The 56,901-nt window shown below is 70.0% G+C and carries 51 protein-coding genes, 3 tRNA genes and 1 pseudogene (2 of these 55 running past the window's edge); 20 read left to right on the forward strand and 35 right to left on the reverse strand.

The window, feature by feature from the left end:
• Window positions 1-236, forward strand: partial view of a hypothetical protein gene (locus OG948_RS17940; RefSeq protein ID WP_406297518.1) — the 3' portion only. 67 nt of this gene lie to the left of the window's left edge; 236 of the gene's 303 nt are visible here — the last part of the coding sequence; its start codon lies beyond the left edge, outside the window; the stop codon is at window positions 234-236.
• Window positions 237-340: 104 nt separating this feature from the next.
• Here OG948_RS17940 and OG948_RS17945 read toward each other — a convergent pair.
• Together OG948_RS17945 and OG948_RS17950 are read right to left on the reverse strand one after the other, a co-directional pair.
• A tRNA-Arg gene (locus OG948_RS17945) sits at window positions 341-413 on the reverse strand.
• A gap of 555 nt (window positions 414-968) precedes the next feature.
• Window positions 969-1,057, reverse strand: a tRNA-Ser gene (locus OG948_RS17950).
• A gap of 144 nt (window positions 1,058-1,201) precedes the next feature.
• Here OG948_RS17950 and OG948_RS17955 point away from each other — a divergent pair.
• A complete protein-coding gene (locus OG948_RS17955; RefSeq protein WP_406297519.1) occupies window positions 1,202-4,444 on the forward strand; it encodes a PAS domain-containing protein in 3,243 nt (1,080 codons plus the stop codon).
• A gap of 289 nt (window positions 4,445-4,733) precedes the next feature.
• Here OG948_RS17955 and OG948_RS17960 read toward each other — a convergent pair whose 3' ends face one another.
• Window positions 4,734-5,051 carry a hypothetical protein gene (locus tag OG948_RS17960; protein WP_391587367.1) on the reverse strand — a complete coding sequence of 106 codons (318 nt, stop codon included), beginning with the start codon at window positions 5,049-5,051 and terminating at the stop codon, window positions 4,734-4,736.
• Between the two features lie 336 nt (window positions 5,052-5,387).
• On the opposite strand from OG948_RS17960, the gene OG948_RS17965 reads away from it, so the two are divergent.
• Window positions 5,388-7,043: a long-chain fatty acid--CoA ligase gene (locus OG948_RS17965; RefSeq protein ID WP_406297520.1), complete on the forward strand. Its 1,656-nt coding sequence runs from the start codon at window positions 5,388-5,390 to the stop codon at window positions 7,041-7,043.
• Window positions 7,044-7,206: 163 nt separating this feature from the next.
• Here the strand turns inward: OG948_RS17965 and OG948_RS17970 are convergent, their stop codons facing one another.
• The 6 genes from OG948_RS17970 to OG948_RS17995 all read right to left on the reverse strand — a co-directional run bounded on the left by OG948_RS17970 (window position 7,207) and on the right by OG948_RS17995 (window position 13,180).
• Window positions 7,207-8,013, reverse strand: coding sequence for a DUF1906 domain-containing protein (locus tag OG948_RS17970; protein ID WP_406297521.1), 807 nt, complete (start codon window positions 8,011-8,013; stop codon window positions 7,207-7,209).
• A gap of 251 nt (window positions 8,014-8,264) precedes the next feature.
• Window positions 8,265-9,446: a lipid-transfer protein gene (locus OG948_RS17975; RefSeq protein WP_395867526.1), complete on the reverse strand. Its 1,182-nt coding sequence runs from the start codon at window positions 9,444-9,446 to the stop codon at window positions 8,265-8,267.
• Window positions 9,443-9,892 carry a MaoC family dehydratase gene (locus tag OG948_RS17980; RefSeq protein ID WP_406297522.1) on the reverse strand — a complete coding sequence of 150 codons (450 nt, stop codon included), beginning with the start codon at window positions 9,890-9,892 and terminating at the stop codon, window positions 9,443-9,445. The genes OG948_RS17975 and OG948_RS17980 overlap by 4 nt, the downstream gene beginning before the upstream one ends.
• Window positions 9,889-11,016 carry an acyl-CoA dehydrogenase family protein gene (locus OG948_RS17985; RefSeq protein WP_406297523.1) on the reverse strand — a complete coding sequence of 376 codons (1,128 nt, stop codon included), beginning with the start codon at window positions 11,014-11,016 and terminating at the stop codon, window positions 9,889-9,891. Before OG948_RS17985 ends, OG948_RS17980 begins: the two co-directional genes overlap by 4 nt.
• Window positions 11,016-11,990, reverse strand: coding sequence for a bifunctional MaoC family dehydratase N-terminal/OB-fold nucleic acid binding domain-containing protein (locus OG948_RS17990; RefSeq protein ID WP_406297524.1), 975 nt, complete (start codon window positions 11,988-11,990; stop codon window positions 11,016-11,018). Before OG948_RS17990 ends, OG948_RS17985 begins: the two co-directional genes overlap by 1 nt.
• Window positions 11,991-11,998: 8 nt before the next feature.
• Window positions 11,999-13,180: an acyl-CoA dehydrogenase family protein gene (locus OG948_RS17995; protein WP_406297525.1), complete on the reverse strand. Its 1,182-nt coding sequence runs from the start codon at window positions 13,178-13,180 to the stop codon at window positions 11,999-12,001.
• Between the two features lie 368 nt (window positions 13,181-13,548).
• Between OG948_RS17995 and OG948_RS18000 the strand changes: the two genes are divergently transcribed.
• Window positions 13,549-14,154 carry a DUF4291 domain-containing protein gene (locus OG948_RS18000; protein ID WP_406297526.1) on the forward strand — a complete coding sequence of 202 codons (606 nt, stop codon included), beginning with the start codon at window positions 13,549-13,551 and terminating at the stop codon, window positions 14,152-14,154.
• 43 nt (window positions 14,155-14,197) lie between these two features.
• Here the strand turns inward: OG948_RS18000 and OG948_RS18005 are convergent, their stop codons facing one another.
• Window positions 14,198-14,980 (reverse strand): SDR family NAD(P)-dependent oxidoreductase, encoded by a 783-nt coding sequence (locus OG948_RS18005; protein ID WP_406297527.1) that lies wholly within the window; start codon window positions 14,978-14,980, stop codon window positions 14,198-14,200.
• A gap of 187 nt (window positions 14,981-15,167) precedes the next feature.
• On the opposite strand from OG948_RS18005, the gene OG948_RS18010 reads away from it, so the two are divergent.
• Window positions 15,168-15,713 (forward strand): nuclear transport factor 2 family protein, encoded by a 546-nt coding sequence (locus tag OG948_RS18010; RefSeq protein ID WP_406297528.1) that lies wholly within the window; start codon window positions 15,168-15,170, stop codon window positions 15,711-15,713.
• Between the two features lie 601 nt (window positions 15,714-16,314).
• On the forward strand, window positions 16,315-17,313 hold the full coding sequence (locus OG948_RS18015; protein ID WP_406297529.1) for a GlxA family transcriptional regulator: 999 nt from the start codon (window positions 16,315-16,317) through the stop codon (window positions 17,311-17,313).
• Between the two features lie 138 nt (window positions 17,314-17,451).
• Here the strand turns inward: OG948_RS18015 and OG948_RS18020 are convergent, their stop codons facing one another.
• Together OG948_RS18020 and OG948_RS18025 are read right to left on the reverse strand one after the other, a co-directional pair.
• Window positions 17,452-18,342, reverse strand: coding sequence for an MmgE/PrpD family protein (locus OG948_RS18020; protein WP_406297530.1), 891 nt, complete (start codon window positions 18,340-18,342; stop codon window positions 17,452-17,454).
• Window positions 18,343-18,485: 143 nt separating this feature from the next.
• Window positions 18,486-19,886, reverse strand: a complete 1,401-nt coding sequence (locus OG948_RS18025) for a VWA domain-containing protein (RefSeq protein WP_406297531.1) — start codon at window positions 19,884-19,886, stop codon at window positions 18,486-18,488.
• A gap of 137 nt (window positions 19,887-20,023) precedes the next feature.
• Here OG948_RS18025 and OG948_RS18030 point away from each other — a divergent pair, with 137 nt between their 5' ends.
• Window positions 20,024-20,200 carry a hypothetical protein gene (locus tag OG948_RS18030; protein WP_406297532.1) on the forward strand — a complete coding sequence of 59 codons (177 nt, stop codon included), beginning with the start codon at window positions 20,024-20,026 and terminating at the stop codon, window positions 20,198-20,200.
• Between the two features lie 305 nt (window positions 20,201-20,505).
• On the opposite strand, the gene OG948_RS18035 is transcribed toward OG948_RS18030, so the two are convergent.
• The 9 genes from OG948_RS18035 to OG948_RS18075 form a co-directional block, all read right to left on the reverse strand.
• A complete protein-coding gene (locus OG948_RS18035) occupies window positions 20,506-21,207 on the reverse strand; it encodes a transglycosylase family protein (RefSeq protein ID WP_406297533.1) in 702 nt (233 codons plus the stop codon).
• Window positions 21,208-22,290: 1,083 nt separating this feature from the next.
• Window positions 22,291-22,947, reverse strand: a complete 657-nt coding sequence (locus OG948_RS18040) for a response regulator (RefSeq protein WP_406297534.1) — start codon at window positions 22,945-22,947, stop codon at window positions 22,291-22,293.
• A gap of 5 nt (window positions 22,948-22,952) precedes the next feature.
• The gene (locus tag OG948_RS18045) at window positions 22,953-24,137 is read right to left on the reverse strand and encodes a sensor histidine kinase (RefSeq protein ID WP_406297535.1); all 1,185 of its coding nucleotides are present in this window, start codon (window positions 24,135-24,137) and stop codon (window positions 22,953-22,955) included.
• 5 nt (window positions 24,138-24,142) lie between these two features.
• Window positions 24,143-26,362 (reverse strand): MMPL family transporter, encoded by a 2,220-nt coding sequence (locus OG948_RS18050; RefSeq protein WP_406297536.1) that lies wholly within the window; start codon window positions 26,360-26,362, stop codon window positions 24,143-24,145.
• A gap of 203 nt (window positions 26,363-26,565) precedes the next feature.
• A tRNA-Ser gene (locus OG948_RS18055) sits at window positions 26,566-26,654 on the reverse strand.
• Between the two features lie 22 nt (window positions 26,655-26,676).
• Window positions 26,677-27,798 carry a tyrosine-type recombinase/integrase gene (locus OG948_RS18060; protein WP_406297537.1) on the reverse strand — a complete coding sequence of 374 codons (1,122 nt, stop codon included), beginning with the start codon at window positions 27,796-27,798 and terminating at the stop codon, window positions 26,677-26,679.
• Entirely contained in the window at window positions 27,798-28,001 is a 204-nt protein-coding gene (locus OG948_RS18065) for a helix-turn-helix domain-containing protein (RefSeq protein WP_406297538.1), read from the reverse strand. The genes OG948_RS18060 and OG948_RS18065 overlap by 1 nt, the downstream gene beginning before the upstream one ends.
• A 256-nt stretch (window positions 28,002-28,257) precedes the next feature.
• Window positions 28,258-29,685 (reverse strand): FtsK/SpoIIIE domain-containing protein, encoded by a 1,428-nt coding sequence (locus OG948_RS18070; protein WP_406297539.1) that lies wholly within the window; start codon window positions 29,683-29,685, stop codon window positions 28,258-28,260.
• Entirely contained in the window at window positions 29,685-30,026 is a 342-nt protein-coding gene (locus OG948_RS18075) for a hypothetical protein (protein WP_406297540.1), read from the reverse strand. Before OG948_RS18075 ends, OG948_RS18070 begins: the two co-directional genes overlap by 1 nt.
• Window positions 30,027-30,325: 299 nt before the next feature.
• Between OG948_RS18075 and OG948_RS18080 the strand changes: the two genes are divergently transcribed.
• Window positions 30,326-30,712: a hypothetical protein gene (locus tag OG948_RS18080; protein WP_406297541.1), complete on the forward strand. Its 387-nt coding sequence runs from the start codon at window positions 30,326-30,328 to the stop codon at window positions 30,710-30,712.
• A 189-nt stretch (window positions 30,713-30,901) separates the two neighbouring features.
• Here the strand turns inward: OG948_RS18080 and OG948_RS18085 are convergent, their stop codons facing one another.
• Window positions 30,902-31,078 (reverse strand): DUF397 domain-containing protein, encoded by a 177-nt coding sequence (locus tag OG948_RS18085; RefSeq protein ID WP_406297542.1) that lies wholly within the window; start codon window positions 31,076-31,078, stop codon window positions 30,902-30,904.
• 2 nt (window positions 31,079-31,080) lie between these two features.
• A complete protein-coding gene (locus tag OG948_RS18090; protein ID WP_406297543.1) occupies window positions 31,081-31,926 on the reverse strand; it encodes a helix-turn-helix domain-containing protein in 846 nt (281 codons plus the stop codon).
• 232 nt (window positions 31,927-32,158) lie between these two features.
• On the opposite strand from OG948_RS18090, the gene OG948_RS18095 reads away from it, so the two are divergent.
• The 3 genes from OG948_RS18095 to OG948_RS18105 all read left to right on the forward strand — a co-directional run bounded on the left by OG948_RS18095 (window position 32,159) and on the right by OG948_RS18105 (window position 33,134).
• Window positions 32,159-32,419: a hypothetical protein gene (locus tag OG948_RS18095; RefSeq protein ID WP_406297544.1), complete on the forward strand. Its 261-nt coding sequence runs from the start codon at window positions 32,159-32,161 to the stop codon at window positions 32,417-32,419.
• A 209-nt stretch (window positions 32,420-32,628) separates the two neighbouring features.
• A complete protein-coding gene (locus tag OG948_RS18100; protein ID WP_406297545.1) occupies window positions 32,629-32,946 on the forward strand; it encodes a hypothetical protein in 318 nt (105 codons plus the stop codon).
• A gap of 38 nt (window positions 32,947-32,984) precedes the next feature.
• A complete protein-coding gene (locus OG948_RS18105) occupies window positions 32,985-33,134 on the forward strand; it encodes a hypothetical protein (protein ID WP_406297546.1) in 150 nt (49 codons plus the stop codon).
• Between the two features lie 612 nt (window positions 33,135-33,746).
• On the opposite strand, the gene OG948_RS18110 is transcribed toward OG948_RS18105, so the two are convergent.
• Complete coding sequence (locus OG948_RS18110) at window positions 33,747-35,141, reverse strand: replication initiator (RefSeq protein WP_406297547.1); 1,395 nt, start codon at window positions 35,139-35,141, stop codon at window positions 33,747-33,749.
• 419 nt (window positions 35,142-35,560) lie between these two features.
• Window positions 35,561-37,105 (reverse strand): trypsin-like peptidase domain-containing protein, encoded by a 1,545-nt coding sequence (locus OG948_RS18115; protein WP_406297548.1) that lies wholly within the window; start codon window positions 37,103-37,105, stop codon window positions 35,561-35,563.
• 461 nt (window positions 37,106-37,566) lie between these two features.
• Here OG948_RS18115 and OG948_RS18120 point away from each other — a divergent pair, with 461 nt between their 5' ends.
• The 3 genes from OG948_RS18120 to OG948_RS18130 all read left to right on the forward strand — a co-directional run bounded on the left by OG948_RS18120 (window position 37,567) and on the right by OG948_RS18130 (window position 40,291).
• Window positions 37,567-38,394 (forward strand): glycerophosphodiester phosphodiesterase, encoded by an 828-nt coding sequence (locus OG948_RS18120; RefSeq protein WP_406297549.1) that lies wholly within the window; start codon window positions 37,567-37,569, stop codon window positions 38,392-38,394.
• A 202-nt stretch (window positions 38,395-38,596) separates the two neighbouring features.
• Window positions 38,597-39,070 carry an ATP-binding protein gene (locus OG948_RS18125; protein WP_406300283.1) on the forward strand — a complete coding sequence of 158 codons (474 nt, stop codon included), beginning with the start codon at window positions 38,597-38,599 and terminating at the stop codon, window positions 39,068-39,070.
• A 249-nt stretch (window positions 39,071-39,319) separates the two neighbouring features.
• Complete coding sequence (locus tag OG948_RS18130) at window positions 39,320-40,291, forward strand: DUF5926 family protein (RefSeq protein WP_395867564.1); 972 nt, start codon at window positions 39,320-39,322, stop codon at window positions 40,289-40,291.
• Between the two features lie 42 nt (window positions 40,292-40,333).
• Here the strand turns inward: OG948_RS18130 and OG948_RS18135 are convergent, their stop codons facing one another.
• Entirely contained in the window at window positions 40,334-41,155 is an 822-nt protein-coding gene (locus tag OG948_RS18135; RefSeq protein ID WP_406300284.1) for a tyrosine-type recombinase/integrase, read from the reverse strand.
• A gap of 120 nt (window positions 41,156-41,275) precedes the next feature.
• Here OG948_RS18135 and OG948_RS18140 point away from each other — a divergent pair.
• From OG948_RS18140 to OG948_RS18155, 4 genes and pseudogenes are all read left to right on the forward strand, one after another.
• Window positions 41,276-41,404 (forward strand): annotated as a pseudogene (locus tag OG948_RS18140) (radical SAM protein); the annotation flags it as partial.
• A 5-nt stretch (window positions 41,405-41,409) separates the two neighbouring features.
• Complete coding sequence (locus OG948_RS18145; protein ID WP_406297550.1) at window positions 41,410-41,565, forward strand: hypothetical protein; 156 nt, start codon at window positions 41,410-41,412, stop codon at window positions 41,563-41,565.
• 82 nt (window positions 41,566-41,647) lie between these two features.
• Window positions 41,648-42,454, forward strand: a complete 807-nt coding sequence (locus OG948_RS18150) for a phosphotransferase (protein WP_406297551.1) — start codon at window positions 41,648-41,650, stop codon at window positions 42,452-42,454.
• 53 nt (window positions 42,455-42,507) lie between these two features.
• A complete protein-coding gene (locus tag OG948_RS18155) occupies window positions 42,508-43,305 on the forward strand; it encodes a hypothetical protein (protein ID WP_406297552.1) in 798 nt (265 codons plus the stop codon).
• A 122-nt stretch (window positions 43,306-43,427) separates the two neighbouring features.
• Here OG948_RS18155 and murA read toward each other — a convergent pair whose 3' ends face one another.
• The 4 genes from murA to OG948_RS18175 form a co-directional block, all read right to left on the reverse strand.
• Window positions 43,428-44,789, reverse strand: a complete 1,362-nt coding sequence (murA, locus tag OG948_RS18160; RefSeq protein ID WP_406297553.1) for a UDP-N-acetylglucosamine 1-carboxyvinyltransferase — start codon at window positions 44,787-44,789, stop codon at window positions 43,428-43,430.
• 91 nt (window positions 44,790-44,880) lie between these two features.
• Window positions 44,881-45,600: a class II aldolase/adducin family protein gene (locus OG948_RS18165; protein ID WP_406297554.1), complete on the reverse strand. Its 720-nt coding sequence runs from the start codon at window positions 45,598-45,600 to the stop codon at window positions 44,881-44,883.
• 14 nt (window positions 45,601-45,614) lie between these two features.
• Window positions 45,615-46,346, reverse strand: a complete 732-nt coding sequence (locus OG948_RS18170; RefSeq protein WP_406297555.1) for a transferase — start codon at window positions 46,344-46,346, stop codon at window positions 45,615-45,617.
• The gene (locus OG948_RS18175; RefSeq protein ID WP_406297556.1) at window positions 46,346-47,461 is read right to left on the reverse strand and encodes a glycosyltransferase family 4 protein; all 1,116 of its coding nucleotides are present in this window, start codon (window positions 47,459-47,461) and stop codon (window positions 46,346-46,348) included. Before OG948_RS18175 ends, OG948_RS18170 begins: the two co-directional genes overlap by 1 nt.
• A 527-nt stretch (window positions 47,462-47,988) precedes the next feature.
• On the opposite strand from OG948_RS18175, the gene OG948_RS18180 reads away from it, so the two are divergent.
• Window positions 47,989-49,032 (forward strand): hypothetical protein, encoded by a 1,044-nt coding sequence (locus tag OG948_RS18180; protein ID WP_406297557.1) that lies wholly within the window; start codon window positions 47,989-47,991, stop codon window positions 49,030-49,032.
• Here the strand turns inward: OG948_RS18180 and OG948_RS18185 are convergent.
• From OG948_RS18185 to OG948_RS18195, 3 genes are all read right to left on the reverse strand, one after another.
• Window positions 49,019-49,477 carry an NUDIX domain-containing protein gene (locus OG948_RS18185; protein ID WP_406297558.1) on the reverse strand — a complete coding sequence of 153 codons (459 nt, stop codon included), beginning with the start codon at window positions 49,475-49,477 and terminating at the stop codon, window positions 49,019-49,021. The genes OG948_RS18180 and OG948_RS18185 overlap by 14 nt on opposite strands.
• Before the next feature lie 812 nt (window positions 49,478-50,289).
• Window positions 50,290-51,945, reverse strand: a complete 1,656-nt coding sequence (locus tag OG948_RS18190) for a sensor histidine kinase (protein WP_406297559.1) — start codon at window positions 51,943-51,945, stop codon at window positions 50,290-50,292.
• A gap of 34 nt (window positions 51,946-51,979) precedes the next feature.
• Window positions 51,980-52,723 carry a response regulator transcription factor gene (locus OG948_RS18195; RefSeq protein WP_406297560.1) on the reverse strand — a complete coding sequence of 248 codons (744 nt, stop codon included), beginning with the start codon at window positions 52,721-52,723 and terminating at the stop codon, window positions 51,980-51,982.
• 158 nt (window positions 52,724-52,881) lie between these two features.
• Here OG948_RS18195 and OG948_RS18200 point away from each other — a divergent pair, with 158 nt between their 5' ends.
• Window positions 52,882-55,119, forward strand: coding sequence for an MMPL family transporter (locus OG948_RS18200; protein WP_406297561.1), 2,238 nt, complete (start codon window positions 52,882-52,884; stop codon window positions 55,117-55,119).
• A gap of 310 nt (window positions 55,120-55,429) precedes the next feature.
• Here OG948_RS18200 and OG948_RS18205 read toward each other — a convergent pair whose 3' ends face one another.
• Window positions 55,430-56,053, reverse strand: coding sequence for a hypothetical protein (locus OG948_RS18205; protein ID WP_406297562.1), 624 nt, complete (start codon window positions 56,051-56,053; stop codon window positions 55,430-55,432).
• A 179-nt stretch (window positions 56,054-56,232) separates the two neighbouring features.
• A protein-coding gene (locus OG948_RS18210) for a bifunctional DNA primase/polymerase (RefSeq protein ID WP_406297563.1) crosses the window boundary here: on the reverse strand, window positions 56,233-56,901 show its 3' portion. 78 nt of this gene lie beyond the right edge of the window; the window shows 669 of its 747 coding nt (coding positions 79-747); the start codon falls outside the window, past its right edge — the gene reads right to left on this strand; its stop codon occupies window positions 56,233-56,235.

Consider the following 56,901-nt stretch of genomic DNA (forward strand, 5'->3'; position numbering starts at 1 on the left):
TGCTCCCGAACACGCTGGGCAAGATCAGGGCATCACTACCCGAGGACCAGCGCGAAGAGTTCGACAGGGAGATGTACGCCACTCCCCTGGAACACATCATGCGCCGAGCCATCCTCGGCTGGGCCATCCCCGAAGAAGAACGTGTCGCGGCCGACGAGGCCATGGAGCGCGTCCGTCACGGAGACCTCAACGGTGTCCAGGGAGCCGACGGCAACCCGGGGAGGCCGGTGTCGTGACCTACTACGTCCAGTTCACCACGTACGCGAGCGAGAACAAGTTCGGAAACACAAAACAGGCCAGACCCTGTTCGAGTCTGGCCTGCGTCGGAAGCACAATCCTGTGCGCTCGGCAGGATTCGAACCTGCAACCTTCTGATCCGTAGTCAGATGCTCTATCCGTTGAGCTACGAGCGCTTGGTCGCTTTGACCGAGGTCAACAATACATGCTCCCCGGCCGGGGGTGAAATCCATTGTTCGAGGGGCGGTCGGAGTCGGGCATTTGCTGATCAAGCACCTTCATTTGGAGGGTGATCGGCGGCGGGACGGGTGGGGGCGGGCGGGTGGCCGGCGAGGCTCTTCGGAGAGTGGCCGGCGGGTGGCCGACGGAGGCCGGCGAGCGTGGCGAGGGGTCGGTCGCCGGTGTGGGTGTCGTCCCCGTGCCGACGCGCGCGGGGGTGTTCCCGGTCTGTTCGCTGTGAGCTGAAAGCGCCCTTTCGGACATGTCGGCCGGTGGGGGAATCGGAAGGCGCTTCGCCGCGTCGTGCGGGCGGGTCGTGGACCGGCGGCGATGGACCGGGCGAGGCGCTCGGGTCGGGTGGGCGGCGGGTCGGGCGACGGCTCCGGAAAAGAGCCTTATACCGGACATCACGTCCCGAGTCGTGACCCGTGGTCGCCGTGCGCTCACCGAAACATCATCGCCATGGACGCGAAACAGCCCGCCCGGTGGGACCGGACGGGCTGTTCGTGAAGCGGAGGCTCCGGGATTTGAACCCGGGATGGGGATGAACCCAAACCGCATTAGCAGTGCGGCGCCATAGACCGGACTAGGCGAAGCCTCCATCGGTGTTTGCCGACGAGGAACAGATTACTAGGCTCGTCAACGTGACTGCAAAAACAATGGGATAGTCGGTCGTGACATGCCTCGGCGGCGACGGGCAAGATGGCCGTCGCGCAGTACGAGGACCGGAGGAGGTACGCGCTTCGTGAGCAGCAGGCCATCCCGAGGCGCTGCTCGCCTCGCCGCCATACTCGACGCCCTGCCGGACGCTCTCCTGCTGGTGAATCGCAACGGCACCGTCGTCAATGCGAACGCCATGGCACTGGAGGTCCTGGAGGCGCCGGGTACTCCCGTGGTGGGTCGCGGGCTTCTCGATCTGTTGCCCTCGTTCGACCACCGGCGCATCCCGGGTTCGGTCCGGGCCAACGACTCGCGCGACACTCGGACCAAGCCGACCCGGATGTCCGCGCACCGCACCGACGGCGGGGTGTTCCCGGTCGAGGTGACCAGCGCGAACCTGCCCGCCGGGTACGACGACGAGTTGCTGATGATCGTCGTGCGCGACCTGACCGGAAAGGTCGACGTCGAGGCCGAACTCGCGCGCCAGCAGCGGCAGACCGAGATGATCCTGCGCGCGGCCTGCGAGGGCATCATCGGCATCGACGCCGAGGGCAACATCGTGCTGGCCAACCCGGCCGCCGCCCGGATCCTGCGCCATCGCGCGAGCGACCTCGGCGGCCGGAACGTCCACGAACTGCTCATGCACGCCCGAGCCGACGGCACCGCGCTGCCCGCCGAGGAGTGCCCGCCGCTGGTCACCCTGGGCAACGGTCGCCGCCAGCGGCTGCGCGACCAGGTCTTGTGGCGCGGCGACGAGGGCTACGTGACGGTGGACATGATCACCGCGCCGATCCTGCTCGGCGGTGCCGTGGTCGGCGCCGTGATGACCTTCAGCGACACCGCGCGCGAGAAGCTGCTCAGCGAACGTCGGTCCCAGCTCGCCGAGTTGGTCGACGGCGAGATACTGGGGCGGCTCGCGGCGGTGCGCGGTCGGCTGAAGAAGGTGGCCGACGGAGCGGCCGGCGACGTCGGTCACGGCGCCCGGCGGATGGTGCGTCAGGTCGCGGGCGAGTTGGAGAGCCTGGAGGAGCTGGCGGGCGAGGTGCTCGCGCACCAGGCGGCCGGTACCGAACCGGCCGAGCCGCAGGACGCCGACGCGGCGGCCGAGCCCGAGCGGGTGCCGACCACGGTGGACGACCTCGTCGATCGGGCCATGGAGACGGTGACCTACCTCGCGCGCGGCGCGGGTGTGGAGTTCGCGGTGAACGCGTCTCCGGTCGGGGTGCGGGTGGACGTGGACGCGATGACCCGGGCCCTGGGCCACCTACTCGCGGACGTCGTCGCGGCCGGCCCCGAGGGTTCCACCGTCGTGGTCGCGGCGGCCCAGCGCGGCGATCTCGCCCGGATCGAGGTGCGTGGTCCGGAGAGCCGGGGCAGTGCCGTCCGGGTACCGCTCGCGCGCGCGGTCGTCGAGGCGCACGGCGGCACCGTCGAGTCGCACACGATGCCCGGCCGAGGCAGCACGTACGTGGTCGAGTTGCCCGCCGACGCGGAGGCCGCCGAGCAGGTCGAGAGCTCCGGCGAGCACCGCGCGGCCAAGGGTCGCCGGGCGCGCCAGGCGGGCCGACCGGACCCGGCCGCCGACAAGGCCGGCAAGGGTAAGGGCGACGGCGACAAGGGCAAGGACGGGAAGAGCGAGGCCGAGGGCGCCGCGAAGCCGACCGACGAGGACGAGGACACCGCGGCCGAGTCGACCGGTCCGGAAGCGGACGACGCGGAGGACGGCGAGGCCGCCGAGCCGAAGAGCGGGGCCGGCACCGCGGAGCCGAAGGGTCGTGCGGAGGTCGAGCGGGTTGGGAACGCCGCCGCGCGACCCGCGCCCGCGCCGGGCAGCGGGGTCGAACTCGCCGTGCGCGGACGCGGTGCGCAGCCGCCTCGGGCCCGCCTGGAGCCGGCCGGTTCGTCCACCCCGCCGGTGCCCGCACCGCCACCGCCCGGTTCGGTGGCCGCCGCGCCGCAGGGACCGTTCGCGTTGCCGCCGGGCACGGTCGCGCCGGTGCCGCTGGTGCCCGCGAGCACGGGTTCCGCCGAAGGCGGGCACCAGCGGCCCGACTCGGACGGGTACGACGAGGCCGAGGAGGCCGCGCGCAACAACAGCGGCGCGTTCGAGGCGGTCTATCCGCCGCGCTCGCGGCGCGGCCGGCCCTCGCGCGACACGCACGACGCCGGCGAGTCCGCCGACGGACCGTCCGGATCGCACCGCGGGGTCGCCCACCAGGCCGGGGCCGAGGTCGAGCGGCCCGAGCCGACCGCGCTGCCGCAACGACCCGCCGCCACCGCTTCGCCCACGTCGGCACCGGCGGCCGGCGGGCGGCTCAACGGCACGCACACCCCGCAGGGCGCGCAGGCCCGGCGCCGGTTGTCCACGCCGCCGGCGGCCATCCCGGCCCAGGGTCGTACGTCGGACGGTGCCGGACGGACCACCAGCGTGCAGGATCGGCCGGGCCGGCCCGCCGCCGCCGACATGCCGACCGAGTTGTTGCCACCGATCCCGGCCGGGCCGGATCAGCCGATTCCGGTTCAGGGCCGGCGACCCGGCTTCCCGGCCGCGCCGCCCGGGGACGCCGAGGCGATGTCCGGCGCCGACCTGCCGACCATGGTCACGCCCGCGCCGGACGGGCAGCCGCGCCGGCTGCTGGTCTGGCCCGAGCCGGACGGTGCGACGGCGGGCGCGTTGACCGCGCGCGGGTGGAGTCCGCTCCTGGTGCGTTCGCGCGAGGAGGTGGACGCGAGCGTCCCGGTGCAGCCCGCCGCGCTGTTCGTGGATCCGCTGACCGGGCCGATCACCCGTACCGCGCTCCAGTCGCTGCGTACCGCCGCCACCGCCGCGCAGATCCCGGTGCTGGTCACCGCCGGGCTGATGCAGGCCACCCGGGACGCCGCGTTCGGCGCCGACCCGGCGGTGCTGCTGCGTTCGCTCGCGCCGGCGGACAGCGCCGGACACGCCTCCCGGGTGCTCCTGGTCGAGGGCAACCCGGATATCGCGGCGGCGTTCACCGCGTCGCTGGAGCGGCGCGGCATGGACGTGGTGCACGCGGCCTCGGAGAGCGAGGCGGTGTCCAAGGCGTCCAGTGTCGAGCCCAACCTCGTGGTGCTCGACCTGATGCTGGTGCGCCGGCGCCGGATGGGCGTGGTGGACTGGCTGCGCAACAACGCGCGCCTGCACTCGACGCCGATCGTCGTCTACACCACGCTCGACCTGGTCGAGCACGACCTGCACCGGCTGCAGACCGGTGAGACCGTGCTGTTCCTGGCCGAGCGGTCGACCCGCGAGGACGTACAACAGCGCATCGTCGACCTGCTCGGCAAGATCGCGTCACCCAAGTAGGGGACCCGGGTAGGCGAACGCCAAGCAGGGGACCCGGGTGGGCAGACGGCGCGAGCAGGCGGGCACGCCGGGTCGGCGACCGACCCGGCATCCGCCCATCGTCCGCGCGCGTCACCCGGACGAGCGGACCACCCGGGCGAAACCTCGAACCCGTCCGGGCGAGGACCCGCTCACCCGCACCGCCGCCGAGGCCCGGTCCGGCAGCACGGAATCGCACACCACCGCACCCGGACCGCCGGCTCCCGAGGGCCGCACGGCACCCGCCGTATCCGCACCGACCCGCAGCGCCTCACCATGCCGCCGGCCCCTGGGCATGCAGCCGGCGACTCATCTCGCCGACGGTCAACGCCAGTTCGGTGGCGAGATCCATCGCCTGGGGGTGGTCGTGGTGTTCCCGCATCCACCAACACATGACCTGCACGATAGGCCCGGCGGACTCCGGATGTCCGATGATCGCGGTGCGCGCGCACAACGGACGCGGGGGCCCGTCCCGATCGAGCCGGAACCAATAGCCGTCCCGGAAGCCGAGCACGGGATGGCCGAGCGCGTCCGGCAGCACGACGTCGTACGGTCGGTGCGGTTCGGATCGCACCTCCAGCGGGTACATGGGGCGCCCTCCAAGGGGAAGCCGAGGGCTCGCCGGTCCCCCTCCGGAAGAGCGGAAAGCGGGATTTACCGAATGCTCGCGGCGTTCCACCGAAAACGATGTGTCATCGGTGCAACCGGGACACCGTCGCATTCTTCCGTTCGGCTAGCCCGATCGGCCGATCGCCACGCCTGGTTCACCCGTATGGGCGCACGGCGGATCGTGCCGGGCGCGTGGTCCGGCGCTCGACGCGCATCTGGAAGCGCACGCTCCGGGGGCTGACAACCACCCGATCCGCGAGAAAGAATCCCTTCACCTCGACCGGTCCCCGTCCGGCGAATGCAGGGAGGCCACACAGTGCTGAGCACGATGCAGGACGTGCCCTTGACGATCGCTCGCATAATGCGACACGGCACCACGGTGCACGGCGGTTCGGAGGTGGTGACCTGGACCGGCGGCGCGCCCAGGCGGGCCACCTACGCGGAGGTCGGTCGGCGCTCCGCGCAACTCGCCCACGGCCTGCGCGAGCTCGGCATCACCGGCGACGAGCGGGTCGCCACCTTCCTGTGGAACAACCAGGAGCACCTGGAGTGCTACCTCGCGATCCCGTCGATGGGCGCGGTGCTGCACACGCTCAACCTGCGGCTGCCGCCCGAGCAGTTGATCTACATCGCGAACCACGCCGACGACCGGGTGCTGGTGCTGGACGGCTCGCTCGCGGCGCTGGCCGCGCCGCTGCTGCCCCAGCTCCGGACCATCGAACACGTCGTGGTCACCGGCGCCGACACCGATCTGGCTCCGCTCGCGGACTGCGGCAAGCAGGTGCACCGCTACGACGACCTGCTCGCCGGACGGCCGACCGAGTTCGACTGGGCCGAGGACATCGACGAGCGGCAGGGCGCGGCGATGTGTTACACCTCCGGCACCACGGGCAACCCCAAGGGGGTGGTGTACAGCCACCGTTCGACCTACCTGCACAGCATGCAGGTGTGCTCGATGGAGGGCTTCGGCCTGGGCTCCGGGGACCTGCTGCTGCCGGTGGTGCCGATGTTCCACGTCAACGCGTGGGGCCTGCCGTACGCGGCGATGTTGTGCGGCGCGTCGATCCTGATGCCCGACCGGTTCCTCCAGGCGGAGCCGCTGGCCACGATGATCGCCGCCGAGCGGCCGACGTTCGCCGCCGCGGTGCCGACCATCTGGACCGGCCTGCTCGACCACCTCGACGTGCACAAGACCGACGTGTCCTCGCTGAAGGAGGTCGTGGTGGGCGGCTCGGCCTGCCCGCCCGGTCTGATGCACGCGTTCGAGGAACGGCACGGGGTGCGGATCATCCACGCGTGGGGGATGACCGAGACCTCGCCGCTGGGCTCGGTGGCCCGCCCGCCGGCCGGGCTCACCGGCGACGAGGCGTTCCCGTACCGGATCTCCCAGGGGCGGCTGCCCGCCTCGGTGCAGGCCCGACTGGTCGGTCCGGATGGGGACGACGTCCCGCTCGACGGCGAGGCGGTCGGCGAACTGCTGGTGCGCGGTCCGTGGATCGCGGGTGCCTACATCGGCGACGAGGGATCGGTGGACGCCAGTGGCGGCGGCCGGTTCAAGGACGGCTGGTTGTGTACCGGCGACGTCGGCACGATCACCGCCGACGGCTTCCTGCGGCTGACCGACCGGGCCAAGGACGTGATCAAGTCGGGCGGCGAGTGGATCTCGTCGGTCGAACTGGAGAACACCCTGATGGGTCACGACGACGTGGTCGAGGCGGCCGTGGTGGGCGTGCCCGACGACAAGTGGGGCGAGCGCCCGTTGGCCACGGTCGTGCTGCGCGAGGGCGCGGAGACCACGATCGAGCAACTGCGCGACTATCTCGCGGGCAAGGTGGCCCGCTGGCAGGTGCCCGAGCGGTGGAGCCTGATCACCGCCGTGCCCAAGACCAGCGTGGGCAAGTTCGACAAGAAGGTGATCCGGAGCCAGTACGCGGAGGGGGCGCTGGAGGTCAGCGAACTCGACCGGGGCTGAGCCGTCGACCCGGGCGTCGCCGGTCGGGCCGATCCCGGCCCGACCGGCGTGCCGCACGACACCGGCGCCCACGCCGCGCGGGAGCGATGCTCACCCGCCGCGTGGACTGCTCACGCGCCCGTGTGGACCCGGTGGTGGTGGTCACCTCGCGTGGGCCGGGTCGTCAGAAGACGCCCACCGGCCCGTCGACCGCGTTGCGGTCGATGTTCATCTTCTTGCCCCCGTGGGTCTCGGTGACGTTGCCGCTGTACTGGTGCACGCGCCGGTCCCGCCAATGGCCGTCGGGGAGCGCGCCGTCGCCGGTGGTGACCGCGCGATCGTCCCAGCGGGCGTACCAGACCGCGTCCGGGACGGAGCGCTTGTCGACCGCCTCGACCAGGTCGGCGATGCCGGAGTCGAGGCTGCTGTAGTAGCCGGCCAGGAAGCCGCGTTCGCGGACCCGGTCGGACCACGCGGAGACGAAGTCCAGCACCGCGGTCCGGCAGGCGACGTCGGTGTTGTCGTACGCCTCCATGTCGTACCAGACCGCGCTGCCGCGCTTGAATCCGAGCGCCGTGCTGCGGTCCACCATGTCGTCGGCCTCCGCGACGCCCTGCGCCGCGGCGCGGGCCGGGTCGATCCTGCCCGGTTTGCCGGACTGCGAGCAGGGCGCCTGGAGGCCCACCTGGATCGGCAGGAAGTCCCAGCCCTGGCGATGTACGGCGGTGACCCAGTCGCGGGTCAACCGGCTGCTCCGGCAGGCGCGGTTGTCGCCCGCGACGTAGATCCCGACCACCTTGTACGGCGAGTCCCGCCAGGCCTGCATGGTCTCCACGGTCGGTGTCTCGCACGTGTCGAAGCCCGGCCCGTCGACGAGGAAGGGCTGTCCCGAACGTGCGCGGGCACCCTCGGCGAGCCCGGCCGGCAACAGGCCGAGCACGGCGGTGAGCAACACGGCCGAGGCGATGCGACGAGTGAGCGAAGGGCGCACGGTGCCTCCCGGCGTGGTGGGAAAGGACGTCCCACCACGCTGCGCACCGCGTCCGGCGGATCCGCCGGACCGCTCGGGCGACGCGCCGACGCGTCACCCGAGCGGCCCAAGCGGAGCGGCACCGGGCAGTCCGGGCACAACGGCACCGGGCGGCACGGGCACGGCGGCACCCGCGCGCCACGGGCGAGCGGCGCCCGCGCCGGTGGCGTCCGGCCGCTTCGGTCGCGCCCGCCGGCCCCGCCCGGCCCCGCCTACTCGACGCCCAGCACCAGCCCCGAAGTCGGCACCCCGGTCCCCGCCGTCACCAGCACGTTGTGCACGTTCTCGACCTGGTTGACCGAGCTGCCGCGGATCTGCCGGACACCCTCGGCGATGCCGTTCATCCCGTGCAGGTACGCCTCGCCCAGTTGGCCGCCGTGCGTGTTCGTGGGCAGCTTGCCGCCCAGTTCCAGCCCGCCGTTCGCGACGAACGCCGGCGCCTCGCCGCGCCCGCAGAAGCCGAACTCCTCCAACTGCATCAGCACGAACGGGGTGAAGTGGTCGTAGAGCACCGCCGTCTGGATGTCGTCGGGGGTCAGCCCCGAGGTCTGCCACAACTGCTTGGCGACCACGCCCATCTCGGCGAGACCGGTCATCTCGTCCCGGTAGAAGCTGGTCATCTGGTCCTGGAGGCGACCCGCGCCCTGTGCGGCCGCGTTGATGATCGCGGGCTTCTGCCGCAGGTCCTTGGCACGCTCGGCGCTGACGACCACGATCGCCTGCGCGCCGTCGGTCTCCTGGCAGCAGTCGAGCAACCGCATCGGCTCGACGATCCAGCGCGAGTTCTGGTGGTCCTCGAGCGTGATCGGCTTGCCGTGGAAGTACGCCTTCGGGTTGTTCGCGGCGTGCTTGCGGTCGGCGACCGCGACGTGGCCGAACGCCTCGGTGGTCGCGCCGTACACGTGCAGGTAGCGCTGCGCGAACATGGCCACCCACGAGGCCGGGGTGAGCAGGCCGTGCGGCATGTTCCAGCCCAGGCCCACGCCCTCGACGGTGGGGTCGCGCTGGAGTACACCGGAGCCGAACCGGCGGCCGGAGCGCTCGTTGAACGCGCGGTAGCAGACCACCACATCGGCGACCCCGCTGGAGACCGCCATCGCGGCCTGCGCGACGGTGGCGCAGGCCGCGCCGCCGCCGTAGTGGATCCGGCTGAAGAAGGTCAGATCGCCGATCCCGGCCGCCGCGGCGACCGCGATCTCGGGGTTGGTGTCCATGGTGAAGCTGACCAGGCCGTCCACCTCGGACGGCGCGATCCCGGCGTCGTCGAGCGCGGCGCCGACCGCCTCGACGGCCAGGCGCAGTTCACTGCGACCGGACTCCTTGGAGAACTCGGTCGCGCCGATCCCGGCGATGGCGGTCTTGCCGCGCAGATTGTCGGCGTGCTTGAGGCTCACGCTTCGGCTCCTTCCGGCAGCTTCACCGTGACCGTGCCGGTGACGTGGTTGCCGAGCTTGTTGGCGCCGACGACGGCGATCTCCACGAGCGCGGTGCCGTCCTCGGCGGTGGTCTTGGCGGTCACCGTGCCGGTCAGGGTCATGGTGTCGCCGGGGTAGTTGGGCGCGCCGAGCCGGATCGCGACCTTGCGCAGTTCGGTCTCGGGGCCCGCCCAGTCGGTGATGTAGCGCCCGACCAGGCCGTTGCTGGTCAGGATGTTCATGAAGATGTCCGGCGAGCCCTTGTCCGCCGCGAGTTGCGGATCGTGGTGCACGTCCTGGAAGTCGCGGGTGGCCAGCGCGGTCGACACGATCAGCGTGCGGGTCAGCGCAATGGCCAGCGGCGGCAGTTCGTCGCCGACGGACACCTGCGCGTGGGTCCGGCTCACGAGGTCCTCGGTGGTCATCGGCTGCCTCCCTGGGCGGGCACGTGGGCGAGCAGCTTGCCGAGCGCGGCGAGCTGTTGGATGCCGCTGCCCAGGGTCACGTCGATCTGACGGCCCCACAGGAAGTGGCGGTGGATGGGGTGGTCGACGTCGGAGCCGGTGCCACCGTGCAGGTGCTGGCACGCGTGCACCACACGCTTGCCCGCCTCGGAGGCGAACCAGCGCGCGACCAGCGCCTGTTCGGTGGCCGCCTCACCCCGGTCCATCCGCCACGCGGCCTCCAGCGTGGTGACCCGGATGGCCTCGGTGTCCATGTACGCCTCGGCGGCGCGCAACATCACGCCCTGCTTGGTGGACAGCGGCTTGCCGAACTGCTCGCGGGCGTTCACGTGTTCGACCGTGCGGGCCAGGCCGCGCTCGCACACGCCCAGTTGCTGGGCCGCCAGCGCGACGCGCGCGCGGTCGACGATCCACGCGGCGACCTCGGGGCCGGCCTCGACGGTGCCGACCGGCCGGGCGGGCGCGTCGGTCAGTCGCAGGTTGCCCGAGGCCCACGGCGCGGTGGTCGGCGCGGCCTCGATCTCGACGCCGGCGGCGTCCGCGTCAACGGTGAACACCGCGAGCGCGCCGTCGAGCGACGCGGTGACCAGGATCCGGTGGGCGACGGTGAGCCAGGCCACCGCGCGCTTGTCGCCGTCCAGACGATAGCCGGCACCGTCCCGTCGCGCGGTCACCTTGGGTACGGCGGGCAGTCCCGCGCCGACCTCGGCCAGCGCGCCGGCCACGATCCGCGAACCGTCCAGGAGCCCGGGCAGGTCGCGTTCGATCAGCTCGTCCGAGCCGAACCGAAGCAGCGGGAGCAGCCCGTACACGACCGTGTCGAGCAGCGGGATCTGCGCGGTGAACCGGCCCTGTTGCTCCAGCAGCAGGGCCAGGCCGACCAGGCCCAGGTCGCCGCCGCCGTGCCGTTCCTCGACGAGCGCGCCGACCAGACCGGCCTCGGCGATCTTGCCCCACAACTCGGTGTCCAGGTCCGCGCCGGACTGCGTGAGCTTCTTCAGCCGCTCGTCCGTGGACTGGTCGGCGAGGATGCGTTCGGCCAGCGAGGACAGCTCGCGCTGGTCCTCGGTGAGGTTGAAGTCCATCAGTTCTCCCCAACCGCTCGGAACGCGGGCACGGTCAACTCGGCGTCGTGAGTGACGAATTCCAGCTCGACCGGCATCCCGATGCGAACCTCGTCGTGCGGGACGCCGAGCACGTTGCCCAGCATCCGGACGCCTTCCTCGAGTTCGATCAGGCCGACCGCGTACGGCATGTCGAACGCCGGGAACTTCGGATAGTGCATCGTGACGTGCGAGTACACGACGCCCTTGCCGGCGGACTCGACGGTCTCCCATTCGAGCGACGCGCAGTTGTTGCAGCCGGGCGCGAACGGGAAGCGCGGGGTGGCGCAGGCGGCGCACTTCTGGAACAGCAGCTTCCCGGCGTCCACACCGTCCCAGTACGCCTGGTTGTCCTTGTTGACCACCTTGCGCGGGCGCAGCGGCCGCTCGGCGGGCGGCGCGGCCTTGGCCTTCTTCTTGTGCGGGGTGTAGCGCAGGATCCGAAAGCGGTGCGTGCCGACCAGTTCGCGGCCGGCCTCGCCGTCGACGTAGATGTTGGTCAGTGTGGTGATGAAGTGGCCGGTGCCCAGGCCGGTGGTCTTCTCGTCCGAGACGGTCTCGATCAGCTGGTCGTACTGCACCACCTCGCCCAGGCGCAGCGGGCGCAGGTACTCCTGCTCGCAGTTGGTGGCCACCACCGAGCCGAAGCCGTTGTCGGTGAAGTGTTTGTACAGTTCGCCGGTCGCCGAGTTCGCCGGGGCGCCGCCCTCCAGGCCGCGCATGATCCACACCTGGAGCATGGTCGCGGGCGCGACCACCTCGCCGAAGTGGGTGCGGGCGGCGGCCTCGGGGTCGGTGTACACCGGGTTCGTGTCGCCCATGGCCTCGGCCCAGTGCCGAATCATCGGCCCGTTGACCGGGTCGAGCGCGAGCACGCCGGAGACGTCGTGCACACCCTCGTACTTCTTGACGACCGCGAGGAAGGCGGCCTTGTCCTGGCTGTTGGGGTCGGTCATGTCGTCCTTCACCGCTTCACTCGGGTCATGCCAAGGCGAACCATGGCGACGATCTCGCGCTGGACCTCGCTGACGCCGCCGCCGAAGGTGTTGATCTGCGCGCGGCGGTTCATCGCCTCCAGGAGGCCGTCGCTGAACGCGCCGGGCGACTTCGGTCGCAGGGTCGCGTCCGGGCCGACGATCTCCATCAGGTTGCGATACACCTCGATGGCACCCTCGGTGCCGAAGAACTTCACGCCCGACGCGTCACCCGCGTTGAGCGTGTTGTTGCCGACGTCGTGCACGAGCCGCCAGCTGAACATCCGTACGGCGGACAGGCGCGCGTAGGTCTCGGCGAACTTGAGCTGGACCCAGGGCTGGTCGACCACCTTGACGCCCGGCTCGATCTCGGTCTCGCGGGCCCAGTCCAGCACCTCGGCGAAGAAGTCCTCGGCCTGCATGCCCAGTGCCGCGAGCGCGACCCGCTCGTGGTTGAGCTGGTTGGTGAGCAGCTTCCAGCCCGAGTTCTCCTCGAACACCAGGTTGTCGTAGGGCACCCGGATGTTGTCGTAGTACGTGGCCGTCGTGGTCATCCCGCCGACGGTGACGATCGGGGTCCAGGAGAAGCCCGGGTCGCTGGTGGGCACCAGGATCATCGTGATGCCCTTGTGCTTGGGGGCGTCCACGTCGGTGCGGCAGGCGAGCCAGATCCAGTCGGCGCCCTGGGCGGTCGAGGTGAAGATCTTCTGCCCGTTGATCACCCACTCGTCGCCCTCGCGCACCGCGCGGGTGCGCAGCGACGCCAGGTCGGTGCCGGCCGAGGGCTCGCTGTAGCCGATCGCGAAGATGATCTCGCCGGCGAGGATCCTCGGCAGGTAGTAGCTCTTCTGCGCCTCGGTGCCGAACTTCATCAGGGTCGGGCCGACGGTGTTCAGGGTGACCATGGAGACCGGCGCGCCGGCGCGGTACGCCTCGTCGAAGAAGATGAACTGCATCTCCGGGCCCTTGCCCTGGCCGCCGTACTCGGCCGGCCAACCGATGCCGAGCCAGCCGTCGGCGCCCAGTTGCCGGCGCACCCGCCGGGTGGTGGGGCCACCTCCCTCGCCCTCGCGGTCGAGTTCCGCGCGGACGTCGGGGGTGATCAGGCGGGTGAAATAGTCCCGCAGTTCTGCCCGCAGAGCGTCCTGCGCTGGGGTCGGGGCGAGATGCACGTCGCTGCTCCTTCACGTGCGTGGATCGCGTGGTCGCGACGCGGGTCGACGCCCGCCGGGCACGGAAGGGTCGCGGTCGGGTCTGCCCCGCGCTGCACATCGATACGGACCGGGAACGCGTGTCGCCCGGCAACATCGAATCTCTCCGACTCGCGATCGCTTGTCAATATCAAGCATTTTTTGGAGGCGGGATCACACCTCCGTCGACCCCCACCGCAGCGGCCGTGTCCTCGCCCGAGCGGCCTCCACCCGAGCGGGGGGTGGAGCCGGACCCGGCCGCTTCGCGGCGACGACCGGTGTGCCGGTGGACTCGTGGGCCGGGGGAAAAGGATTGGTCGCGGGTCGGGTGGGGCGAACAGACTGCGGGCATGGACATACCGAACCGACAGATCCGCGCCGCGTACACCGACGACACCGTCACGGTGTACCAGGCGTACAAGCCGCAGATCGCCGACGCGGCCATCCGGGGGCAGCGGTTTCCGGACACCTGGAGTCGGGAGCGGATGACCTGGGTCAAGCCCAGCTTCACCTGGATGATGTACCGCAGCGGATGGGCGACCAAGCCCAAGCAGGAGCGGGTGCTGGCCCTGGAGATCAGCCGCGAGGGCTTCGAGGCCGCGCTCGCCGGGGCGTGCCTGAGCCACTACGACCACACCACCCATCCGGACCGGGACACGTGGGGTCGGCGGCTGCACGCGACCACGGTGCGGATCCAGTGGGACCCCGAACGCGACCTGACCCTGCGGCCGTTGGCGCATCGTTCGTTGCAGCTCGGACTGGCCGGGTGGGCGACGCGTGCCTATGCCGACGAGTGGACGCGCCGGATCACCGACGTGACCGCGCTCGCGCACCGGGTGCACGATCTGGTCCGCGCCGGTGACCTGGCCACGGCCGCCGCATCCGTGCCGGCCGAGTCGGTGTACCCGCTCCCGGACACACTCGTCCCGGTGATCGGCGCCACCGCACTCGACTGAGCCGCGCCCCGAGCGAGCCGTGCCCGACCGGGCAGCGCCCGGCTCAGTGCACGGTCAGCCCGCCGTCGATGCTGACGATCTGTCCGGTCATGAAGCTGCCCGCGTCGGACGCGAGCAGCAGCGCCAGACCGGTCATCTCCTCCGGCGCGGCGATCCGCTTCAACGGCGCGGCACCCTTCATCCGGGCCATCGTCTCGGGGCCGGTCTTGCGGACCATGTCGGTCTCCACCGCGCCCGGGGCCATCGCGTTGACCCGGATGCCGTGTTCGGCCAGTTCGCCGGCCATCGTGCGGGTGAAGGCGACCAGACCGGCCTTGCCCGCGGCGTACAGTCCCTTGCCCTCGGCACGCGTGAACACCGCCGCGCTGACCACGTTCAGCACCGCCGCGCGCCCGGAGGCGATCAGGTGCGGCAGCGCGTACTGGACCAGGAACACCGGGCCGCGCAGGTTGACCGAGAACGACTTGTCCCACGCGGCGGGGGTGATCTCGCCGACCGGTTGCGCCAGTTCGTTCGCGGCGTTGTTGACCACGATGTCGATGCCGCCGAAGTGCTCGACGGTCGCGTCCACCAGAGCGGCCAATCGATCGAGATCGCCGCAGTGGGTGGCCACCGCGAGCGCCCGGCCGCCGGCCGCGGTGATCTCCTCGGCCACCGCGTCACACGCGTCCGCCTTGCGGCTCGCGATCACCACCGAGGCGCCCGCCGACGCGTACGCGTGCGCGATCGCCCGGCCGATGCCCCGGCTGCCGCCGGTCACGATCGCCACCCGGCCGGTCAGGTCGAACATCGCGTTCGCGTCCCGCACTTCACCTGCGTCGCTCATCTGTCGCCACCTCGTCGTCCGGAACACGGCACGCCGCACCGAGCGGAACCGCCGGTATGCCACCCGGGCGGATCGCAGGTGTGACACGCGTGGAGATTTGCATTGCACAGTCAATTACTTGTATTGCACAGTGAACTACTTCGGTGCAAGGTGTCGGGAAACACAACGACCGGCGGAGGGTGGACACATGACCGGGCTCATCGACGCGCGACGCACGTGGGAACTCGCCGAGAAACGCCTGGCGGCGGAGCACGATCCGCGTCGGCACGCGATCCTGACCACCCTGGTGGCGCACATGCGCGCCGAGCACGAGGGCGACTTGGACGCCCTGATGGCCACCGTCTCGCCGCGGGCGGTCTACCACCAGTGGGGTGCGTCCCCGGTGGACCGTGCCCCCAAGAGTCACGCCGAAGTTCGCGAGTTCTATCGTGCCGTGGTCGACAACGACTGCGGCCGACTCGCGCACCACATCGACCGCCTGACGGTGGATCAGGACACCGTGGTGACCGAGGGCATCCTGCGGATCGCCTATCCGGGACGGGTCCTGGCCGGAATGGGCCGGCCGATGCCGGACGTCGACGCGTTCTATCTGTACGAGACGCAGATGGCGATCGTGTGGGGCTTCGACGCCGACGCGCTGGTGCTGTGCGAGGACAGCTACTCCACGGGTGACGGCTTCGCCGACATGCGCCGGCTCGACCCGGACGAGGTGCCGGCGCGCAAGGGGGTCTGACGGCGTGTCACCGGGGCGCGCCGGGGCCGGCCCGGCCCACCATGGGACACGTCTTGTCCACAGGAAGCCCCGACATCCCCCAAAAGTTTCCACAGGCTGTGGACAACTTATGCACACCTGCGCCGACGCCCACCTCCGCTTGCGCACTCGTCCACGAACACCCGTCTTACGAGCACCCGTCTTATGCACACCTCCACCCCCGACCGTGGCCCCGGCTCGGAGCACGCCTGCCGGATGTGGCAGGAATCCATCCATGGTTGGCATTTCTGCCACTCACCTCGACCCGACGACAGCGACAAGGATCGAAGGCGAGCCGGAAGCCGCCGCACACCTCGGCCCCGAGGACCTTCCCGGGGTGTGCGGTACGCCGATCCGGCCGCTCGATCCCATCGGTCACGGGGCGGATGGGCGCGAGTCGCACCAAGGATGCGCCCGGAGCCTGCCGCGGGAACGGACAGGACCCGGACGTCGCGGGACGGATCGGGAACGAGGAGCCGCTCGTCGCCCGAGCGCTCGCGCGGACCGCGGCCCGACCGGCCGATCCACCGGATCACCGGCCGGGCCGTGGTGGCATCGACGCCCGGCGGGTTAGGTTGCCGCCATGCGGCGCGTGGGGATTCTGCTGTTCGACCCGGTACGGGTGTTCGAATACGCGGTCGCCTTCGAGGTCTGGGGAGTCGATCGCACCGACCGGGGCGTCCCGGCCTTCGAGGTTCGGGTGTGCGGCCCGCAACGCGCCGGGGTGAATCTGGGGGCCGGCGTCTTCTGCATACCCGACCACGACCTGGACGGCCTCGACGAGTGTGATCTCGTGATCGTCCCGGGCAACGAACACCGGGTCGTACCGAGGCGCGACACCTTCCCCGACGACGTGCTGCGGGCCCTGCGGTCCGCGCACGAACGGGGCGCCACGATCGCGTCGTTGTGTTCGGGTGCCTTCGTGCTCGCCGCCGCCGGCCTGCTGGACGGACGGCGCGCGACGGCACACTGGCTGGACACCGAGGACCTGGCCGACCAGTACCCGGACGTCACCGTGGACGCCAACGTCCTGTTCGTCGGCGACGGTTCGATCTGGACCTCGGCCGGCTCGGCGGCCGGCATCGACCTGTGCCTGCACCTGGTCCGCGTCGACCACGGCGCGGCCGCCGCCATGGAGATCGCCCGCACGATGGTGACCGCTCCCTTCCGCTCGGGCGGCCAGGCCCAGTTCGTCAACAACCCGGTACCGGCCTCGCCCGCCGCCCCGGACGACGGCCTCGGTCGACTGCGCGGCCGGGTCCTGGACGACCTGCGCCACCCCTGGACCGTCGCCGAGTTGTCCGCCCTGGCCGGCATGTCCGAACGCAGCTTCGCCCGGCACTTCGCGCGCAGCACGGGCACCTCGCCGCTGCGCTGGTTGTCCACCCAGCGGGTCCTGGCCGCACAGCGCCTCCTGGAGATCGGCGACCTCTCGATCACCGCCATCGCCCGGCACTGCGGCTTCGGCTCTCCCCTGGCCCTGCGCCAACACTTCACCCGGCACGTCGGTGTCGCCCCGAGGGACTACCGCGCCGCCTTCCGCGGCGCCCCGGGCCGCAGCACACCGGGCACGGGCGCATAGCCGAGGAGCGGGCCGGTCCCGCGTGGTCGAGGCACGAACCGGATCGGCTCCGCCCCGCTTCCGTCGACCGCCGTCACCCGACGGCCGACCACCGCCCCACGCCGGGCGCCTCGACCCGGTGGGCGGGTTCCGGCCGGCTCAGGAGCCCGCGGCCACCCGCACCGTCAGGGCCAGGATCGAGTCGAGGGACGGGGCGAAGGCGAGCGCGCGGACCTCGGCGACCAGGGCTCGGGCGTCGCGGCGGCTGCCGCCGAGGCGTTCGCAGGTCTCCAGGTCGAACTGGTAGTCCGTGCTCTTCGCCGCCGGATGCGGCTCGCCGACCCACTCGCCGCCCAGCCCACCGAGCACCCGTTCCGGCCGCAGCCGCCAGGCCCGACACAACTCGTCGATCCCGCCGACGGGGCCGTTCGCGCCGGACGCGGCCAGTCGCGCGGCGATGATCGCGTTGCCGGCCGCGATCCCGGTGGTGAGCCCGGGGGTGCCACCGGTGCCGATCGGCGCACCCGCGAACTCCCCCGCGATGCCCACCGCGTCCCGGACCCGGCACCGGTCCAGCGTCATCAGCCGGGCCGCCGCGAGCGCCGCGCCGAGCACCCCGACCGAGCGCGACCCGTCCGGAGCGGCCAACCGGCAGGCCATCTCATGCCCGGCGATCACCGCGAGCAACACCTCGTCGCCGCGCGCCTTGACCTCCTGACCGACCGCCATGGCGACCGGCAGCACCACGGCCATCGCCCCGCCGGCGCCATCGGGTTCGGGCCGCGCAGCGCCGATCAGCATGCCGTTCGCGAGCGCGGCCGCGGGCGCCGCGAGCCGGCCCGCGGCGTGCCCGATGAGTTCCGCCTCCGGTGGGCCGCCGATCCCGACGGCGACGTGGACGGCGGGGTCCACCAGGCCCACGCGCGCCGCGCCGACCCCGGCCGCGATCGCGGTCAGAATCCGCCGACCGGCCGCCCGTCGTACCGGCACGGGGACATGACGCATCGTCAGTTCTGTGGCCCAATCGGCGAATTCACCCGATACCGGCATGAAAACCCTCCCCGTACCTCGACTGCACGACGGCGTGGTGCCAAAGGACGGCGCAATGTCCCATTGTGACCGTCCTGGTGACGTCGCGTCAGCCCCCAATCACTCGGGCGCACGGGTGGTGGTCGCGGCGGGCGGGCGTCGGATCAGCGCACGATGCCGGCCGCCCGGGCGGCGGTCAGCCACTGCGGGAACTCGGTCAGGATCCGCTCGTACAGCTCGACGTCGGAGATCCGGTCGATGTCGTCCACCTGGAAGAAGCCGGCGTTGTCCACGAGCCGACCGGGCATGGTGTCGATCCGCTCCAGGATCCCGTAGTTCGAGCGGCCCAGTCCGACGAACTGCCAGAAGATCGGCAGCCCCGCCGCGTCGGTCAGCAGGCGCTGGATCTGCTTGCTGCGGTTGACCCCGCCGTCCGAGTAGAACAGCACCAGCACCGGCGCGCCCGGCTCGCGGCGGTAGCGCGCGATGATGTCCTCGATCACCGCCGGTTCGTTGTTGCCGCCGAACACGCCGGACAGGTGGTCGGGCGAGCGCTGCGCCCCGTTCGGCAGCGGGGGCGACTGCGGCCGGTTGTTGCGGCCGTCGATGTACACGTTGTCGGCGATCCAGCGCGGCAGTTCCGGGATGCGGACCGGGTCCAGCGGCGCGAACTCGTCGGCGAAGATCCACGCGTCCAACTCGCCGTCGTCGTCGAGCCGGGCCGCGATCGGCGCCATGCGCTCGACCAGGCGCCCCACCGCGCCGTTTCCGTACAGCTCGCGCATCGACCCGGAGCGGTCCAGCACGATCGCCACCCGGGCCCGCACGTCTCGCAGGCCCTTCTTCTCCAGGGTGATCCGCACCGCCTCCTTGCGCAGCGAGATCCGCGCGCCCACCTCTGGCGGCAGCCCGGCCAGTTGCGGGTCGTCCGCGGGCGCGGGCAGGCGCATGGTCGGTTCGTCGCTGTACGGCGGCGGCGCCCACCCGGGCGTCGCACCCATCGGCGCGGCCGGCAACGTCCCGGCGGGCAGCCCGGCGCCGGCGCTCTCATCGTCCTCCTCGCCGACGTCCACGCCGTAGTCGCTCGCGAGTCCGGCCAGCCCGGTGTCGTAACCCTGGCCGATCGCCCGCAACTTCCACGCGCCCTGGCGCCGGTACAACTCGCCCAGCACCAGCACCGTCTCGCCGCCGCCGGCCTGCACCGGGAAGGTCGCGACGGTGCCGCCCGCGCCGTCCAGCACGGCCAGCGCGAGCCCGCCCACCGCGGCGAACGTGCCCTCGTGCACGGACGCGGCCACCACCACACGATCCACGTCGGCGGGCAGCGCGGGCACATCCACCGCGACCGCCTCGCCGCCCGCGGTCGGGCCGAGGTGGCGCACCGCGCCGGCGGCCCCGGCCGGCTGGTTGTAGAACACGAAGTCCTCGTCCGAGCGCACCTTGCCGTCCGATCCGAGCAGGAGCGCCGAGGCATCCGCGATCGGCGCGTCCGCCGCGCGGCGGATCACCAGGGTCAGCGGGCCCGCGGGAACCGGGACATTGGCCCCGGCGATCAGAGTCGTCATGGTCGTCAGTGTGGCCCGGATCGAGGCCCTGCCGCAGGAATGTGGGCACCGGCCGGAAGACGGACGTGATCGGCATCACGGGTGATGAGCCGTCACATCGTGAATGATCGCCCCCATCCGGTGGGAACCAAGCGGTTATGGGCAACAACGGTCATCATCCGGGCGGCCACCGCGCGGACCCCGGCGAGTGGAGCGAGGCCGAGCACGAACGTGCCCGACTGCTGGTCGAGCGCGCGGCGTCGATCGCCCGCCGCCTGGAGTCGCTGTGCGCCGCCGAGGCGGCCTCGACGCAGCGCGGCCCGGGCCGCACCTGACGGTGCCTCCCGGGCCGGTCGAGGGGCCCGTGGGACCCCCTCGCGACGTCCCGTCCCCTCCATGGCACGTCGTGGTACCGCCGTCACCGGAGTAAGAAAAGCTGACAGAACGGCCGAAGGCGACCGCATCTCCCGGTGTTCGCACAGGAGATACGGCCGCCCCCGACCGTCTTCGCACAGCTCGCTCCGCGCACCACGTGCGCGCAGCGTGTTCTTCGCACCGCTCACTCGACCGCCGTGCACCGCGTCGCGGGCACCGCACGGCGTACGCCGAACGTTCGGGACCGAGGCGGTCCCGGGAGGTTCTAGCGCAGGACCAACTGCTGGCCCGGGAGGATCAGGTCGGGGTTGCTGCCGACCACACCCTGGTTCTTCGCGTACAGCGCCTGCCAGCCGCCGCCCACGTTGTTCGCCGCGGCGATCGCGCTGAGGGTGTCACCGGTCTTGACGACGTAGGCGCCCTCGGTCGAGGTGGTCGGCGCGGTCTCGGCGACCGGAGCCGCGGCCGGCTTGCTCGCCGGAGCGGCCTTCTTCGGCGTCTCGCTCTGCGGCGCGACGACGACCTTCTTCGGGGTGCTCTTGGGGGTGGTGCTCTTCGGGGTCGACTCCTTCTTCGGGGTCGACTTCTTCGGGGTGGTGCTACCGGCGTCCGGGCTGCCGCCACCGCGGGTCAGTCCGGCCTTGACCGAGCACACCGGCCAGGCGCCCGGGCCCTGGGACTTGAGCACGTTCTCGGCGACCCGGATCTGCTCGGCCTTCGAGGCGTTCTGCGGGCTGCCGGTACCGCCGTTGGCGCGCCACGTGCTCTGCGTGAACTGCAGACCGCCGTAGTAGCCGTTGCCGGTGTTGATGGACCAGTCGCCGCCGCTCTCGCACTGGGCGACCTTGTCCCACGTGGAAGTGGTGGCAGCGCCGGCCGAGGTCGCGGTCGCGAGCCCGACGAGCGGGGTGGCGGCGACGACGCCGACAATGGTCGCGGTGCGCAGACGGCGCTGGGTACGACCCATGCCGCGGTGCGTGTTGGTGCGACCGAAAGCGTTGCGGAGAGACATACATTCCTCTCGGAATTCCCCTGGGGCGGATGGACCGGCGCGATCCTTGCGGATCACCCCCGCCCGGAACCGAACGATCACGTCCAAGACGTGATGTCCGATGCCGCAACCCCGCGGCCCTCCCAGACCGCGAGTTCCGCCATGCCGTGCCGGCGGGAACCCAGGAGGTGCGATTTGCACATTGCCAGGACCATAAACAGGTTATCCGGCGCTTATCAACCCGCTCGGGTATTTACGCAGGTCAGGATAGGTATTAAAAATGCCCGCCAGACCCCTTCGAGTCGCCTTCCGAGCCCGATCGGCGTTTACCGGCCGGCAAACCTGGGAACCTTTTGCCCCTTTTGACCCACGGTTATACACACCGTGCGATCGCACCGTGACACACTGTCGAATCATCACCGCATGCGATCGCATGATCACGCAGGCCGGCGCCCTGAAGGCGGCATTTCGGGCGAGCCTTAAATACCTTTATGTCCGGCTTACACGTGCAGCGTGAGCGTCATCACAATTCCGGCGACGGTAGCCTGCGGACACACCGGGTATAACCGGCCGGCCACTGCCCCGGACAACCGTGCCGGCCTGCATGTATTCACGCTGCGAGAGCACTCCGCCACCGGCCGGAAAAGTATGCCGAATGCGATCCGCGCCACATCCGGATCTGTGACCCGCGCCACTTTCACCCGCGCGTGGCGCTATTTTCGCCCCTTTCGAGGGACACCACCGCGGAACGCGATCCTCCGGAAGCCGGAGCTTCGGGAAAGCGCGCCGATATCACGATGCGTGTCGGCGGGAAAGCGGATTCCGTGCGCCGAAAGTCGCGCCCGGCGTACCCCTATATATAGGAGTGCTCTTCCGGGGTCGGACGCGCCCCGGTACGGACGAATACGCACCCCGGCGCGGGCCGAGACCCACCCGGGGTCGCCGGGGGGTGCGAGGTGCGCCCGGACACCCCCGGCGCGGGCCGAGGCGGGTTCGACCGGGTCGACCACACGCTTCGACCTTCGACCGGGTCGATCACACGCTTCGGCGTCGACCGGTTCAACCGCGCGATTCGTGCTTCGACCGAGGCAACAACCCGCTTTCCATGGCGATGACCACCGCGTGCGTGCGGTCGCTGACGTCGAGCTTCGCGAAGACCCGCAACAGGTGCGTCTTCACGGTCGCCTCGGCGATCACGAGTCGCTTGCCGATGTCCGCGTTGGAGAGGCCGTCCGCCACCGCGTCGAGCACCTGCACTTCCCGCGAGGTCAGCACCACCGGGGCGGGCCGGCGCATCCGGGCCACCAGCCGCTCCGCGACCCTGGGGGCCAGTACGGTCTGGCCCCGAGCCGCCGAGCGGATGGCCTCGACGAGTTGTTCGCGAGTGGTGTCCTTGAGCAGGTAGCCGATCGCACCGGCCTCGACCGCGCGCTCGATCTCGGCGTCGGTGTCGTACGTGGTCAGGATCAACACCCTGGTCCGGACCGGGAGGCCGACGATCCGGGTGGTGGCGGCCACCCCGTCCAGCACCGGCATCCGCAGGTCGATCAGCGCCACGTCGGGTTCCAGCCGCTCGACCAGTTCGACGGCGGCGAGGCCGTCACCCGCCTCGCCGACGCTCTCGATGGTGGGCTCCGCGGCCAGCAGGGCGACCACCCCGGCGCGCATCACCGAGTGGTCGTCGACCACGATGACCCGCAGCGTGTCCTGTGTCATGTCCTTCACTCCTGACCGTCGGTGGGAATCATCGCCAGGATCCGGGTGCCGTCGCCGACCGAACTGGTGACGGTGAACTCGCCGCCGAGTTCGGCCAGTCGCTTGCGCATGCCGTCGAGCCCGAAGCCGCGGGCGTCCCCGACCACGAACCCCCGCCCGTCGTCGGTGATCTCCAGCTCGATGCCGTGCGAGTACCGGGCGAGCACCACGCCGACCGCGGCGGCCTCCGCGTGCTTGCGTACGTTGGCCAGCGACTCCTGGGTGCAGCGCAGCAGCGCGATCCGGGTCGGCTGGTCGCACTCGACGTCGGGCAGGTCCGCGTCCACGGTGATCCCGGTGTCCTCGACGAAGCGGTCCAGCGTGCGGCGCAGGGCTCCGGCGACCGAACCGGGGACGACGCCGCTCTGCGGGGCGGAGCCGACCAGTACCCGGGCCTCGGCGAGGTTCTCCCGAGCGGTGTGCTCGATGGAGAGCAGCTGCCTGCCGCTGGTCGCGGGATCGCTCGCGATGCCGGAACGGGCCGCCTCCGCCAGCACGATGATCGACGCGAAGCCCTGGGCGAGGGTGTCGTGGATCTCCCGGGCCAGCCGCTCCCGCTCCTCCGCGGCGCCCCGACGCTGGTTGGCCTCGGCCAACCGGAGCTGGGCGCTCTCCAGTTCGCTGCCCAGGACGCGGACCCGCTCACCGCTCTGCTCGACGAGGCGGTGCACCGACAATCCCAGCGGCACGCTCACCGTGTAGGCGATCAGGGTGGCGACGGTGTTGCCGGTGAGCAGGTCCGGACTCCACCCCTGCGGCGCCACCCCGCCGATCACGGTGGCGACCGCGGCGAGGCCGCCGTAGGTGATCGCGGGCCTGGGGTCCCTGGTGAGGAACCAGAAGAGCGGGAGGGTCGCGACGTACACCGAGGCACCGCCGTCGCGCGGGTAGGCCATCGCGCCCAGCCCGACGATCAGCACCCACCCGAAGATGCGCGGTCGCAGCACCCGGTTGCCGGGGAACACCCGCACGATCAGGTAGGCCAGGCCGAGCACGACCGGCAGCCCCACCGACCAGTACCGGGTCGCGCCGGCGTCGTCCGTGCCGGCGACGACCATCGGAGCCAGTCCCAGCAGCACCCAGAAGAGGATGTACCACCGGTGCAGGGTCCACATCCGGAACGGGTCGGTGAGCTGCGGCCGTTCGGACATACCGATCAGCCTACTTTTTCGGTCGTGCGGGCGTCGGCGGCGGGGGCTTGCTCCCGGGTCCGACGCGTCCCGATCGACGGCCACCAGGTCTTCTCCCCCAGCAGCAACATCGTCGCGGGCAGGATCATGATCCGGATCACGAACGCGTCCAGGAGCACGGCCACCGCCAGGCTGAAGCCGAACTGCTTCATCTCGATCAGATGCAGACCGATGAAGCCGGCGAACACGGTCACCATCACGAACGCCGCGCTGGTCACCACGCCGGCCGAACTGCCGATCCCGTCGAGCACCGCCTGCCGGGTCGACACCCCGCGCAGCGCGGCCTCCCGGATCCGGCTGATCACGAACACCTGATAGTCCATCGACAACCCGAACAGGATCACGAACAGGAACAGCGGTACGCGAGAGCCGATCGAGCCGGTGGAATCGAAGTCGAGCAGCCCCTCCGCCCAGGTGCCCTGGAAGGTCGGCACGAGCAGCCCGAGCGCGGCGCCGGCCGAGAGCAGGTTCAGCAACACACCGACCAGGCCCAGGACCACCGACCGGAACGCGAACACGGTGATCACGAAGGTGACCAGGAGCAGCGTCACCACGATCAGCGGCAACTTGCCCTTTTGATGCTCGGGATAGTCCGCGTAGCGGGCGACGTCACCGGTCACCGCGACGTCGACGCCGGACAGCCTGCCCACGGTGGCCGGCACGTACTCGTCGCGTACCCGATCGAGCGAGTCCTGCGCGATGGCGGCGCTGACGAAATGCGGCACCCGCAGTTCCAGCATGGTGATCCGGCGGTCGGGCGACGTGCGCAGCTCGGTGACCCGGGAGAGCGACGGGTCGGCCTGGGCCCGCTGTTCCAACTCGCGCAGCGCGCCGGCCACCTCGTCGGCGCGGCCCGCCTCGGCCCGGACCACGACCTGGTGCATCGACTTCAGTTCCGGGAACGCCTGGTTCTGCCGGTGCCAGGTCTCCATCGCCGGGAGGTCGCGGGAGTAGGTCTCCCGGCCGATGTCGGTCAGCTTGATGTCCGCGAGCGGAGCGGTCATGGCCAGCATCGCCAGCACGGCGACGGCGAGCGTGGCGCCGGGGCGCCGGCTGGTGACCCGCAGCATGGCCGAGGTGATCCGGCCGGCTCCGGTGGTACGCGCCGGCTTGGCCGCCGCGACCTCGCCGCGCCGGCTCGCCCGCTCGGCCCGACGGGCCGCCCGGCGCTCGGCCCGGGCGCCGAGCTTGACCAGCAGCGCGGGCAACACGGTCAGCGAACCGAGCACCGCGACCAGGCTGACCACGATCGCGCCGGTGGCGATCGAGGAGAAGATCACGTCGTCCGCGAGGAACAGCGTCGCGCTGGAGGCGGCGACCGCGAGCCCGGACACCACGACGGCGTGGCCGGAGGTGGCCGCGGCCAGCTCCACCAGGGCCCGCGAGTCGAGCCGACCGGCGGACCGGGCCCGCTCCTCGCGTTCGCGCTTGAGGTAGAAGAGCGCGTAGTCGACGCCGACCGCCAACCCGATCAGCAGGATGACGTTGGTACCGACGCCGGCGTCCGGGAACACGTGCGACACGAGCATGGACAACCCGACGGACGCCGCGATCGAGGACAGCGCGAGCAGCAGCGGCACGGTGGCCATCGCCGCCGACCGGAACACGATCAGCAGGGTGATCAAGGTGATCGGCAGCGCGATCAGTTCGGTACGCGAGAGGTCCTCGCCGCGTTGGCCCTGGACGTCCTTGCTGATCGAGGGGCCGCCGGTCTCCGCGATCAGCAGACCGGGATGGCCGGCCCGGACCTTCGCGGTCTGCGCCAGCAGCGGGTCGACGTGCTCCTTGCCCTCGAGTTCGGCGCCCTTCATGGTGACGTCGACCCGGACCGCCGTACCGTCCGCCGAGCGCACCGGCGCGGCCACGGACAACACTTCGGGTAGTGCCCGCATCCGGTCGACGACCTCGCGGGCCGCGGCGTCGGCGGCGCCCGGGTCCAGCTGTCGCGCCCCGGGCTTCGCGGTGATCAACACCCGCTCCATCGGCTTCTGTTGCAGCCCGCCCTCGGTGGCCAGCGCCTCGCCGCGCCCGGCCTCGCCGACCCGGAAGTCGTCGGCCGTGGCCGCGTTGGTCCCGACGCCGATCCCGGCTCCGAGGCACAGTGCGACGAAGAGGAACCAGCCGGCTATCGCCCGCCAGGGATGTCCGGCGCTCCACCGCGCCATGCGAACAGGAAGTTTCGTCATGCCCGAAATCCTGGTCTCGGCGCCCATATCCCGGACAGGCTCGACCGATGGAACCCGTCGTCCACCGATCGGTGGACAAGCGCGGCGGGAAGCAGCGATGACGACCGCTCCACGAACACCACGACACACACGTGGGCGGCGGCGCCCGAATCCCTCGGGTACCGCCGCCCACGTGTGTTCTCGTGCGTCCGCGTTGCTTCCTGCGGAGGACGTGGGATTCGAACCCACGAGCAGAGTCACCCCTGCTAGCAGTTTTCAAGACTGCCGCCATCGGCCACTAGGCGAGTCCTCCACACCCGTTCTGACCTCATCACTTACCCAGCAGACGAGCCCGGAGGCTCTTCCACTGGCCGCAAATTGGCCGCACGGGTGTCAGAGACATCCTCGTTGAGCTTGTCGCCCCACGCATCCGTCTCGTTCTCGAAGAGATGAGCATAGATGCTCAACGTCGTCGTTGCCTTCGAGTGTCCCAGGATCCGAGCCACCACGGTGACCGGGGCCCCCTTGCTGATCAGCAGGGACGCGCACGTGTGCCGAAGGTCGTGAACCCGGACCGAGTCCAGGCCAACCGCTTCTTTCGCCGGGCGCCATACCGTCCGGGCGAATTCCGAGGACAGCGGCGGACGCTCGTGCGTCCCCCAGGTGAAGAGCAGGGCGTCTTGCTCCTCACCCTCAATCAGCCACTCGATCTCGGCCACCAGTTCATCGATGAGAGGCACCGACCGAACCCGATGGGTCTTGGTGTCCGTCTCGTGCAGGTGGCCCCCCACTTCGCTAAGCGTGTTCGCGACCTGGACCCGACGCCGCTTGAGGTCGAAATCCATCGGCCGCAGCGCCACCACCTCACCCCACCGCATTCCCGTGTACGCAAGGATGCGCACCAACGTGCCCCACCGGCCCCCGCACGCATCGGCCAGCTTCTCGACCTGTTCCACCGTCAGGGGGACCACCTTGCGCTTCGTCCGCAGACGCGGCAGCTTGACCTGTCGCACCGGATGACGCACGAGGCGACCCGTACGCGTCGCGTCGTCGAGGATGCGGCCCAACAGGTGAATCGACTGACGGGTTCGCGACGAGGAGACCACCCCGATCAGCGACGCCGACCAGGACGACACCGCTTCGTAACTGATCTTGTTAAGCGACACGTCTTGCCATTCCGGCAGCACACGCGAGGCCAACAGCCCGCGCGTCTCCGCTTCCGTCTTGGGCTTGTCGAAGGTCTGCCGATCGAGCCAGCCCCGCGCGTACTCGCCGAACTTGATCTCTCCGGCCTTCGGGTCGATCCAGTCGCCCCGGACGATGCTTGACGTCTGCTGAGACAGCCAGGAGTTGGCTTCACGCTTGGTGTCGAAGGTGCGCGAACGCTCCTTGCCATCCGTGCCCCGGTACCGGGCCCGCCACTTGTCACCACGCTTGTTGATGTGTCCGGACGCCATCAGGCTGCCACCTGTCCCCCGAGCCAGGCCCGGATGTCTTCCGGGTCATACCGCAGCCAGCGACCGACCCTGTAGGCCGCCGGGCCTTCGTGCTTGTACCGCCACGCGTAGAGCGTCGTGACCTCTACACCGAGGTACGTCGCTGTCTTCTCGGCCGACCACAGGTGCTCGGGCAGCTTCGTCAGCTTCCGTCGTGTCGTCACGTCTCCTCCGTCCAGCGCACACCGCACGTGTTCGATATCTCCGCCCGGCAAGCCGCCCCGCCGTCCGCCGAGACCATTGGGAGGTCCGTCTCACAGACGAAGACCTGACCCCCGGCGAGGTAGCCGACCGGCGCCATCGGGACATCCCCACGGCCGCAGACGAGACAGGCCAACCCGTCGAGCCGATCGGGGTCGAGCGCCCCGGCCGAAGCCGGGGCGATCGTGGGGAACAGTTCAAGCTGTCCCTTGATTTGGCTCACTTGGGAGCCCCCAGAGCAGCCGGCGCCTTCGCTGTCGCAGCCCACTCCCACTGCGTCAGGACCTCATCCGGGACGTAGGGGAACCGCACCCGGACCGGGGCCGGGCTTTCCTCCGCGACCACGTAGCCCAGGCCGGCAGTCGCGTACCCGTTGGCAGGGGTCGCCGGAGTGATCAGGTGGCACCCCGCCCCACGGTCGGCAGCACCGTCACCGAGGACCATGTCCGTCTCGGATTCGGACGCCGTCCGCAGGCCGATACGCAGCGGGAAGAAGTCCCGTTCCGCCGCGTACGCCTTCAGGCCGCTCTGTACGAGGGCGAAGACGTACATCCCGACCGACCGCCCCTGAGTCAGCAGAAGCAGACGATCAGCACTCGCCTGATCGCGGCGCTTCTTGTCCGTGTCCAGCACGGCCAGCGCCGCATACTCATCGATCGCGAGCAGCACCAACGGCCGATCCGTCGAGACCGCGAAGTCGCGCCCCGTCGAGTCCTGACGCGCCTGCATCTCCTTGACGAGATCCGACAGCAGGGCCGCCCATTCGTCCGGCTGGTAGGCCACCCGCCGGAAGACGTCCGAGCACATCCGGAGTTCCTGACGCTTCGGGTCGATGCCGTACAGCAGCGCCAGGCCGGACCCCACCCAAGGCCGCAGGTGGTTGACCACGCCCCACAGCACGGACCCCTTGCCGGAGCCGGTACCCCCCACGCACAGGGTGTGCGCCAGCGGCAGCGACACCGGGGCCCCACCTTCCCCGAGCGCCGCATTCCACCGGAACAGTTCGGGCGACCCCGGCCAGTCACGCACGGAGACGATCCGATCCAAGGGGTCGGAGATACGCGCCGTCCACCCCAGCAACCCCGGAGCCACCTCATGCGCCGACACCCCGGGTACACCCCAGTGGTGCCGCAGTTCCTCGCAGGTCTCAGGCGACAGATAGCGCGTCACCGGGACGCCCGGAACCGGGCGGAAGTGGAACACCGGACCGACAGGAGACGGGTGCACCGACACCAGTTCGGGCAGGTGCACGACCGGTTCAGCCTCAGCCAGCCGGACCATGAACCGGGTGTGCTCCTCCTTGGACAGGGTGGAGCGCCACACTTCCTCGCCGGTGGGACCCGGCCGGCCCTTGTCCACAGCGAGGTGAAGTTCCGCCATCAGTTCGGGCCAGCAGAACGAGACGAACTGAACCACACCCGCGCCGTGTTCGCCGTGAATCCGTACGAGCGAATCCCACCGGCGACGCCGCAACCAGGCCCGCGCACCCCAGACGAGGAGCGCCACCAGGACCACGGCCACGAACACCGGCAGCAGGGGGACACCGACCAGCATCAGCAGCAGCGTCCCGAGCACGACCAGCACCGATCCCCGCACGATCGGGATCTGCAAGAGCCGCCACGCGTAGTAGTCCGCACGGCTGTCCATCAGGCGCCCGCCGTCTTCTTGCCGGCCGGCACCGAGCCGTCAGCCGGGGCAACACCTTCGGCCTTGATCGTCCAGTTGACGCCGTAGGTGTCCTTGCCGGACCAACCGTCGATCCACGCCCGCCCGGTCAACCGGTGCGGCGTCATCAGCGCGAGGTCCGTCGCCGCCCCGGGCAGCGTGAGCCGCATCGGAACCGCCTTGCCCGCCCCGGACACCATCACGTTCACGTCCACGTGGAACGCGATCTCACCCGTGCGCTTGTCCGTCTGCTCACGAGTCGCCCCAGCCAGCGGGAAGACCATCACGTCGGACAGCACGATCGGGAAACCTTCGACAGCCATGGAGCCCACTCCTTGAATCGAGATGCCGCACGGCACGGAGATGCCGTTACGTCCTTTAGAGGTGTTGGAATCGACGTCCGTGTGACACGAAGGCCGAAAGTTGCCTTGCAGGGGCATCCCGCCAACCGCGAGACAGCGCAACACCTGACCCCAGTGTGCAGAAGTTGCACACCATGGTCAAGGGTGATTCACGACGTGCAGGTATGGGTGTCCTGTGGGTCGGCATGGGATGCTGGAGGGACCCCAGATGAACGGAGCTTGACGACATGGGACGGTCAGCCCAACCGGTGCCCCCGGACTTGGACGAGTGGGCCCTTCACCACATCGAGACCGCGACGAAGTTCCTCGCTATCGCCAGCGAGAGATCCCGCCCGTTCATTGCCACCGATGACTACTGGTCAAAGATGGTTCTGCAAGCCCTCGAAGGGGCCCGCGTAGAGATCGAGCGGCTATGTGGCGTCATCACGTCATACGCAGTCAACGAAGCGGGCGTTAGCAATCGCGAATGCGCGGAAATCGCAGGCGTCGCACCGAACACCCTCCGCGCTCGGGCAGCTTCGTATGCCATGGAAATGGACGACGCAAAGCGTGGCGTCCTCGCATTCGAACAGCTCAACGCAGAGGCCCTGCGCGATGACGAGCTGTTGCACGAGACGCTGAAGGCACGGGATCAAAAGCGCGTTTAGGAATCCACTACGACGAAAAGCGCCCCGGCATCATCGCTGGCGGCGCTTTTTGCTGAGCCCAAATAACGAGAGCCGAGCGTCCCGATCAGGTGGCAGAAAATCTAGCTGGGAATCTGCAAGGTCAAGCAAAGAAGAACGCCACCAGACCGTTCGGTCGGGTGGCGCTCGTGTTTCTGGCAGTCGAGTCAGTCAGCTCTGCTTGAGCTTTTTCAGCAGCTCAGACCATGCGCCCCGTCCAAGTTCAAGATGACCGTACGCGCGCCGCTTCGTGTCCCGTACGCCCGCCGTGCCGTCCAGCGGCGCGACCTCTACACAGTCCGTGTTGGCCCCGGAGTGAGACGACTTGCGCCAGGCGCGACCGTTCATGTTCACAGTTCATCCAATCTGGTGATTATTGCTTTGCGCGACGCTTCCAGGGACAGCGCACCATTCTTGATATATTCAAAGTTGCGACGATAGCGTCGGATATCCCGATCGCTTTCCTTGAAGTCAGCCCCGCCCTGGTATTCGACGTATACGACGCTTGGGTCATAGTCGCCGGGAAAGTCAAACAGCGTGATCCCACCTACGTACGCACTCACGTCGGACGAAAAAGGGACGACATGAATGTCTACGTTCGCCATGTCGCCAAGATCAACCAAGTGGGCGAGTTGTTCCCGCAGGGAATCTAATCCGCCGATTTCACAATGCAGTACGGCCGCGTTGATGACCGCGACCAGGTTAACCGGATGATCTCCGGTGAGGATCTGCTGTCGCCGCACTCGAATTTCCACCAGCGATTCGGCGTTCTCAGGATCGGGCACCAGAGGACTCGACGTGATCACAGCATGCGCATAGCTCCTTGACTGGAGTAGCCCCGGAACGATGCTCGCGTGCGCCACGTAGATGTCTGATGCCTGCGCCTCAAGCGAGATGAACTCCTCGTACGACGAGATCAGAATGTCGGCGTACTCAGCCCACCAGCGCACGCCCCGGCTGTCCGTCAGCAGCGACTCAAGCCGGGCGATGCGATCCGAGGAAGCGCCGCAGGCGAGAGCGAAGGCATGGATGTCATGCCGGGAGACCGCCACTTTGGCGTTCTCCATCCGGCTGACCTTGCTCTCGGACCAATCACAGAGGTTGGCCACTGCGTCCATGGAGAGAGCCGCATCGGTACGCATGCCGCGCAACTCATTGCCCAAGCGGCGCTGGGCGTACGTCGGCGTAGCAGGCATGGTCCACCCCCAACGGGATCAAGTGTGCGTGCTCATCGTGCCGGCACGGTACTCCGGCAATCCTTCGGTCACTCAATCGAGCCACGATTCACGGTCGTTGACGTGAAAGGTATCGCGCAAGCTTGCAGGCATGCCATCATGCGAGGAAGGCGCCTGTTCACGCTCCGTGCTTTCAAGATCACCATTCCGCGTGGGTGCGTGCCGCTAGCCAAGGCAACCGAAAGGTAGCGCCATGCCCAAACACCTATTTGCCCTAACTCAGCAGTGGACCGAAGAGGAAGTCGACGAACTGATCCGGCGGGCTGAGACGGTGAAGGTTCGAGACGAACGCAGCGGGCTGGAAGGTCAGTTGCTTGCTCGCGAGGGTCAGCGCGTGACCATGGCGTTGGGCGGCAGCACCTTTCGGTTCAGGTTGGACGACCTTCGAGTGCTCGTGTACCTGGACGAGACGCCCGAGGAAGGCGAGGCCGATGCCGACCTATCGCGAGGGTGACTACGTGGAGCCGATCCATTCGGCCGCCCGAGAGGTCCGACACCCCGGTCAAATTCTCATGGCGCAGCCGCTTCCCCAAGCCGACCAACAGCTCACGGTGCAGCCGTTCGACGGGGGCGTCATGTGGACCATGCCGGCCAGCAGTGTCCAAAGCGTTGAGCGGCCGACCCCAACTCAATGAGAGGCAAAACGCCGTGTGGCGAGAGTTCGTGCCGGCCATCACCTACGGGGACGGCACCATTCGGGATGGCGACCCGGTCGTGTGGTTGGACGAGCAGGGAATTCCGCAGGAAGCCGACGAGGAGCACCCGCACGGGGTACTGATTGGCCGCACTGCGGATGAACCCCCGTTGGCCATCGTCCGGCCGCACACCGCGTACGACAGCTCAGGAACGGTCAAAGAGTGGCACGCGCCCCTTGACCGGATCGAGCTTGACGCGTTTCGCAAGAGAGTCGCCGCCGTTATCCGGCGTACTCGTACGCACTACTGCCCGGATGGCGTGATCGTGCGCACGCACGACCGATGACCGAGAAGCAGGCCGCCGACGAAGGGAGGTGAGAGACAATGGCGAAGACTGGTTACGTGATCTGCCCGAAGTGCAATGGCGAGGGACAGGTGGAAGTCGCGCGGACGGACAAGGACGGCAGGACCTACAAGGTCAAGGAAGGCTGCAAGACTTGCAACGGCAGCGGTGAAGTTCCGCAGGGGGTGTGATGGCTGAGGACGAACCAATCCAGTGCACCGGGTGCCAAGGCACTGGGTATGACAGCGCCGGACGTATGTACATGCCCGGCGACCCGAACCCGAACGTGCCGCGCATCAAACCGGTGACAACGATGTGGTCGTCCTCCCGCTGTACTCACTGCAAGGGCACCGGGTGGTTGCGCAACGGCCCGTGCTCCCCCCCGGAAGGCCGCGAAGGTGGCCCCTGGCGCCCGGACGGCACCACGCACCGCATGTAGCACTACGGCAGTCCCACACGGCCCCGATCGGTTCCATCCGGTCGGGGCTGTGTCCTTGAGTGCCCGCGTGCAGAGTTTCTGTACCGGATCAAGGGGCGCCCTGACGGGCGCCCCGGCCGGCCCACGCGCCCGGCCCCGGCCCGCCTTAGCCTTCGGCACAGCGGGCCGGACCGACCGCGCAGCCGGCCACGCGAACTCGCATGCGGACAGCGCAAATTGGCTGGGGCAAAAACCGGGTAGCGGGGTGATCTCAGGTGGGACGAGACTTCTTGCTCTTCTTGGGAGCCCCACCGAGGCCACCGTCTCTGCTAACCGGCGTTCGGTCGGGTTCCAGACCACGAACAAGGGCCGCGCCGAGAAGTCGTTATGCATCCGGTTGCCCCTGACCCGGGAACCACGGCGGAGGCGCATCCCCGGCATCCAGCAGCATGCGCCGCACCCGGGCCGCATCCTCCTTGTGCTCCTGGCCGACGACGACCCACCGAACCACCTCAAGACTTTCGGAGGACGCCGCAGCTTGGGTGTGTTCTCTCCGAACGGCCCGCAGCTCCCGGAACGTCAGCCCCGACCAACCCGGACGCGCAGGAACCGCCGGACGCGGCCGAGTCCACCGACGTTTGCACGGACGAGCCGGCACCCCCGGCCGCCCCTTCGTCCACCGAACCGGGCCCGAGTGCGGACGAGCCGGCACGGCATCACGACCGCGACCAGGACGTGACTGCGTCAGCACGTGCCCGCGAAAACCCCAGCTCTTATGCGCGCGTCCCGTGCACGACCGGCCACCCGAACAGACCGACGAGCACCGCAAGTCCATAGCCGCACCTTCGGCCAGTCGATGATGCAACCGAGCCGGAGCCGTCTCCTCAGTCTTGGGCAGATCCGCCCCGAGATCTTTCGCAGCGTACGTCGTGAGCTTGCCGAGGTAGCCGGCCACAACCCGAGCATGCGACCGGCCGCGACGCGTCGGATCCACAAGGCGCACGTCCACCTGAGAGCCCCACGAGAGCGCCACAGCCTCACCCGTCGAGTGGTCAACGACGTTGCTCCGTACGGCCGTTGCAGCCGCCCTCAAGTCCCCGCACAAGGCGTCCGCATCCGCAGGCGCACAGGGCAGCCGCAGAAGGCAGTGAAAGTGGATCGCGCCGCGTGCCTGCCACTCCCGAACCACGAGGTAGTCAGGCCGCTCCCCCAGCAGTCGGGACCACCGTTGCAGCGTCGTATGCCACAGCCGGCCACTGTGCAGGTTGAACAACGTCTGTCGGTCATAGTCATACGTCCGCATGTCCACAGGCACGCCCCGCAGCGAATCGCCCACCAGGTGATGCGCACCGCACCGGCACCGCCGAGGACTACGACGTTCACCAGGACGTGCCTTCGTGCCCGCCTTCGGCACATGGTGAACCGTGCCGAAGCTCGGAGCCGTCAGCGTCACGAAGACGAACACGGCCGAGGGGTCCATGTCGAGCGCGCCGGTACGAATGAGACGGGACGCGTCACCCCGGTAGAGCTTGGAGCACGACGGGCACTCGGAGGCCCGCCGGTTGCCGCAGCGAATCGGCACGGTGCGTGTGGTGCCGTCAGCGAGCAAGCCCATGGCAGTCACGGGCCGTTGGCAGGCGAAGTCCTCAACCGCCCGACCCGCCGCAGCGCGACGCCGAGCAAGCGCGTCGGATTCCTTTTCCCAGTCGGCTTGACCGAAGCCACCAGGCCGGCCACCCTCGGAGGGCGACGACGCGGTGACAGGGGATGGGTGCAACATCCTCGACTCCGTAACGAGCCGCCGCCGCTGTAACGGGGTCGGCTCAGTCGTACGAAGACGAGGTCAGAACGGGCCGGATACTGGCCGCAGATTGGCCGCAAGACCCTCAGCGGCGTCGGGAAACGCCGCGAAGTGACGCAAGATCAGCGATCACTCATCGGGGGTCGCGGGGAAGGCTCGAAACGCCCGTGACCAGCACCGGAAGGGGTTCCAGTGCTGGTCACGGGTGGGGCTTCGCAGGGGAGTCCTCACGGAGTCGGATTCACCGGCTCACGGTTTTCAAGACTGCCGCCATCGGCCACTAGGCGAGTCCTCCAGCGTCGCGACCGAAATCGGGCGCGGGCGCGATCAGTCTCTCATGAGCGATGGTGTCGATCACTGGGGATTCGGGGCGGAGGCGTTCGGGCCCGGGGTGGCGGTCAGTTGTCGCCGACGCGCTGGCCCAGGGTGACCTCGGTGGTGGCTTCCTTGCCGTCGCGCTGGTAGGTGACCTTCACCTTGTCGCCCGGGCGGTGGCTCCAGATCTCGCTGAAGAGGTCCTCATAGGATCCGATCGCGCGGTTGTTCAGCCTGGTGATCACGTCGCCGGCCTTCAGGCCCGCCTTCGCCGCCGGGCCGTTCGCGGTGACCGGGTCCTGGCCGTTGGTGCTCTGCGCCACGATCTGCGCGCCGGTCCCGGTGTAGCGCGAGTCGGGCAGGATGCCCATCTGCGCGTAGACCGGCTTGTTGCCCTGGATCAGGGTGTCCGCGACCCACCTGGCCTGGTTGACCGGGATCGCGAAGCCCAGGCCGATGCTGCCGGACTCCTGCTGCTGGCCGAACGGCGACTGGCCGCCGCCACCGGTCGAGCGGATCGCCGAGTTGATCCCGATCACCTCGCCGGCCGCGTTCAGGAGCGGACCGCCGGAGTTGCCGGGGTTGATCGCCGCGTCGGTCTGGATCGCGTTCATGTAGGAGACCTTTTGCTGGTCGCCGGAGGCGACCGGACGGTCCTTGGCGCTCACGATGCCCGTGGTCACCGTGTTGGAGAGGGTGAACGGTGCGCCGATCGCGATCACCGGGTCGCCGACCGCGACCTTGTCGTTGTCGCCGAGCGGCAGCGGCTGCACATTGGCCGGCATGTCGTCGACCTTGATCACCGCGAGGTCGTAGCCCTCGGCGCGACCGACGATCTTGGCCGGCTTGGTGGTGCCGTCGGAGAAGGTCACGCTCAATTCGCCACCGGCGGCGGCGAGCGAGACCACGTGGTTGTTGGTGAGGATGTGGCCCTGCTTGTCGTACACGAAGCCGGCGCCGGTGCCGGTCTCGGTGCCCTGACCGGACGCGCTGCCCTTGGTCTTGATCGTCACCGTGCTGGGAACGGCCTGCTTGGCGATGCCCGCCACGCTCGTGGGCGAGCGGTTCAGCGAGGCCGGGTCCACCGGGGAGGAGGACGGGCTGACGCCGGCCGTGGCCGGCTTGTCGTCGCGGTCCACGATCCACGCGCCCACCCCGCCGCCGACACCGCCGGCGAGCAGCGCGGCCACCACGGCCGCGACCAGGATCCCGGACGGGCGACGCTTGGGCTTGGGCGGTGCGCCGAAGCCGGGGTAGCCGGGATAACCGGGGTAGGCACCGGTGCTCCCGAACGGCGGAACGCCCGCGCCGGCCGCACCGGCCGTGGTCGGCCCGGCCGCGAACGCGGCGGGCACCTCGGCCGACGGCTCGCCCACCGGAGGCAGCGGAGCGGTCGGCGACACCGGCTCGGCGTGCGACTGCCCCACGGTGGGCGCCTCGACCGGCTTGGCCGGCACCTCGGACCGAAACTCCGGCTCGGCCGCCGCTTCGGAACGGAACGCCGGCTCGGCGGGCCCGGATCCGATCACCGGCTCCGCCGGCAGTGGTGTGGCGGGAGACGATCCGTGGCCCTCCCCTGGCACCGGTGAACCGACTTCGCCGCCGGTCACGTCGCGGTCGTCGCTCACGGTCTTCCTCCCACACACTTCGGAATCGTTGATGTCCACAGACTCCCCGACGCCCTGTCTGAACACCGTAAGCGCCGGGCGTCCCGGCCGCCCGTCCCCCTTATCCCGGGGTTATCCGCGCAGGTCGAACCCCCTGAACCGGGGTTCGAATCCCGGAAGAATCACCGGAGATCGGCCCCGATCCGACCCCGTCGGGCCGGTTCGCGCCCGGGTTCGGGCCCGATCGGCGGCCCCATCGGCACCGTATCGACCGCTCCCGGTGAGCACACCGGGGGCGTCCGAGGACCCACCCCACCGGCCCTGCGCCGGACCTGCCGACCAACCCGACGGCACCCCGTCGGCACCCCGTCGGCACCGCGACAACACCCCGACGGCAATCCCGACGACGACCCGACGCCGGACACCGACGCCGGACACCCGGCCGTCACCCTGTGCTCACCTCGGGATGGCACGATTGTTCCGTGTCCACCACCGGGGCGCGCCCACTGCGCGCCAACGTGCAGGTCGTCGCCCATCGAGGCGCGTCCGACACCGTCCCCGAGCACACGCTCGCGGCCTATCTCCAGGCCATCGAGGACGGCGCCGACGCACTCGAATGCGATGTCCGATTGACCGCCGACGGCCATCTGGTCTGCGTCCACGACCGCAAGGTCGACCGCACCTCCAACGGCAGCGGGATCGTCTCGACGCTGGAGCTCGCGGACCTGTCCGCGCTCGACTTCGGCTCCTGGAAGGAATCCGGCGTCGAACGCGAACGCCCGGAGGAGCCGGAGGCCCCCGACTGGGACCGCCGGTCGGTGCTCACCCTGGAACGCCTGCTCGAACTGGTCGTGGACGCGCCGCGCACCGTGCGCCTGGCGATCGAGACCAAACACCCCACCCGCTACGCGGGCCTGGTCGAGCGCCGCCTGGTCGACCTGCTGGAGCGGTTCGCACTGACCCGCCCGACCACCGAGGACCCGTCACTGATCCGGGTGATGAGCTTCTCCCAACTGTCCCTGCGCCGGATGCGGCTGATGGCGCCGGAGTTGCCCACGGTGTTCCTGATGGAGCACGTCCCGCTGTTGTTCCGCGACGGTACGTTGCCCCGCGACGTGCGCATCGCGGGCCCCAGCATCGACATCGTGCGGGCCCATCCGCGCTACGTCGCCCGCCTGCACCGGGCCGGCCACCGAGTGCACGTGTGGACCGTGGACGCTCCCGAGGACGTCGAGTTGTGCCTGCGGCTCGGCGTGGACGCCATCATCACGAATCGGCCACGACAGGTACTGGCCCAGGTGTCCGGTTGAACCCCATTAGGGGGCGTACGCTGGTAGCCTTTCGAGCCGTTATATCCGTCTTGGCAGGATCGCATACCCCTATACGCCCCTGGGCGAGTCGGAGCGCGCGTCGCCCCGCCGTTTCCCGTCCGTCGGCATCGGGCATCTCAAGCCCGACGCGCGAGAGATGCGCGCGCGACAGGCGTGTGCACTAAGGAGGCCGGGGGTGGCAATGGTCGTGGCCCGTGGGGTGCCCGATTCCGCGGCGGTGTTGGTACCGCACGCTCCGATCGGTGTGTCCGCGGCTCGGCACCGCCTGGCCGGCGACCTCGGCGAACGCGGCATCGCCGGGGACGTCGTGGACGACGCGGTGCTGATCCTGTCCGAATTGTTGAGCAACGCGCTGCGGCACGCCCGCGCGCTGCCGTCCGGCAACGTCCGCGCGGCCTGGTGGGTGCGTCCCGACGGGCTGCTCGCCATGGAGGTCACCGATGGCGGCAGTTCGACCCGCCCCCGGCAGGCCAGCCCGTCACTGAGCGCGCACGGCGGCCGAGGCCTGTCCATCATCGGCACCCTGGCGGCCGACTGGGGCGTGCGCGGCACCCCGGACGAGGTCACCGTGTGGGCGCTGGTCCCGATCGAGTCGCGCACCGGCGACCGGCTGTGGGACGAGTTCGACCTGGACGCGGTGGACCCACTCGACTGAATCCGCCCGCGCCGACCCCCGCGGCGTACGCACGGCGCGTTCACCCGTGCGGCCGAGCCCGGGCCACCGAGCCCGCAACACCGAGCCGGTGCGACCCGACCGACGCGGGCCGACCCGCGCACCCATCGCAACAGCCGCGCGTTCGCCCACCCGTTCGAGCGGCTACTCGTACTCGCCGAACTCAGTACCCTCGGACCTGGTGAGTCGTCGACCACCATCCCCCCGACACCGAGGCGGAGAGACCGCAGCATGGGCAAGAAGGCCGCGCTGAAGGGCCACACCGGCAACAAGACCCAGACCGCAGCCGCCACGGGATCCGTCCCGGTCGTCGGCGGTCGCGAACCGTGCCCGTGCAACTCGGGCCGCCGGTACAAGGCATGTCACGGACGTGAGGCGTCCTCCGCCGCCGAGACGCTCGTGCTGCGTCCGTTCCAGGGGCTGCCGAACGAATGCGACTGGATCGCGCTGCGCGAGTTGGTCCCGGCCGCGACCGCGCGGCTGACCCTGACCGGCGAGCACGCCGACCAGGTGGTCACGCTCGCGACCGTGCTGCCGATGGCCTGGCCCGCGCTGCGGCGCGCCGACGGCGCGATCCTGGTCGGTCTGCAGACCCACACCAGTTCGGGTGACGTCAGCCGGGACCTCGCGCACGCCCTGGAGCGCGCCCTCGCGCAGGAGGACGGCACCTCGGTCACCCCCGGCCCGCTGCCCGAGTCCGGCGACCGGCTGCAGGACCTGCTCGACCTGTCCAAGCCGCTGGAGATCACCGTCCACCAGGGCTTCGACTTCTGGGTGGACGACCCGGCCGCGATGAACGCCGAGGTGAGCGCGTCGCTGGAGCGGGCGAACGCGGCGGCCATGCCGACCGTACGGCTGACCTCGGTGGACGCCGCCTACTGGTGCGGCACCACCGAGAAGAACCACCTGCGCTGGGTGATGCCGTACGCGGAGGAGGAGCTGCTCGACGCGATCGCGCGGCTGCACGCGGCCGGCGAGTCGAGCCTGGGCGAGGGCACCCGCTTCGTCGGTTCGTTCCGCGCGCACGGGCTGCTCGTCCCGGTGTGGGACCTGCCGACCGCGATGAGTGCCGAGGACGTGGAGAAGCCGGCCCGCGAATTCGGTGAGCGGCTCGCCGCCGCGATGGCGGACACCAGCCCGTTGACGCCGCGTCAGCGCAGCGCCCGCAACGGTCTGCTGAACCGCCAGATCACGCTGAACTAGTTTGGCCCCCCGCTGACCTGCGGAAACGCAGGTTTCTATGACTCACGGGGCACAAGTAGGGCACACGCGGTTCGACCTCGGGTCATCGGCCGGGCTGAAGAACGCCCGGTCGATGGCCCTTCGCGCACGGCTCCCGCTGTTCGACAGCAGGTGTGTGTAGACACGCAGGGTAAATCCGGGATCGGAATGCCCCAGGTGTTCCGCCAGGTTGCGGATGTTCTCCCCTTCGTCGAGGCACACGCTCGCGTACGTGTGCCGAAGGGCATGCATGCCGTACTGCCGCACATCCGTGACACGGCCGCTCCCCGCCCGCGCCCGCTCCTCCGCCGTTCTCCGACGTGGCCTCGGCTGGAGAGCACCGGCCTCGACGAGCGCCGCGCGCCAGGGTCCGCTGTTGAACGTGCTGCGCGTCAGCGCCTTCCCGTCCTCAGTCGTCGTGACCAGCCGCACCGTGGTCGGCTTGCCCTCCGGCTTCTCCCACGGCAACGTCACCTCGACGGCGGGCGTCACCTTGAGGTGAGCCCGAACCTTCTCTGCGATGCCCTCCGACATGGGCACCTCCCGTGTGCGGTCGGCCTTCGGAAGCGCGAACACAAGCTGCCCGTCCATGTGCTTCACCTGCCGCCGAACGCGAACGACGAGGCGCTCGAAGTCGAAGTCATCCTCCGCGATCCCGAATGTCTCTCCCTGACGCAGACCGCACCCGTACGCCAGGACGCTCGTCATTCGGTACCGCGCCGGCAGAGCTCGGGTTACCGCGTGCACGCGGTCGACCGTCCACGGCTGAGCCTTGTCCTTGGTCAACGTCGGGAACGTGACTGCCGTCGATTTACACGGATTCTTCAGCAATACGTTGTCCGCCACAGCCGCTTCGAAGATCGTCGACAGCGTGCCGACGATGTTCCGGATCGTTGACGGCCCGAGACCCTTGTCGAGGAGCGTCTTGACGAACGCCTGGACCGTCGAGGGCTTTACCGCCCGCAGCTGCTTCGCACCGGCGGCTGCTCCGGATGCCAGATCTCCGGCTCGTGCTTCACGTGCCGGCCTCTGGCCAAGCTGTACCAGGAAGCGAAGGCACCCCTGCACTCCTACTGCCAGCACGGAGGGAGGTGAAGGTCATGGACGCCGTCATGGTCGAAATCACGACCCGACCGAGCGAGACCCGTCCGGAGGAATCCGCGACGGTCCCGGACTTGGAGGTCGTATTCAACCTGGACGAACTCGTAGAGTCCACGGGATGCAGTTGCAGCGCCGACGACGACCAGCCCTACTGACGGGCTCCGTGTCGCCGGCACTCGGGCCGCCCCGTTCCGCACGGGGCGGCCCGACATCCGCCCAAGGAGCCCTCGCTTGTCCATGCCCCGGATCGATTGGGACGACCTCCCCGCCGCAGTCCACTACGCCGTGGAGGTCCGGACGGGACCGGTACTGAAGGCGATGACCGCCACCGAAGGCGTCAACTCCGGTATCGCCACCCTCCTCCACGTGCCGGCGGGCAAGGTATTCCTCAAGGGCATCCCCTCCGGGCACGGACAGGTGCGCACCCAGGAACGCGAAGCGTTGATCAACCCGTACGTCGTCGCCGTCTCGCCGCGGCTGCTCTGGCGCTTCGAAGCCGGCGGCTGGAACCTTCTCGGCTTCGAAGCCGTACCAGGCCGACACGCGGACTTCGCGCCCGGGTCGCCTGACCTCCCTCGCGTCGCGGCCGTGCTCCGACGCCTGGGCGAGATCCCGTTGCCGGACGTACCCCTCAAACGCCTCGACGAGCGCTTTGTGTCGTACGTGAACGAGGATGACCGCGCGCTGCTCCAGGGAAATGCGCTGCTCCACACGGACTGTGCGCCGCACAACGTGCTCGTCTCAGACCAGCGGGCGCTGCTCATTGACTGGGCGTGGCCCACATCAGGCCCCGCCTGGGCGGACCCGGCGTACCTGATCACGAGGCTCATCGACGCCGGTCACGCCGCTCACGACGCAGACCAGTGGGCGAGGCAAGAATTGCCCGCTTGGGCTACAGCCCCCCGCCCGGCGGTCGCCGTATTCGCCCAGGCATGCGCCCGACTCTGGACGGAGATCGCGGCCAACGATCCACAGGACTGGAAGACCCGCCTTGAACGGGCCGCAGTCGAGTGGGCTCGCCACACGAGCGGGACGATCGACTAAGCCCCGGGTCGCGCTAGCCAGCACCGGAAACCATGCTCCCCACTCAAGGGGCTATGACCAGCCTTTCCACACCGGAGCTCCTGGACCTGATCAGGCCACACACGGGGGAACCGAGCGACATCCGACCCGCTTCACGCGGTTTCAGCTCCGACGTCGCGACCGTGATCGAGGGCGGAGCCGGCAACTTCTTCGTCAAGGCCGTCAGAAACCGACCCGGTGGTCGACGCGAATCCCTCCTCAGGGAACGCCTCGTCAACCCGACCGTGCAGCCGATCTCCCCGGCCCTGCGGTGGCACGCCGAGAATGACGACTGGATGGTGCTCGGATTCGAAGCGATCGAGGGGCGGCGCTCCGACTTCGCGCCCACCTCGCCGGACCTGCCCGCGATCGTCGACACCCTCAACCGGATCGGGGCACTCGACCTGCCCGAGGTCGCACACGACTGGCACGAGACCCGATGGAACCGGTTCGCCACCGACGAGGCACAGACCACGCTCTTCCAGGGCGACGCACTTCTCCACACCGACATCAACCCCGACAACGTCATGATCGGCCGCGCGAACACCTGGGCGGTGGACTGGTCCTGGCCCACACGTGGCGCCGGATTCATCGACCCAGCCTGCCTGGCCGTGCAGCTGATCGCGGCGGGGCACAGCGCCCGTTCGGCCGAATCGTGGGCGTCCGATTGCACGGCCTGGACGAAGGCCGATCCGAACGCGATCTCCGCGTTCGCCGCCGCCACCTTGCGCATGTACCGCGCGTTCGCCGAGCGCAAGCCCGAAGCGGCGTGGCTCGGAGCGATGGCGGAGGCGGCCCAATCATGGGTCGTCTACCGGGGAGTGGACACCTGACGGATGGACATGGTGGGGGCGTCCAGCGCGGACGCCCCCACCGTGCTCGCGTATCCATGGGCCCCGGCGCGCTGCCGAGTCGCGGAGGCCGCGACGGGCGTTGTCGGTCGATACCTCGCGGTTCAGCCGCCGGGAATCGGCATCACGCTCACATTCGCGCCGATCGACGTCAGCTTGCCCACGGGGTCCTCGTAGCCGCGTTCGACGTATCGGGTGCCGCGGATGGTGCTCTCGCCGTCGGCGACCAGCGCAGCCAGGAGGTAGGCGAAGCCGGCGCGTAGGTCGGGGATTTCGAGGTCGCAGCCGGAGAGGGGGGTCGCGCCCAGGACGACGGCGGAGTGTTCGAAGTCGCGGCTGGCGAAGCGGCAGGGTTTCCCGCCGAGGCAGTCGGTGCTCAGGATGATGTTGGCGCCCATCTCACCGAGTTGCCTGGTGTAGCCGAAGCGGTCCTCGTAGATGGTCTCGTGGATGACTGAGGCGCCGTTCGCCTGGGTGAGCAGGACCGTCAGGGGTTGCTGCCAGTCGGTCATACAGCCGGGGTGAACATCGGTCTGGACGTGGGTGGCGCGCAGTTCGCCGGCGCGGTGGAAGAGCAGGCCGCGTTCGGTGACCTCGAAGTCGCCGCCGAGCTTGCGCAGGTGGTTCAGGAAGGTGGCGAGGTGCTCCTGGACGGCGCCGATCACCTCGACCCGACCGTTGGTGGCCACCGCGGCGGCGGCGAACGAGGCCGCCTCGATGCGGTCCGGGACCGGCGCGTGGCGGGCGCCGCGCAGCTTGGTGACGCCCTGGATGACGATGGTGCGGTCGACGCGTACGTCGACGAGGGCACCCATCTGCTGCAGGAACATGATGAGGTCGATGACCTCGGGCTCGACGGCAGCGTTGGCGATGACGGTGGTGCCCTGGGCCAGGACGGCGGCGAGCAGGAGGTTCTCGGTGGCGCCGACCGAGGGGAACGGCAACTCGATGTGAGCGGCCTTGAGCTTGAGGGCCTTGACCTTGACCGAGCGCAGTTGCTCGACGATCTCGGCGCCCATGGCGCGCAGGCCCGCCAGGTGGAAGTCCACGGGGCGCTTGCCGATCTTGCAGCCGCCGGGGAGCGGGACGACGGATTCGCCGACGCGGTGCAGGAGCGGTCCCATCATGAGGATGGGGATGCGGTTGACGCCGGAATACGCCTCCGACAGCGAGGGGTTCGAGACGTGGGGCGTGCACACGCGCACGGTGTGCTCGTCGAGCCATTCCACCTCGGTGCCCAGTTCGGCGAGCATGTCCAGGACGATCTGGACCTCGACGATCCGGGGCACCCGCGTCAGGGTGCAGGGCTGATCGGTGAGCAGGGTCGCCACCAGGAGCTTGGTGACGCTGTTCTTCGCCCCGGACACCTGTACCGCGCCACGCAGTGGTTCCCCGCCGGTGATGCGGTACAGGTGCCGGTCGGCGGCCATGGTCTGGGCGGCCGTGGCCGCGTCGTTCGCCCCCACGGGCGCACCTCCATAGTGATCATGTGGATACGCTCGGTGAAAGCGCGGACCTGATTCAACCAGAAGCCTCGACCCGCTCAGGGCGTGATGTTCAGGCGTACAGGGGGTTGGTACGCACTTGCGACAGGCCGCCCGCGAGCGTCGCCTGGAGGATGGCGGCCCGGGCGCCCGATTCGATGCGGTGGGCGTTGTTCGCGGCCTCGTCGAGGGTGCGGCCGATCGCCATCAGGCCGTGTCGGTAGATCGTGAAGCCCAGTCCGTGGCGGTCGAGTTCGGCCGCGCGCGGGCGCAACGTGTCGAGGATCTGCGGGACGATCTCCATGTTGACGGCGTACGGGCCGGGACCCTGGACGATGCCCGGCGGGATCGGGTGCCGCGATCCCTCGCGGGCGACGCGCTGCTTGACGACCAGGTCGTCGGCGCTCGCGCAGGCGATCGTGCCGAGGGTGTCGAGTTGGTTCGTGACGCTGGGGATCTCCGCCCCGAGAGAGGCGAACGCGAGGGCGTGCGGGGAGTGGGCGTGGACGATGCCGTGGCACGCGGGGAACTCCCGGTACAGCGCCAGGTGGACGGGGGTGCCGGAGGCGCCCAGCGCGCCGGTCTGTTCGACGATGTCGCCGTCGGGGTCGAGCACGATGAAGTCGTCGACGGTGACGTCCCACCAGCGGAAGGACAGTCCGGTGCAGGCCATGAGGATGTTGCCGTCGTCCAGACGCCGGCTGAGGGCACCGCCGCCGGGCTCCAGGACGTCCCACCGCTTCAGGTGCTCGGTGGTCCTGACCGCGTGTTCGCGTTCGGTCGTATAGCGCACGAGGTGTACCTCTCTCAGGATCGGGGTTCGAGGACGGGGGCGTACGGGGAGCGGGTCTCCCGCTCGGCGATGTCGATGTCGCAGGGGGCGTTGCGCGGACGGACGACCGTGTGGGCGGGCACGACGGCGCCGGAGAACTGGACACCGCCGTAGAGGATCGAGCCGGGGCCGATCAGGACCCCGGGGCCGACGACGACACCCGTGGCGGATCGTGATCCGTCGCCGAAGACCGCGCCGAACTTCGGGCTGCGACAGCCGTAGACCTCGCCGGAGGGGAGGCGGATGGTGATCTCCTTGTCGGGACGCCGCATGTCGTCGTTCCACAGGCTCACCGACGCGACCAGGACCCCGGCCCCCAAGTGCACGTCGCGGCCGACGATGGTGCGGCCGAGCGAGATCCGGTGTCCGAGCATCGAACCCTGCGCGACCAGGCTGCGGATGACTTCGCAACCGAAGCCGACCACGACGCCACGCGAGAGGATCGAGCCGTCCCGCACGGTGCTGAACTCGTGGACGACGACGTCGGGGCCGATGAGGACGTCGTCCCCGATGCGTGCCGAGGGGTGGATGCGCGCGCTCGGGTGGATGCGGTCGGGCGCCGCGGCCAACGCCTCGCGATGCGCGAGCGCGTACGCACCCATCAGGTCGCCGATCGCGCACTCGGCCAGCCGGGCCAGGCCCCACGCGCGCAGCATGGTGTCGTCGTCCAGGCGCGTGTACTCGCCCAGTGTCGGAGGACCGGACATCAGCGCGCACCGACGAGGGCGCGCTCCGCGATGAGGCGATGGCACAGGACCAGGTACTCGTCCGCGCAGCGAGCCGGCGAGAACCGGCCGATAGCCCTCGACCGCGCTGCCCACCCCAGCTGCGCGAGCGCCGCCGGATCCATCGCCGCGACCTCGTCGAGCACCCGAACCAGCGCCGCAGGATCGCCCGGGTCGTAGGTGAAGCCGGTCAGGCCGTGCAAGACCAGTTCGGGACCGGCACCGGAGGCCGGCACGATCGCCGGAACCGCGACACCGGCCGCGTCCAGGATGCCGCGCCCGAACCCCTCCGACGCCGACGCCGAAACCAGAGCGTGCGCACCGGCGATGTGCCTGGGCAGATCGCCCACCCAGCCGCGGAAGGACACCGACGCCCGCGAACCGGCTGCCATCCGGTCGAGTTCCGGCTGCTGGGAGCCCGGTGCGCCGTACACGTCCAGACGTACCCGCTCAGGCGAGCGCATGCCGTCGACGGCCTCCAGGACGGCGTCCAGACGCTTCCACGGAACGGAGCGGCCCACCACCACGAACCGCACCGCCGCCCGCTCGGACCACGGCGCCGGACGCCACACCGGGACGGACACGCCGTTGTAGATCGCGACCACCGGCGCCCCGCCCGGCGCGACGGAGCGGATCGACTGCGCCGACGCCTCGCTGATCCGGACCCACGCGGCCACACCCGGCGCCAGGACGTCCCAGGGCAGGGTGCGCGGCGTGTACTCGGCGAGCGTTCCGGTGTCCGGGTCCACGACCCGAAACGCCTGCGTCGGTGCCAGGACGCCGCGCACCACCGCGATCACCGGAACGTGCGCCGGCGCGATCCGCAGGTCCGACAACATCGTGCGGTGGCTGCTCACGATCGCCGCGCCACCGGCGTCGAGCGCGGCGCGCACCGCCGCCGCGTAGGCGCGGTGGTCGTCGACCTCGACGGCCGTGACACCCTCGGCGCCCGCGTATCCGGGGCCGTCGCCGAAACGCCACCACACCACCGTCACGGGCAATCCGGCGGCGGCCAACTCGCCGGCCACCTCCGGCACCGAACGCTCCGCGCCACCGCGTGCGGTCGCGCACCAGGTCAGCACGATATGAGGCAACAAAGCCGCCCCCTCTCCGACGACCCCCACGGCGGGGGCCGGACAAGAACGAGACTGCGGCCGAGCGAATCGAGCGGGAATCGCTCCGTTCCATATAGGACGTTCCCATGGCGCCCTGACGGCGAGTGCGGCAACGATGGCACCCAGTGACCGCCCGTGAGGTGGGAGAAGCCCATGAACCGGCGCCCCTACGCCATCCCGCAGGACCTGTGGAAGCGCGCCGACCTGCGCGCCGCGTGCGCCGCGCAGGACATCGGGCTCATCCTCGCCGCCTACCGACGGCACACCGGAGCATCCCAGCGCCAGGTCGGCGAACTGACCGGCTTACCCAGCCCGACGTCTCCGCATACGAGAACCGGCGCCACCGGGCCACGTCGCTGGCCGTCGCCGGCCGGGTCGCATCCGGACTCAAGATCCCCGCAGAGCTGTTCGCCCTCGCCCCGGTCACCTCGTCCGATCATCGCCCTACCGCCACCTGGGGACCCGCGCATATCGTGGAGGAACTCGATCGCGCCACGCGAGGGGACCTCATGCTCGGACGCCGGGAACTCATCGAGACCGCCGCAGCCGCCATCGGCGCGGGAAGCGCCCTGGTGACACCCATACGACGCTGGCTCGGCCAAGACCCCACCCCCCTGCCCCACGGCACCGCCGACGGCATCGGCCCCGACGAACTCGCCGGCCTCGCCGCCACCGCGACCGCCTTCCGCAACTGGGACGTGCAATTCGGCGGCGGCCTGCGCCGCAAAGCCGTCATCGGCCAACTCGCCGAAGTCGTCGACCACCTGCGCGAGCCCCACCCGGCCCCCACCCAAAGCGAGCTGTACCGCATCACCGCCGACCTCGCCGAAACCGCCGGCAGCGCCCTGTGGGACGTCGGACTCCACCAACGGGCCCAGCAGTACTTCTCCCTCGGCGTCAAGGCAGCCGCCCAAGCAGGTGACAAGCCGCTGGCAGCACACATCCTCGCCACGATGGCCGTCCAAGCGGTCGAACAAGGCCACCTGCGTACCGGACTCGACCTGATCCAGATGGCCCAACACGGCATGCGCCGCACCCCGATGCCCCGCCTCGACAGTATGCTCGCCACCCGCGAAGGCTGGATCTGCGCCCAACTCGGCCGCATCCAGGACTGCCACCGCGCGATCGGGAACGCGGAGGACGCGTTCACCCGAACCACGCACGACGACGCACCCGGGTGGCTCGACTACTTCAGCGCGGCCGAACTCGCCGGCACGACAGCCTCCGACTACCGCGACCTGGCCGTGCACGATCCGGGGCAACTCGCCAATGCGGCAAGCCGATTCGAATGCGCCCTGGCCCTACGAGGCAACGAGTCTCTGCGCTCACGCGCGTTCGACCTCACCGAACTCGCCAAGATCCAGTTCAGGCAAGGCGAGATCGAACGGGCTTGCGCCACCGGCCACGCTGCCACCGACGCCGCGGCCGGCCTGCACTCCTTCCGCGTCCGCCAACGCCTCACCGACCTGGTCCAGGCGACGGACGCCTACCGACACCTGACACCGTGCGCAGAGCTGCGTGAACGCGTCCAGCCGCTGGCTACGACGACGTGACGGAGGGCAGCTCACCGTCTTCGAGATAAACCGCGCAGCCCGCCTTCCGCGCAACCAACGCCTGCTCGACCCTACGGGCCCTGAGCGGCGGCATGTAGTCCTGGAGTTCGGCCGCCGCGACGAACCGGAACGACCGCAACTCGTCCGGCGGCAACCTGACCGCCTCGATCCGGTCGGGACTCAGCACCCCGCCGTCAAACAGCCAGCGCATACCGCCGGGGCTCCTCTCTCCGGGAGACACCCAATCGGCCACCAGCAGGGTGAGCCCGTCCGGCGGAACCAGCCCGAGTTCCTCGATAAGTTCGCGTCGACAACCAGCCAGAGGCGATTCACCGCCCTCAACCACCCCACCAGGGATCTCCCAACCGGGCTTGTAGGTGGGCTCGACCAAGAGGACACGATCCGCTTCATCGAGAAACACGGCCCCCGCTGCTGTCACAGACATTCGATGATCCACCGACTCACCCTGACATGCCTGACCTGGAGATGCCTGTCGACGGACGGGACCATCCCCGCGTGCGCGGGGAGCAGGGCAGGTCGATGCGGGCCCGACCGGCGTGATGGGGACCATCCCCGCGTGCGCGGGGAGCAGCTCGCACTCGACTGCTGGACCGAGTTCGAGCTGGGACCATCCCCGCGTGCGCGGGGAGCAGACTCGATGATCTGCAGCTTTAGTTCTCAGGGGATGTGTTTCTGGATACTTTCATTGAATCGGTCATTTGTGCTCATTTTCTACTTTGAGTACAAGCTGTCAGGGTCGGCGTCGTGTGAAATCGATGCCGTCTTCGTCGAGTGAATTCTGACCCATTGCCTTTGTGTGGGACCCGCCGCTCAGGTGGCGGTCGGGGTGCGTAGTCACTGCGGCACGCCTAACGCCCGGTCTTCGGGCGAGGCGCCGGGCAAGCCCTGGAGAGCGGTGACCTGAGTTCGTGCCACGAGGCAAGCTCGTCGCCGGCACCTGTGTGAGGTCCGCCCGGCAGGGCGGCACCGCAGCGTGAGCGGTGCCGGGTGGCTCGCCACCTGCGCAGACTCGGCTAAGGCAGGCGCCGGAGAGGGCACGATGAGGGCACACGGCAGGCAAAAATGGTGCTGACCAGCGAAAACTACCGAAGGGTGTTTTCGCTGGTCAGACCGTATCTAGTGGTTCCTCCGCAGGTCAGCGAAGTGCGGGGTCAGTTCACGCTGAACTAGCCGGACCCCGCGAGCACCCGGGTCGGCCGTACCCGCGGCCGACCCGGGTGCTCGACCGGACCGCGTTCAGCGTGAATCCGACGTCGGGGACACCAGCGACGGCGGTCGCGGGCCGAAGTCCTCACCCGTCCTCTCGTCCGCCCCGCCCTCCTGCCGCGGTGGGTCGGCATCCGCGGCCGGCAGTTCGACGACGACGGACAGCCCCGCCCCCAATTCGGTCTCCACCCGCACACTGCCCCGGTTCGCGGCCACCCCCGCCCACACGATGGCCATGCCGAGGCCGCTCCCGGTGTCCGAACCGGTACCCCAATCGATGCCGCCCGCCGTGCCGTTCCCGCCGCGCTCGCGCGCGGCCCGGAAGAACCGGTCGAAGATGCGCTCGGCATCCCGCGGACGCATGCCCGGCCCCTCGTCGCGCACGCGCAATACGACCCGCCGCTCCCCGTCCTCGTCCGCGGCCTCGGACATCGACACCGACACGTGCACATCCGCAGACGTCGGCGTGTGCGCACGCACATTGGTCAGCAGATTGCCGACGATCTGACTCAGCGTCGCCTCGTCGGCCAGCACCACGCAGGTCTCCGGCAGATCCGTGTACACCCGCCGGTTCGCCTGCTGCGCGCGCAGGTCGGCGACCGCCCCACGCACCACGCACACCAGGTCGATCGGGCGCGGCCGCAACTGCGGGCGCTGGTCCAGCCGGGCCAGCGCCAGCAACTCGTCGACCAGCCGGTCCATCCGCTCGGCCTCGACCCCCATGCGGTTCAGGGCCCGGGTGCGCTCGTCCTCCGACGCCAGCATTCCCTTCTCGTACAACTGCAGATAGCCGCGAATCGCCGCCAACGGTGTACGCAGCTCGTGCGACGCGTCGGCCACGAACCGCTTGAGGTGCGTCGCCGCGTGTTCGCGGATCTCGAACGCCGACTCGACCTGCTGCAACATCGCGTTCAACGCGGTACGCAGTTGCTCGACCTCGCTGAACGACCTCTTGCGCGGCGCCACACGCGCGGACAGGTCGGGCCGGTCCGGACCGCCCTCGGCGATACCCGACGCCGTCTCGACCATGTCCTCCAACGGCCGCAGCCGCCACCGGGCGACGAAGTAGATGGACCCGCCCAGCAGCACCAACAGGGCGCCGCCGACCAGCAGTTCGAAGTGCACGACCCGGTCGACCACACCGTCGAGGTCCTCGGTCGAGCGGGCGAGCAGGATGTAGTGGCCGTCGCTCAGGCGTGCCGTGACGACCCGGTAGGACTCTCCACCGAGGGAGACGGCGCGCGGCTCTTCGTGCGCCGTCACGCCGCGTGGATCCCGGATCACCGCCGCCAAGGCGCGCTGCAGGGCGTTCGGCGTCTGGTCGGCGACCGGCAGGGCGGTGCCCCGCTCGTCGACCATCACGAAGACCTTGCCGTGCAGGCCGACCGACATCAGCACATCGCGCAGGCCCGCGGTCGGGCCCGGTTCGGACAACTGCGCGCGGGTGAGGCCGGCCCGCTCGATGCCGGTCCGGCCCGTGGTCAGGTCGTCGTCGACGCCCGATTCCAGATAGTGCCGAACCCCCATCATGCTGAACCAGATCAGCAGCGCCAGCCCGATCGCGAGCACCGCGATGCTGCTCAGCGCCAGCGTCGCGCGCATGGCGACGATGTGCGGGCGCTTGCGCTCACACGTCTTCCCGCGCCGGCGCAGTCGTCCGCCCGCTCGCCCCGTCAACCCGCCCACGTCGACCCGCCCCTCGCTTCGCCGATCCCGCCCGTCACGCCCCGTAGTCCGCCGGCCGGAGCCCGTACCCCATGCCCCGTCGCGTCGTGATCAGCGGCGGCCCGTCCGGCACCAGCGGGTCGAGCTTGCGACGCAGGTAGCTGATGTACGTCTCGACCACCGTGGACTCCACGACGTGCTCGTACTTCCACACCTCGCGCAGCAGTTGCTCCTTCGGCACGATCCGGTCGCCGTGCCGGATCAGGTGGCGCAGCAGCGCGAACTCGGTCGGGGTCAGCTCCACGCCGCGTCCGCCCCGGCGCGCGGTGTACGTCGCCTCGTCCAACTCCAGGTCGCCGTGCCGCAGTACGGGCGGACGCGCGACCGGCGGCGCGCTCTCGTCCGGCGCCGGCCGGGTGCGCCGCAGCACCGCGCGCGTGCGCGCGACCAACTCGTCCACATTGAACGGCTTGGTGATGTAGTCGTCGCCGCCGAGGGTGAGCCCCTTGACGACGTCCGCGGGCGCGTCGCGGGCGGTGAGGAACACGACCGCGATCTCCGGCCGTTCGGCGCGCAGTATGCGGCACACCTGGCGGCCGTCGCCGTCCGGGAGCGAGATGTCCAGCAGCACGACGTCGGGCCGCACGCTGCGCGCGGCGGCGAGGGCGGCGTGCACACCGTCCGCCGTGGCCACCTCGAAGCCGTGGAACCGCAGGGTGATGGCGAGGACGTCGGTGATGCTCGGCTCGTCCTCGACGATCAGGACCGTGGCGCCCGCGCGTGGCTGACTGCTGCTCATGTCCCCAGTATCCGGCCGAAGTTTGCGGAACCGCGGGGGACTGCTTGTGAGCTTCCTGTGAGTGCGCCGCCCGCCCGCCGCACCGCCTCGGCAGCCGCCGAGTCTGGCCTCAGGACGCACGACCGGGCCGCGTGGCCCGCACGAGGAAGGAAACGGTTATGGCGGCTTGGGCGCGATGGTGTCTCGATCACCGGTGGGCGGTGGTCCTGCTGTGGGTGGCCGCGCTGTTCGGAACCGTCGCGGCGAGCGTGACGGCGGGCAGTGCGTACTCCAACGTGTTCAAGATCCCCGGGACCGAGTCGTCGACCGCGTACGAGCGCCTCCAGAAGGCCTTCCCCGACGCGGCCGGCGATGTGGACAACGTCGTGTGGCAGACCGAGCGCGGCACCGTGCACGACCCGGCGGTACGCGACCGGATGACCGCGCTGCTCGCCGACATCGCGCGCATGCCCGACGTCGGTCGTGTGGTCGGCCCCTACGAGCCGGACGGCGCCGAGCAGGTCGGCGCCGACGGCCGGATCGCGTTCGCGCAGGTGACCTTCGTCAAGCAGCAGTTCGAGCTGGACACCGAGAATCTCAAGCACCTGATCGAGCGCGCCGAGCAGGCCCGCGCGCCCGGGCTGCGCGTCGAACTCGGCGGTCCCGCGATCGAGGCCGCCCAGGAGCCTCCGGCCGGGCTGGCCGAGGCGGTGGGCATCGTCGCCGCGGGCATCATTCTCTTCCTCGCCTTCGGATCGTTGTTCGCGATGCTGCTCCCGCTGGTCAGCGGGGTGTTCGCGGTCGGCACCGGGATCTCCGCGGTCGTCCTGCTCAGCCACGTCACCGACATCCCGGAGACCGCGACGCTGCTGGGCAGCCTGATCGGGCTGGGTGTGGGCATCGACTACGCCCTGTTCATCGTGACGCGACACCGCAACGGCCTCAAGGCGGGCCTCTCCCCCAAGGAGGCCGCGGTACGGGCACTGGACACCTCCGGGCGGGCCGTGGTGTTCGCGGGCGGCACGGTGTGCGTCGCGCTGCTCGCGCTGTTCACCGTCGACATCACCCTGTTCGACGGAATCGCGATCAGCACCACGCTCGTCGTGGTGCTCAGCGTGCTCGCGTCCGCCACCCTGTTGCCCGCGCTGCTCGGGCTGCTCGGCCTGCGCGCGCTCAGCCGCCGCGAACGCCGGGCACTGGCCGCGACGTCCACCGCCGGCGCGCCGCGCGAGGCGGAGGCCGGGCGCGCCGCGCTGCGCTGGGCGGGCCTGGTGCAACGCCGGCCCCGACTCCTCGGCCTCGTCGCGCTGGTCGTCATGGCGGCGCTGTCGGTGCCCGCCCTCTCGCTCCGCCTCGGCACCAACGACCAAGGCAACCAGCCGACTTCGCAGACCGTGCGGCAGGCGTACGACCTGCTCGCCAAGGGTTTCGGCCCCGGCTTCAACGGCCCGCTGCTGATGGTCGCCGAGCTCGACGGCGCGCAGGACCGGCAGGCGTTGGACACCCTGATCACCGAGATACGCCGTACCCCCGGTGTCGTGCGCGTCGTCGAGGCCCCGGTGCCCGCCGACGCCCGCGGCCTCGCCGCCGCTACCCGGGTCGTACAGGTCGTGCCCGCGACGTCCCCGCAGGCCGAGGCGACCGACAAACTGATCGACACGTTGCGCGACAAGACCGTCCCCGCCGCCGCGAAGGGCAGCACGCTCAAGGTCCACATCGGCGGCGAGACCGCGCTGCAGAAGGACTTCGCGGCCGTGGTCGGCGACCGCATGCCGGGCTTCATCGCCCTGATCGTGGGGCTGGGCGCCCTGCTCATGCTGGTCGCGTTCCGCAGCCTGCTGGTGCCGCTGACCGCGGCGCTGATGAACCTGATCGCCGCGTGCGCGTCGTTCGGCCTGCTGGTCGCGATCTTCCAGTGGGGCTGGGGCATGGACCTGCTGGGGCTCGGCAAGGAGGGGCCGATCATCTCCTTCCTGCCGGTGATCATGCTGCCGTTGCTGTTCGGACTGTCGATGGACTACCAGGTCTTCCTGGTCAGCCGCATGCACGAGGAATGGCTGCACACCGGCGACAACGCCCGTGCGGTACGCGTGGGCCAGGCCGGGACCGGGCGGGTGATCAACTCGGCCGCGCTCATCATGATCTTCGTGTTCGGCTCGTTCATCCTCAGCGGCGACCGCGGCGGCATGATGGCCGGCCTCGGCCTGGCGGGCGCGGTCGCGCTGGACGCGTTCATCCTGCGCATGCTGCTCGTGCCCGCCATGATGCACGTCCTGGGCCGCGCCAACTGGTGGCTGCCCGCGTGGCTCGACAAGGTGCTGCCGCACCTGGCGGTGGACCCGCCCGACCGACCCGCCGGCGGCACCCCCGGCACCGCCGAGGACACCGCGGAGAAGGTGCTCACGCCCAGCCGATAGGCAGCGGGGCGGGGTCGATCCGCCCGGTGCCCGGCGTCCACCGAAGACGACAAAAACCGCCCGCACACCCGACAACGGGCGTGCGGGATCGGTCGTGATCGGTCGATGAACGGCCCCGGATTGGAGATCGGCCGGCTTGTTGTTACCTTTGAGACAGCTCGGTCGCTGATGCATCCCCCGTCTTCAGCGGCCGGGCCTCTCACTTTTCCGGGGTCTTTTCCCGATTTTGTCCCGAGGGCTTTTTTACCGCCGAGCACCGGATTGTCCGTATGCGTCGATCGCCGGACGAGGTGGCTTTCCCGGGCCGAAATCAGCGCTGCGTGGTGGCCGATCCCGATCGGAGCAGCTTGGTCGAGCCGTCCTTGGAAGCCAGTTCGGCGACCGCGGACCAGCCCTGGATGTCCTTGGGCACACGCACGCGCGGACTGTCGCAGCGACCCTCGCCGTCCTTGGGTTCGACGGTGCAGGTCACCCGCAGTGTGTTGCCGCCCGGCTGGAGAACGCTCATCACCAGCAACAGCGGGTCGGGCGTGGGGTTTCGGTAGTAGACCCGCCCCCATGCCTCCGAGCCGTCGCGCTCGACGCAGGTCTGCGCGCGCACCCCCTGGGGGCCGTCGACCGCCTTGCCGCACACGCTTTCCGTGCCCACGACCGGCAAAGTACCGGCCGTGGCCGAGGACTTCGCGGTGGGCTTGCCGCCGATCAACTCCAGCAGTCCGGCCGAACCGGGACGATCACGATCGCCGACACCATTGCCGAACTCGGCCGCCTTGGCGGCGCTCGGGCGGGTGGTCGGCCCCGAGTCGGCGGTGTGGCGGCCCTTGTCCGGGCCCGCCGAGTCCGCGGAGGCGGCGGCGAGCGGGACGATCAGGCACAGACCCACGACCGCGCCCAGGGCCACCGTGCGGACGTGACCCGTGCGTGGGCGCTGCATGGTGTCTCCTAGCGCGCAAAGCCCCCTCCACACGCTCCCCGACGATGGGGATCCGGGTGCGGAACGGGGCCGGAATGATCGGCGCGCCGAGCCTATCGCGCCGCCACGACGTGCAGCGATCACCACATGTTGCGGTTACGCCACAACGATCACTCCATCGCGTGACGGCGCGTCTTCGATCAGGCTCTGGGCTCGGCGTGTTGGCAGGTGTCCACGAGCGTGCGGACCAGGTCGGCCACGGCCGGCAACCATGGTCCACCGGCCGTCGGATCCCCGGAGGGAGCCGGTGGCCGGGCCCAGCGCAACATGCCGCCCTGCACTCGGGACGGCGGCAGCGCGAGGTAGCCGCCGTCGCCGTGAAAGCGCAGGGTGGAGGGCACCGTGCCGTACCGATCGAGGCCGTATCGGTCCAGCAACTCACCCAGTTCGCCCAACTCGTATGGCTCAACCAGGAACGCGTAGCGGCCCGGCGCGGCGACGACCGGACCGGTACGCACACCGAGCCGGGCGAGTTGGTCGAGCGAGCGGGCACCGGCTTCCGACGGCACACTCAACGCCGCCACCCGCCCACCCGTCGCCAGGATCACCGACGCGTCCGGGGTCTGCTGCCACCACCAGCGCGCCATGCGCTCGTCACTTGTCGCCGCGAGCAGGGGAGGTTCACCCGGATGGGCGCCCGGCACGCGGCAATCGGTCGCACCACAACGACACACGCCCGACCAGCGGTCGTATCCGACGCCGGGAACCACGGGCCAGCGCCATCTCGCACACGTCAGCACGGCCGACATCAATGCGGTGCGTTCCCTCCGTCGTCTTCCGAGGATCTCGCGCAGCATGCGCTCGTTCCT

This window comes from Embleya sp. NBC_00888, assembly GCF_045207655.1.
GTDB lineage: Bacteria > Actinomycetota > Actinomycetes > Streptomycetales > Streptomycetaceae > Embleya.

Bases quoted from the DNA above. Each gene is read 5' to 3' on its own strand.
- OG948_RS17985 (WP_406297523.1), bottom strand. From the start codon at position 11,016: ATGGACTTCAACCTCACCGAGGACCAGCGCGAGCTGTCCTCGCTGGCC.
- OG948_RS18110 (WP_406297547.1), bottom strand. From the start codon at position 35,141: ATGTTGCACCCATCCCCTGTCACCGCGTCGTCGCCCTCCGAGGGTGGC.
- OG948_RS18035 (WP_406297533.1), bottom strand. From the start codon at position 21,207: ATGGGTCGTACCCAGCGCCGTCTGCGCACCGCGACCATTGTCGGCGTC.
- OG948_RS18045 (WP_406297535.1), bottom strand. From the start codon at position 24,137: ATGTCCGAACGGCCGCAGCTCACCGACCCGTTCCGGATGTGGACCCTG.
- OG948_RS18005 (WP_406297527.1), bottom strand. From the start codon at position 14,980: ATGAGCGACGCAGGTGAAGTGCGGGACGCGAACGCGATGTTCGACCTG.
- OG948_RS18015 (WP_406297529.1), top strand. From the start codon at position 16,315: ATGCGGCGCGTGGGGATTCTGCTGTTCGACCCGGTACGGGTGTTCGAA.
- OG948_RS18155 (WP_406297552.1), top strand. From the start codon at position 42,508: ATGACCAGCCTTTCCACACCGGAGCTCCTGGACCTGATCAGGCCACAC.
- OG948_RS18185 (WP_406297558.1), bottom strand. From the start codon at position 49,477: ATGTCTGTGACAGCAGCGGGGGCCGTGTTTCTCGATGAAGCGGATCGT.
- OG948_RS18095 (WP_406297544.1), top strand. From the start codon at position 32,159: ATGCCCAAACACCTATTTGCCCTAACTCAGCAGTGGACCGAAGAGGAA.
- OG948_RS18025 (WP_406297531.1), bottom strand. From the start codon at position 19,886: ATGACGACTCTGATCGCCGGGGCCAATGTCCCGGTTCCCGCGGGCCCG.
- OG948_RS18085 (WP_406297542.1), bottom strand. From the start codon at position 31,078: ATGAACGGTCGCGCCTGGCGCAAGTCGTCTCACTCCGGGGCCAACACG.
- OG948_RS18075 (WP_406297540.1), bottom strand. From the start codon at position 30,026: ATGGCTGTCGAAGGTTTCCCGATCGTGCTGTCCGACGTGATGGTCTTC.
- OG948_RS18170 (WP_406297555.1), bottom strand. From the start codon at position 46,346: ATGTCCGGTCCTCCGACACTGGGCGAGTACACGCGCCTGGACGACGAC.
- OG948_RS18050 (WP_406297536.1), bottom strand. From the start codon at position 26,362: ATGACGAAACTTCCTGTTCGCATGGCGCGGTGGAGCGCCGGACATCCC.
- OG948_RS18205 (WP_406297562.1), bottom strand. From the start codon at position 56,053: ATGCAGCGCCCACGCACGGGTCACGTCCGCACGGTGGCCCTGGGCGCG.
- OG948_RS17960 (WP_391587367.1), bottom strand. From the start codon at position 5,051: ATGTACCCGCTGGAGGTGCGATCCGAACCGCACCGACCGTACGACGTC.
- OG948_RS18105 (WP_406297546.1), top strand. From the start codon at position 32,985: ATGGCGAAGACTGGTTACGTGATCTGCCCGAAGTGCAATGGCGAGGGA.
- OG948_RS18010 (WP_406297528.1), top strand. From the start codon at position 15,168: ATGACCGGGCTCATCGACGCGCGACGCACGTGGGAACTCGCCGAGAAA.
- OG948_RS17990 (WP_406297524.1), bottom strand. From the start codon at position 11,990: ATGACCGACCCCAACAGCCAGGACAAGGCCGCCTTCCTCGCGGTCGTC.
- OG948_RS17980 (WP_406297522.1), bottom strand. From the start codon at position 9,892: ATGACCACCGAGGACCTCGTGAGCCGGACCCACGCGCAGGTGTCCGTC.
- OG948_RS18060 (WP_406297537.1), bottom strand. From the start codon at position 27,798: ATGGCGTCCGGACACATCAACAAGCGTGGTGACAAGTGGCGGGCCCGG.
- OG948_RS18200 (WP_406297561.1), top strand. From the start codon at position 52,882: ATGGCGGCTTGGGCGCGATGGTGTCTCGATCACCGGTGGGCGGTGGTC.
- OG948_RS18030 (WP_406297532.1), top strand. From the start codon at position 20,024: ATGGGCAACAACGGTCATCATCCGGGCGGCCACCGCGCGGACCCCGGC.
- OG948_RS18090 (WP_406297543.1), bottom strand. From the start codon at position 31,926: ATGCCTGCTACGCCGACGTACGCCCAGCGCCGCTTGGGCAATGAGTTG.
- OG948_RS18180 (WP_406297557.1), top strand. From the start codon at position 47,989: ATGCTCGGACGCCGGGAACTCATCGAGACCGCCGCAGCCGCCATCGGC.
- OG948_RS18070 (WP_406297539.1), bottom strand. From the start codon at position 29,685: ATGGACAGCCGTGCGGACTACTACGCGTGGCGGCTCTTGCAGATCCCG.
- OG948_RS18000 (WP_406297526.1), top strand. From the start codon at position 13,549: ATGGACATACCGAACCGACAGATCCGCGCCGCGTACACCGACGACACC.
- OG948_RS18145 (WP_406297550.1), top strand. From the start codon at position 41,410: ATGGACGCCGTCATGGTCGAAATCACGACCCGACCGAGCGAGACCCGT.
- OG948_RS18195 (WP_406297560.1), bottom strand. From the start codon at position 52,723: ATGAGCAGCAGTCAGCCACGCGCGGGCGCCACGGTCCTGATCGTCGAG.
- OG948_RS18020 (WP_406297530.1), bottom strand. From the start codon at position 18,342: ATGCCGGTATCGGGTGAATTCGCCGATTGGGCCACAGAACTGACGATG.
- OG948_RS18130 (WP_395867564.1), top strand. From the start codon at position 39,320: ATGGGCAAGAAGGCCGCGCTGAAGGGCCACACCGGCAACAAGACCCAG.
- OG948_RS18040 (WP_406297534.1), bottom strand. From the start codon at position 22,947: ATGACACAGGACACGCTGCGGGTCATCGTGGTCGACGACCACTCGGTG.
- OG948_RS18150 (WP_406297551.1), top strand. From the start codon at position 41,648: ATGCCCCGGATCGATTGGGACGACCTCCCCGCCGCAGTCCACTACGCC.
- OG948_RS18125 (WP_406300283.1), top strand. From the start codon at position 38,597: ATGGTCGTGGCCCGTGGGGTGCCCGATTCCGCGGCGGTGTTGGTACCG.